Annotated in this window: 59 protein-coding genes and 3 pseudogenes (2 of these 62 running past the window's edge); 26 read left to right on the plus strand and 36 right to left on the minus strand. The window is 65.6% G+C overall.

Going from position 1 to position 55,140, the window contains the following annotated elements; translation table 11 throughout:
* The 15 genes and pseudogenes from ACWDXS_RS12080 to ACWDXS_RS12150 form a co-directional block, all read right to left on the minus strand.
* Nucleotides 1-91: the 5' portion of a HypC/HybG/HupF family hydrogenase formation chaperone gene (locus ACWDXS_RS12080; RefSeq protein WP_449964932.1), read on the minus strand. It extends 152 nt beyond the left edge of the window; 91 of the gene's 243 nt are visible here — the first part of the coding sequence; the start codon lies at nt 89-91; the stop codon falls past the left edge of the window.
* A gap of 3 nt (nt 92-94) precedes the next feature.
* On the minus strand, nt 95-616 hold the full coding sequence (locus ACWDXS_RS12085; RefSeq protein WP_449964935.1) for a hydrogenase maturation protease: 522 nt from the start codon (nt 614-616) through the stop codon (nt 95-97).
* A gap of 1 nt (nt 617) precedes the next feature.
* Nucleotides 618-737, minus strand: a complete 120-nt coding sequence (locus ACWDXS_RS12090) for a DUF6893 family small protein (protein WP_378627967.1) — start codon at nt 735-737, stop codon at nt 618-620.
* Between the two features lie 15 nt (nt 738-752).
* Nucleotides 753-2,087: a hypothetical protein gene (locus ACWDXS_RS12095; protein WP_449964938.1), complete on the minus strand. Its 1,335-nt coding sequence runs from the start codon at nt 2,085-2,087 to the stop codon at nt 753-755.
* Nucleotides 2,084-2,731, minus strand: a complete 648-nt coding sequence (locus tag ACWDXS_RS12100) for a DUF6084 family protein (protein WP_378987310.1) — start codon at nt 2,729-2,731, stop codon at nt 2,084-2,086. Before ACWDXS_RS12100 ends, ACWDXS_RS12095 begins: the two co-directional genes overlap by 4 nt.
* Nucleotides 2,731-3,363, minus strand: coding sequence for a DUF5947 family protein (locus tag ACWDXS_RS12105; protein ID WP_378987313.1), 633 nt, complete (start codon nt 3,361-3,363; stop codon nt 2,731-2,733). The genes ACWDXS_RS12100 and ACWDXS_RS12105 overlap by 1 nt, the downstream gene beginning before the upstream one ends.
* Nucleotides 3,360-4,289 carry a NifU family protein gene (locus ACWDXS_RS12110; RefSeq protein WP_449964942.1) on the minus strand — a complete coding sequence of 310 codons (930 nt, stop codon included), beginning with the start codon at nt 4,287-4,289 and terminating at the stop codon, nt 3,360-3,362. The genes ACWDXS_RS12105 and ACWDXS_RS12110 overlap by 4 nt, the downstream gene beginning before the upstream one ends.
* 5 nt (nt 4,290-4,294) lie before the next feature.
* Nucleotides 4,295-6,091 (minus strand): nickel-dependent hydrogenase large subunit, encoded by a 1,797-nt coding sequence (locus tag ACWDXS_RS12115; RefSeq protein WP_379314902.1) that lies wholly within the window; start codon nt 6,089-6,091, stop codon nt 4,295-4,297.
* A 12-nt stretch (nt 6,092-6,103) separates the two neighbouring features.
* Nucleotides 6,104-7,159, minus strand: a complete 1,056-nt coding sequence (locus ACWDXS_RS12120) for an NADH-quinone oxidoreductase subunit B family protein (RefSeq protein WP_449964946.1) — start codon at nt 7,157-7,159, stop codon at nt 6,104-6,106.
* A gap of 73 nt (nt 7,160-7,232) precedes the next feature.
* Nucleotides 7,233-8,096, minus strand: coding sequence for a hydrogenase nickel incorporation protein HypB (gene hypB / locus ACWDXS_RS12125; protein WP_449964949.1), 864 nt, complete (start codon nt 8,094-8,096; stop codon nt 7,233-7,235).
* On the minus strand, nt 8,054-8,428 hold the full coding sequence (locus ACWDXS_RS12130) for a hydrogenase maturation nickel metallochaperone HypA/HybF (protein ID WP_449964952.1): 375 nt from the start codon (nt 8,426-8,428) through the stop codon (nt 8,054-8,056). The genes hypB and ACWDXS_RS12130 overlap by 43 nt, the downstream gene beginning before the upstream one ends.
* A gap of 89 nt (nt 8,429-8,517) precedes the next feature.
* Entirely contained in the window at nt 8,518-9,237 is a 720-nt protein-coding gene (locus ACWDXS_RS12135) for an energy-coupling factor ABC transporter ATP-binding protein (protein ID WP_387443737.1), read from the minus strand.
* Entirely contained in the window at nt 9,234-9,995 is a 762-nt protein-coding gene (cbiQ, locus tag ACWDXS_RS12140; RefSeq protein ID WP_449964956.1) for a cobalt ECF transporter T component CbiQ, read from the minus strand. The genes ACWDXS_RS12135 and cbiQ overlap by 4 nt, the downstream gene beginning before the upstream one ends.
* On the minus strand, nt 9,996-10,409 hold the full coding sequence (locus ACWDXS_RS12145; protein ID WP_449966195.1) for a PDGLE domain-containing protein: 414 nt from the start codon (nt 10,407-10,409) through the stop codon (nt 9,996-9,998).
* A 9-nt stretch (nt 10,410-10,418) separates the two neighbouring features.
* Nucleotides 10,419-11,084 (minus strand): annotated as a pseudogene (locus tag ACWDXS_RS12150) (energy-coupling factor ABC transporter permease); the annotation flags it as partial.
* A 108-nt stretch (nt 11,085-11,192) separates the two neighbouring features.
* Between ACWDXS_RS12150 and ACWDXS_RS12155 the strand changes: the two are divergent.
* Both ACWDXS_RS12155 and ACWDXS_RS12160 read left to right on the plus strand, forming a co-directional pair.
* Nucleotides 11,193-11,591 carry a low affinity iron permease family protein gene (locus ACWDXS_RS12155; protein ID WP_378987334.1) on the plus strand — a complete coding sequence of 133 codons (399 nt, stop codon included), beginning with the start codon at nt 11,193-11,195 and terminating at the stop codon, nt 11,589-11,591.
* A 40-nt stretch (nt 11,592-11,631) separates the two neighbouring features.
* The gene (locus tag ACWDXS_RS12160) at nt 11,632-12,042 is read left to right on the plus strand and encodes a VOC family protein (RefSeq protein ID WP_449964959.1); all 411 of its coding nucleotides are present in this window, start codon (nt 11,632-11,634) and stop codon (nt 12,040-12,042) included.
* A 104-nt stretch (nt 12,043-12,146) separates the two neighbouring features.
* Here ACWDXS_RS12160 and ACWDXS_RS12165 read toward each other — a convergent pair whose 3' ends face one another.
* A complete protein-coding gene (locus tag ACWDXS_RS12165; protein WP_449964962.1) occupies nt 12,147-12,566 on the minus strand; it encodes a DUF6223 family protein in 420 nt (139 codons plus the stop codon).
* Between the two features lie 220 nt (nt 12,567-12,786).
* Between ACWDXS_RS12165 and ACWDXS_RS12170 the strand changes: the two genes are divergently transcribed.
* Together ACWDXS_RS12170 and ACWDXS_RS12175 are read left to right on the plus strand one after the other, a co-directional pair.
* Complete coding sequence (locus tag ACWDXS_RS12170; protein ID WP_449964966.1) at nt 12,787-13,902, plus strand: sensor histidine kinase; 1,116 nt, start codon at nt 12,787-12,789, stop codon at nt 13,900-13,902.
* On the plus strand, nt 13,899-14,561 hold the full coding sequence (locus ACWDXS_RS12175; RefSeq protein WP_449964969.1) for a response regulator: 663 nt from the start codon (nt 13,899-13,901) through the stop codon (nt 14,559-14,561). Before ACWDXS_RS12170 ends, ACWDXS_RS12175 begins: the two co-directional genes overlap by 4 nt.
* Before the next feature lie 167 nt (nt 14,562-14,728).
* On the opposite strand, the gene ACWDXS_RS12180 is transcribed toward ACWDXS_RS12175, so the two are convergent.
* The 5 genes from ACWDXS_RS12180 to ACWDXS_RS12200 form a co-directional block, all read right to left on the minus strand.
* The gene (locus tag ACWDXS_RS12180) at nt 14,729-15,352 is read right to left on the minus strand and encodes a nucleotidyltransferase family protein (RefSeq protein ID WP_449964972.1); all 624 of its coding nucleotides are present in this window, start codon (nt 15,350-15,352) and stop codon (nt 14,729-14,731) included.
* 284 nt (nt 15,353-15,636) lie between these two features.
* Nucleotides 15,637-16,062 (minus strand): DUF302 domain-containing protein, encoded by a 426-nt coding sequence (locus ACWDXS_RS12185; protein WP_449964974.1) that lies wholly within the window; start codon nt 16,060-16,062, stop codon nt 15,637-15,639.
* A 28-nt stretch (nt 16,063-16,090) separates the two neighbouring features.
* Entirely contained in the window at nt 16,091-16,333 is a 243-nt protein-coding gene (locus tag ACWDXS_RS12190) for a YgaP family membrane protein (protein WP_378987349.1), read from the minus strand.
* A 46-nt stretch (nt 16,334-16,379) separates the two neighbouring features.
* Nucleotides 16,380-16,646, minus strand: a complete 267-nt coding sequence (locus tag ACWDXS_RS12195) for a metal-sensitive transcriptional regulator (RefSeq protein WP_378987352.1) — start codon at nt 16,644-16,646, stop codon at nt 16,380-16,382.
* Between the two features lie 63 nt (nt 16,647-16,709).
* Nucleotides 16,710-18,866 carry an MMPL family transporter gene (locus ACWDXS_RS12200; RefSeq protein WP_449964979.1) on the minus strand — a complete coding sequence of 719 codons (2,157 nt, stop codon included), beginning with the start codon at nt 18,864-18,866 and terminating at the stop codon, nt 16,710-16,712.
* A 514-nt stretch (nt 18,867-19,380) separates the two neighbouring features.
* Between ACWDXS_RS12200 and ACWDXS_RS12205 the strand changes: the two genes are divergently transcribed.
* A complete protein-coding gene (locus tag ACWDXS_RS12205; protein WP_449964981.1) occupies nt 19,381-20,574 on the plus strand; it encodes a tyrosinase family protein in 1,194 nt (397 codons plus the stop codon).
* 60 nt (nt 20,575-20,634) lie between these two features.
* Here the strand turns inward: ACWDXS_RS12205 and ACWDXS_RS12210 are convergent, their stop codons facing one another.
* Nucleotides 20,635-20,718 (minus strand): group II intron maturase-specific domain-containing protein, encoded by an 84-nt coding sequence (locus ACWDXS_RS12210; protein ID WP_449966198.1) that lies wholly within the window; start codon nt 20,716-20,718, stop codon nt 20,635-20,637.
* 39 nt (nt 20,719-20,757) lie between these two features.
* Between ACWDXS_RS12210 and ACWDXS_RS12215 the strand changes: the two genes are divergently transcribed.
* The gene (locus ACWDXS_RS12215) at nt 20,758-21,399 is read left to right on the plus strand and encodes a hypothetical protein (protein WP_449964984.1); all 642 of its coding nucleotides are present in this window, start codon (nt 20,758-20,760) and stop codon (nt 21,397-21,399) included.
* A gap of 12 nt (nt 21,400-21,411) precedes the next feature.
* Nucleotides 21,412-22,467 carry a hypothetical protein gene (locus ACWDXS_RS12220; protein ID WP_449964987.1) on the plus strand — a complete coding sequence of 352 codons (1,056 nt, stop codon included), beginning with the start codon at nt 21,412-21,414 and terminating at the stop codon, nt 22,465-22,467.
* Between the two features lie 135 nt (nt 22,468-22,602).
* Here ACWDXS_RS12220 and ACWDXS_RS12225 read toward each other — a convergent pair whose 3' ends face one another.
* Complete coding sequence (locus ACWDXS_RS12225) at nt 22,603-22,734, minus strand: hypothetical protein (RefSeq protein ID WP_449964989.1); 132 nt, start codon at nt 22,732-22,734, stop codon at nt 22,603-22,605.
* Between the two features lie 155 nt (nt 22,735-22,889).
* On the opposite strand from ACWDXS_RS12225, the gene ACWDXS_RS12230 reads away from it, so the two are divergent.
* A complete protein-coding gene (locus tag ACWDXS_RS12230) occupies nt 22,890-26,240 on the plus strand; it encodes a DUF4185 domain-containing protein (protein ID WP_449964992.1) in 3,351 nt (1,116 codons plus the stop codon).
* A 52-nt stretch (nt 26,241-26,292) separates the two neighbouring features.
* On the opposite strand, the gene ACWDXS_RS12235 is transcribed toward ACWDXS_RS12230, so the two are convergent.
* Nucleotides 26,293-27,342 (minus strand): peptidoglycan-binding protein, encoded by a 1,050-nt coding sequence (locus tag ACWDXS_RS12235; protein ID WP_449964995.1) that lies wholly within the window; start codon nt 27,340-27,342, stop codon nt 26,293-26,295.
* Nucleotides 27,343-28,154: 812 nt separating this feature from the next.
* A complete protein-coding gene (locus ACWDXS_RS12240; protein ID WP_449964998.1) occupies nt 28,155-28,805 on the minus strand; it encodes a TetR/AcrR family transcriptional regulator in 651 nt (216 codons plus the stop codon).
* 109 nt (nt 28,806-28,914) lie between these two features.
* Here ACWDXS_RS12240 and ACWDXS_RS12245 point away from each other — a divergent pair, with 109 nt between their 5' ends.
* Together ACWDXS_RS12245 and ACWDXS_RS12250 are read left to right on the plus strand one after the other, a co-directional pair.
* On the plus strand, nt 28,915-30,342 hold the full coding sequence (locus ACWDXS_RS12245) for a cytochrome P450 (protein ID WP_387443709.1): 1,428 nt from the start codon (nt 28,915-28,917) through the stop codon (nt 30,340-30,342).
* Nucleotides 30,339-30,530 carry a ferredoxin gene (locus ACWDXS_RS12250; protein ID WP_387443707.1) on the plus strand — a complete coding sequence of 64 codons (192 nt, stop codon included), beginning with the start codon at nt 30,339-30,341 and terminating at the stop codon, nt 30,528-30,530. The genes ACWDXS_RS12245 and ACWDXS_RS12250 overlap by 4 nt, the downstream gene beginning before the upstream one ends.
* 39 nt (nt 30,531-30,569) lie before the next feature.
* Here ACWDXS_RS12250 and ACWDXS_RS12255 read toward each other — a convergent pair whose 3' ends face one another.
* On the minus strand, nt 30,570-30,857 hold the full coding sequence (locus tag ACWDXS_RS12255; protein ID WP_449965001.1) for a hypothetical protein: 288 nt from the start codon (nt 30,855-30,857) through the stop codon (nt 30,570-30,572).
* A 28-nt stretch (nt 30,858-30,885) separates the two neighbouring features.
* On the opposite strand from ACWDXS_RS12255, the gene ACWDXS_RS12260 reads away from it, so the two are divergent.
* Nucleotides 30,886-32,412 (plus strand): sulfatase family protein, encoded by a 1,527-nt coding sequence (locus ACWDXS_RS12260; RefSeq protein ID WP_387443703.1) that lies wholly within the window; start codon nt 30,886-30,888, stop codon nt 32,410-32,412.
* 104 nt (nt 32,413-32,516) lie between these two features.
* Here ACWDXS_RS12260 and proS read toward each other — a convergent pair whose 3' ends face one another.
* On the minus strand, nt 32,517-33,956 hold the full coding sequence (proS, locus tag ACWDXS_RS12265) for a proline--tRNA ligase (RefSeq protein WP_387443700.1): 1,440 nt from the start codon (nt 33,954-33,956) through the stop codon (nt 32,517-32,519).
* A gap of 310 nt (nt 33,957-34,266) precedes the next feature.
* On the opposite strand from proS, the gene ACWDXS_RS12270 reads away from it, so the two are divergent.
* The 3 genes and pseudogenes from ACWDXS_RS12270 (at nt 34,267) to ACWDXS_RS12280 (ending at nt 35,739) form a co-directional block, all read left to right on the plus strand.
* Nucleotides 34,267-34,764 (plus strand): HIT family protein, encoded by a 498-nt coding sequence (locus tag ACWDXS_RS12270; protein ID WP_449965005.1) that lies wholly within the window; start codon nt 34,267-34,269, stop codon nt 34,762-34,764.
* A gap of 38 nt (nt 34,765-34,802) precedes the next feature.
* Nucleotides 34,803-35,000 (plus strand): annotated as a pseudogene (locus ACWDXS_RS12275) (ferritin-like domain-containing protein); the annotation flags it as partial.
* Nucleotides 35,001-35,409: 409 nt separating this feature from the next.
* Nucleotides 35,410-35,739, plus strand: a complete 330-nt coding sequence (locus ACWDXS_RS12280; protein ID WP_378987393.1) for a rhodanese-like domain-containing protein — start codon at nt 35,410-35,412, stop codon at nt 35,737-35,739.
* A 274-nt stretch (nt 35,740-36,013) separates the two neighbouring features.
* Here the strand turns inward: ACWDXS_RS12280 and ACWDXS_RS12285 are convergent, their stop codons facing one another.
* Complete coding sequence (locus ACWDXS_RS12285) at nt 36,014-36,628, minus strand: TetR family transcriptional regulator (protein ID WP_378988450.1); 615 nt, start codon at nt 36,626-36,628, stop codon at nt 36,014-36,016.
* 167 nt (nt 36,629-36,795) lie between these two features.
* Between ACWDXS_RS12285 and ACWDXS_RS12290 the strand changes: the two genes are divergently transcribed.
* The 3 genes from ACWDXS_RS12290 to ACWDXS_RS12300 all read left to right on the plus strand — a co-directional run bounded on the left by ACWDXS_RS12290 (nt 36,796) and on the right by ACWDXS_RS12300 (nt 40,056).
* The gene (locus tag ACWDXS_RS12290) at nt 36,796-38,577 is read left to right on the plus strand and encodes an acyl-CoA dehydrogenase (RefSeq protein WP_449965009.1); all 1,782 of its coding nucleotides are present in this window, start codon (nt 36,796-36,798) and stop codon (nt 38,575-38,577) included.
* A 44-nt stretch (nt 38,578-38,621) separates the two neighbouring features.
* Entirely contained in the window at nt 38,622-39,383 is a 762-nt protein-coding gene (locus tag ACWDXS_RS12295; protein WP_378987399.1) for an SDR family NAD(P)-dependent oxidoreductase, read from the plus strand.
* A gap of 262 nt (nt 39,384-39,645) precedes the next feature.
* On the plus strand, nt 39,646-40,056 hold the full coding sequence (locus ACWDXS_RS12300) for a DUF4189 domain-containing protein (protein WP_387443692.1): 411 nt from the start codon (nt 39,646-39,648) through the stop codon (nt 40,054-40,056).
* Between the two features lie 100 nt (nt 40,057-40,156).
* On the opposite strand, the gene ACWDXS_RS12305 is transcribed toward ACWDXS_RS12300, so the two are convergent.
* Nucleotides 40,157-40,462: a hypothetical protein gene (locus tag ACWDXS_RS12305; RefSeq protein WP_449965013.1), complete on the minus strand. Its 306-nt coding sequence runs from the start codon at nt 40,460-40,462 to the stop codon at nt 40,157-40,159.
* Between the two features lie 61 nt (nt 40,463-40,523).
* Nucleotides 40,524-41,657: an FAD-dependent oxidoreductase gene (locus ACWDXS_RS12310; protein WP_449965016.1), complete on the minus strand. Its 1,134-nt coding sequence runs from the start codon at nt 41,655-41,657 to the stop codon at nt 40,524-40,526.
* 431 nt (nt 41,658-42,088) lie between these two features.
* Here ACWDXS_RS12310 and ACWDXS_RS12315 point away from each other — a divergent pair, with 431 nt between their 5' ends.
* Nucleotides 42,089-42,532 carry a VOC family protein gene (locus tag ACWDXS_RS12315; protein WP_449965018.1) on the plus strand — a complete coding sequence of 148 codons (444 nt, stop codon included), beginning with the start codon at nt 42,089-42,091 and terminating at the stop codon, nt 42,530-42,532.
* Between the two features lie 9 nt (nt 42,533-42,541).
* Entirely contained in the window at nt 42,542-42,880 is a 339-nt protein-coding gene (locus ACWDXS_RS12320) for a hypothetical protein (RefSeq protein WP_449965020.1), read from the plus strand.
* Nucleotides 42,881-43,219: 339 nt separating this feature from the next.
* Here ACWDXS_RS12320 and ACWDXS_RS12325 read toward each other — a convergent pair whose 3' ends face one another.
* Both ACWDXS_RS12325 and ACWDXS_RS12330 read right to left on the minus strand, forming a co-directional pair.
* Nucleotides 43,220-43,534: a hypothetical protein gene (locus tag ACWDXS_RS12325; protein ID WP_449965023.1), complete on the minus strand. Its 315-nt coding sequence runs from the start codon at nt 43,532-43,534 to the stop codon at nt 43,220-43,222.
* A gap of 147 nt (nt 43,535-43,681) precedes the next feature.
* Nucleotides 43,682-44,626, minus strand: coding sequence for a LysR family transcriptional regulator (locus tag ACWDXS_RS12330; RefSeq protein ID WP_378987419.1), 945 nt, complete (start codon nt 44,624-44,626; stop codon nt 43,682-43,684).
* A 124-nt stretch (nt 44,627-44,750) separates the two neighbouring features.
* Here ACWDXS_RS12330 and ACWDXS_RS12335 point away from each other — a divergent pair, with 124 nt between their 5' ends.
* The 4 genes and pseudogenes from ACWDXS_RS12335 to ACWDXS_RS12350 all read left to right on the plus strand — a co-directional run bounded on the left by ACWDXS_RS12335 (nt 44,751) and on the right by ACWDXS_RS12350 (nt 49,022).
* Nucleotides 44,751-45,566, plus strand: coding sequence for an inositol monophosphatase family protein (locus ACWDXS_RS12335; protein WP_449965026.1), 816 nt, complete (start codon nt 44,751-44,753; stop codon nt 45,564-45,566).
* A 32-nt stretch (nt 45,567-45,598) separates the two neighbouring features.
* Entirely contained in the window at nt 45,599-46,195 is a 597-nt protein-coding gene (locus ACWDXS_RS12340) for an NADPH-dependent F420 reductase (protein WP_449965029.1), read from the plus strand.
* A gap of 1,040 nt (nt 46,196-47,235) precedes the next feature.
* Nucleotides 47,236-48,428, plus strand: a pseudogene (locus tag ACWDXS_RS12345) (IS110 family transposase).
* Nucleotides 48,429-48,479: 51 nt separating this feature from the next.
* Entirely contained in the window at nt 48,480-49,022 is a 543-nt protein-coding gene (locus ACWDXS_RS12350) for a GNAT family N-acetyltransferase (RefSeq protein ID WP_449965033.1), read from the plus strand.
* 203 nt (nt 49,023-49,225) lie between these two features.
* Here ACWDXS_RS12350 and ACWDXS_RS12355 read toward each other — a convergent pair whose 3' ends face one another.
* The gene (locus ACWDXS_RS12355; RefSeq protein ID WP_449965036.1) at nt 49,226-50,191 is read right to left on the minus strand and encodes a ferritin-like domain-containing protein; all 966 of its coding nucleotides are present in this window, start codon (nt 50,189-50,191) and stop codon (nt 49,226-49,228) included.
* 668 nt (nt 50,192-50,859) lie between these two features.
* The gene (locus ACWDXS_RS12360) at nt 50,860-51,222 is read right to left on the minus strand and encodes a VOC family protein (RefSeq protein ID WP_449965039.1); all 363 of its coding nucleotides are present in this window, start codon (nt 51,220-51,222) and stop codon (nt 50,860-50,862) included.
* 376 nt (nt 51,223-51,598) lie between these two features.
* Here ACWDXS_RS12360 and ACWDXS_RS12365 point away from each other — a divergent pair, with 376 nt between their 5' ends.
* A complete protein-coding gene (locus tag ACWDXS_RS12365) occupies nt 51,599-51,754 on the plus strand; it encodes a hypothetical protein (RefSeq protein WP_449965042.1) in 156 nt (51 codons plus the stop codon).
* A gap of 156 nt (nt 51,755-51,910) precedes the next feature.
* Here the strand turns inward: ACWDXS_RS12365 and ACWDXS_RS12370 are convergent, their stop codons facing one another.
* Both ACWDXS_RS12370 and ACWDXS_RS12375 read right to left on the minus strand, forming a co-directional pair.
* The gene (locus ACWDXS_RS12370) at nt 51,911-52,396 is read right to left on the minus strand and encodes a YybH family protein (protein WP_387443664.1); all 486 of its coding nucleotides are present in this window, start codon (nt 52,394-52,396) and stop codon (nt 51,911-51,913) included.
* The gene (locus ACWDXS_RS12375) at nt 52,393-52,980 is read right to left on the minus strand and encodes an NADPH-dependent FMN reductase (protein ID WP_387443662.1); all 588 of its coding nucleotides are present in this window, start codon (nt 52,978-52,980) and stop codon (nt 52,393-52,395) included. Before ACWDXS_RS12375 ends, ACWDXS_RS12370 begins: the two co-directional genes overlap by 4 nt.
* Nucleotides 52,981-53,112: 132 nt before the next feature.
* Here ACWDXS_RS12375 and sigJ point away from each other — a divergent pair, with 132 nt between their 5' ends.
* Nucleotides 53,113-54,003: an RNA polymerase sigma factor SigJ gene (sigJ, locus tag ACWDXS_RS12380; protein WP_449965046.1), complete on the plus strand. Its 891-nt coding sequence runs from the start codon at nt 53,113-53,115 to the stop codon at nt 54,001-54,003.
* 417 nt (nt 54,004-54,420) lie between these two features.
* Nucleotides 54,421-55,140: the 5' portion of a class I SAM-dependent methyltransferase gene (locus ACWDXS_RS12385; protein WP_449965049.1), read on the plus strand. 72 nt of this gene lie beyond the right edge of the window; only the first 720 of its 792 coding nucleotides appear in the window; the start codon lies at nt 54,421-54,423; its stop codon lies off the right edge, out of view.

Here is a 55,140-nt window from a genome sequence, read left to right on the forward strand (position 1 = left end):
TGCGGTTCTCGCCGGAGACCGCGACCAGGGCGAGTTGCCCGTGGTATCCGTCGAGGATCTCCACGACCTGTCCGGGGATACCGAGGCACATGGTTCACCCCTCCGATCGGTTCGACGGCGCGACGGGCCCGTTCGAGTCGGCGACCATCGCGGTCGGATCGGCGACCAATCGCGCGAGAACCGCTGCGACCGCCTCGACGGCAGGATCGACCGCGGCACCTACCGGGCCGGACAGGCCGATGCCTTCTTCTACCGAGTCGACCTGGCAGCCGACGACGACGGTCGGTGGCAGGGTTCCGCCCAGCGCGCGAACGCTCGCGAACACGGCGTCGGGGTTCATGGCGTGCGCGTCGAGCTGCGCCGCGCCCGCTGGGTCGGGTTCGGCGTGGAAGACCGCGAGAGTACCGGGCGCGCCGCGATCGGGGACGGCGTCGACGAGCACCAGCGCGTCCCACGGATCGAGCAGGTCGTAGGCCAGGTGCATGCCACGGATGCCGTAGTCGACCACGCGCACGGTCTCGCCGTGCGGCGGTAGTCGCCGCACCACTTCGGGTCCGAAACCGTCGTCGCCGAGGAAGATGTTGCCGATCCCCGCCACGAGCACTCGCGCCGTCATCTCACATCCGGCGGATCTTCAGATAGCGCTGGACATCCGGTATCGAACGCACGCCGAGCACTGCGGCGGCCACAGCCACCACGGCGGCCAACGCCACCGCGAACATTCCTATCGTCGTCATGATCGACCTCTTCTCTCATTCTCGTGGGCTGTCGAGCGGTTCGATCTCCTCCGGGGCGAAATACAGGTACCGGCCGTACCATTCGTGCAGGTCGGCGGCGGGGTCGTCCTCGATGACCACGCCGACGTGGGATTGCCCGTCGACATCGGCGTGCACCGAGACGACCTTGGCGGTGCGCCCGTCGTAGAACAGGTCGTGGGCATCGGCGCGCCGAGACGGATGCAAACGCACCCTTGTCCCGTTGCGGACCCGGACCGCGCCGACCATGATCGCGTCGGCATCGGGGCGCACAGCGTTGTCGGCCAACGGGTCCCACCAGTCGACACCGTCGGGTACCTCAGGGATCAGCGCGGCCTGCTCGGCGTGCGGGTTCCGCAGGACACCGTGCAGCTGCTGCAATGTCTCCGGTGTCATCGCGTCGCAGCGGTCGATGATCTGCGCCGCCCGCTCGTCGGTCGCGCGGGCCTGGGCCTTCTCCTCGTCGGTCATGGTCATCACGCGCAAGGTGAGGATCTCGTCGATCTCGGTGGAGTCGAACAGCGGTCCCTCGCTCTGCTCGGCGATCTCGGGGTGGTCGTAGAGAATGATCGGCGAGATCAGCACGATGCTGTGGTCACCGGGTGGCCCGGCCAGCACCGGGAAACACCGGTGCTGGGAGCATCGGGCGACGGCCGCTTCGGCGTCGGGCGGCGGTTCGAGCAGGGAAACGAACCGGGCGCCTTCGGTTTCGGCGATGACGTGCGCGCCGATCAGGGAGCGGGCGATGGCGTCGTGCTGGTCGGTCGCGGGGGTGCCGGTGTTGCGGAGGGTGACACTGAGGCGCAGAAAGCGCTCGTCACGGTCCACGGTCAACTCGACTTCCCCGTCGAGGTGCGCGCGGTGTCGGACCAGTCGTCCGGCCGGTGCACCGTCGGGGCCGGGGATCGCCTCGTGGTCGGTGCCGGCCGGAATCGTCAGCCGCGCAGTCCAATCGGTCAGCGGCAGCGGACCGATCACCTGTTCGCACTCGACCGCCTCGTCCCATCTGATCCACGATCGGCCTTCGGCGACGAGCTCGGCGACCGGTGTGTGCCCGGCATCCTCGACGGTCCGGCGCTGCAACTGCAGGAACCGTACGGTCAGCGTGACCGAGGCGGACTCCCCCGCGTCGAGCAGACATTGCGCCGACAGTTGCGGTTCCTCGCCGAGTCCGGCCGCGGCTGCCCCGGTGGGGCCGAGGACACCGAACTGCCAGCGCGACTGGTTCTTTCGCGAGTTCGCCCGGTAGGGGTACAGCAGGTAGCCCTCGTAGAGCACCGCGTCGGCGACCGCGCGCGCCCTGGCCTGCGACCTGGTCAGCTCGATGCTCATGGGTCCTCCTCGGCGGTGTCGAGCAGGCGCAGTACCGCGTCGTCGAAGCCGAGCATCCCGTGGCTGGATTTGTACGCGGCGAGGGCGTCGAGAGTCTCGCGGTGCAACCGCACCCAGCCCGAGTTCGGGAAGTTCGTGGCCATCAGGTCGTCCCAGACCGAGACCGGCATCGCGAACTTGTCCTCCCGGTCCCAGGGAATCTGCTGCACCGCGAAACCCGTGGCGCCCCGGATGAAGACAGTGCCGCTGAACAGGAAGATCAGCGGCACTGTTCCCTCCCGTAGGGCGTGCAGGTATTTGGCGCCGCTCACCTCGAAGTCGTAGGTGCACGGCATCGGCAGGTCCACTTGGGCGCCGCCATGGAAGCCGGGAACCATGGTGGCGCAGTGCATCCAGAGGAAGGAGCGCTGGGTGTCGCGCCAGCGTTCGCGTGGGCCGAACAGGTCGACCAGGCCCGCGCTCTCCTCGTCGGTATAGCTACGGCGGTGCGGTTCGATCCGCACCTGTGCGCGCAGGGCGATGGCGTGCACCGGTTCCTCACCGAGCGCCGCGATGCCGATCCGGGCCGACAGCGTCGGTGTGGCGGCGTAGGGCTCCGGCGCGATGTCGAGCACCGCGAAAGTCGTCGAGTAGGCCGGGCACATCACGCACCACCTGGTCGCGCACGCGCCGAGACCGTGGCGAAGAACTCGTCGAGATACCGGTGCACATCCTGACCGCCGTCGAATCCGCGCCACAGCATCCGCATCCGGCCGACGAATTCGTAGCAGGTGTCGATGGGCAGCAGCAGGCAAGCCGCCTCGGCGGTGCCCCGCTCGGGGACCCGGATCATCAGTGCTTCGACGTCGGGGACCGCGACATCGATCTCGGGGTGCCGGTCGAGCAGGGTGCGCCACTGGTCGAGGGGCAGCTCGGATTCGGTGGCGCCCGCCGGTCCCGGATAGAACGCGACGGTGCGGCCCAGCGCCGAGTTCTCGAAGAAGAACGCCAGGCCCACCGGGATCTCGAGTGCGTCCCATTCACCGTGGCCGATGGTGAAGGTCGGGAAGCGCAGGTAGCGGTCGGGCACCGCGCGGTACCGCAGGACCGCGTTCTGGTCGGTGAACAGCAGGTAGCAGCCCCGGCACACGCACAACAGTTGGCGCCCTTCGACATTCACCACGTGCTGATGCTCTTCGGCGATGGCCTCGGCGCACATCTCACACCGCTCGCCCGCCGGGACGGCGGGTTTGCGGTCGACGGTGAGGCGGCGCAGCACTCCCAGCCCAGAACTCATCCGGCCACCCCCACGGGCACGGCCACCGAGAGCTCCCCGGCGCGTACGAGCACGGGCAGTGGTTCCAGGTGTCCTTCGCCGTCGACTCTGGCACCGGCGTGGACGGCGTCGTAGTGCGCCCGGCAGGTCGGGCAGCGCAGTACGGCGTCACCGACCGGGAAACCCATCCGACGATGCAGTGCCGCGCCGGCGAGCGAGTGGTCGCAGGCGGGGCAGTGATCGCGGTAGATGAACAGGTCATCACCGACCCGGCAGGCGAGCACCGTCTGCCCGCCGATGACGAAGCCGCCGACCTCGCCCGCACCGAGTTCCCCCAGTTCCGGAACCGCTATCCAGCTCCCGTGCTGCGCCTCGACCGGGTGGGCGTCGGCGTGCACCCGGGCGAACAACGAATCGGCGGAGATCAAGGCATCCGCCGATTCCGGTTGCGCGGCAGCCACTTCGATCGATGCGATTTCCGGCGCGGCGGCACGTACCGCGTCCTCCACCGCCAGTTCCAGGGTCACCGACGACGAGGGGCAGGTGCGACAACTTCCGGACAGTTCGAGCCGGACGACGCCGTCGGCCACGCCGAGCAGTTCCACGTCACCACCATGGGAGCCCAGGTAGGGGCGCACGCTGTCGAGAGCAGCGCGGACGCGAGTGTCGACGTCGTGCGGATGCAGGCCGTGCACCAGCAGCAGACTCGCGACCAGATCGTCGGCGACGAGCTGCTCACGAACGTCACCATCGACCAGTTCGAGCACCCGTGCCAGCCCGGCACCGTAGAGGTCGGCGACCTCACGCACCAGCTGCTCGGCGCGCTCGCGAGCGACGACGCCACCCGCCGAACTCGCGTCCAGCAGGGTCTCGATCCGGTCGCCTGCGCCGCGCCACCGGTCTGGGTCGAACGCCGCCTCGTCGTGCTCCCCCGGACGATCCGGCATCACCGTTACTCCCCGGTGAGTGTCTGGGTCGGCGAGTGGAGTTTCTCCAGCGACTTGCCGTTGCCGAGGTACATGTGCACACCACACGGCAGGCAGGGATCGAAGCTGCGCACGGTGCGCATGATGTCGATGCCCTTGAAGTGCTCGCGGTCGTTCTCCTCGAAGATCGGCTGGCCCTGCACCGCGTCCTCGTAGGGTCCCGGCGTGCCGAAACTGTCGCGGGGGTTGGCATTCCACGGCGTCGGCGGATACGGGTGGTAGTTCGCGATCTTGCCGTCCCTGATCACCATGTGATGGGACAGGACCCCGCGCACCGCCTCGGTGAACCCACAGCCGATGCTCTCGTCCGGTACCTCGAAGTGCTCCCACGTCTTGGTCCGTCCCGCCCGGATCTCCACGAGCGCCTGCTCCGCGAAGTGCAGCGCACTGGCCGCGGCGTAGGCCTGGAAGTAGGTGCGGGCGCGGTTGCGTTCGATGGTGTTGCTGCCGAACGCGGGGATCTTCCATTCGAAGCTGACCGGGCCCTTCAACGCGGTCTTGGGCAGGTTGATCTGCACACTGTGTCCGGTCGACTTCACGTAGCCGATGTCGACGAGCCCGGCCAGCGCCGTCGACCACAGCCGGGCCAGCGGGCCGCCGCCGGTGTCGAGGGCCAGATGGTCGGTGCCGTCGAACCAGCGCGGCGACATCACCCAGCTGTACTTGTCGTCCATGTCGCGCTTCTGCGGCTTGGGGTTGGTGTGCTGGTTCCAGGGGTGACGCCGGTCGACCGGATTGCCGAGCGGGTCGGTCTTCACGAACATCTCCTGGTCGTTCCAGTCGTCGTAATACGAACTGCCCAAAAGGATTCGGATGCCGAGATTGATGTCGACCAGGGAAGTCGTGACCAGTTTTCCGTCGACGACCACGCCGGGGGTGACGAACATCCGCCGACCCCACTCCTCCATGTCCTTGTACTCGAAATTGCACACCTCGGGGTCCTGGAACGAGCCCCAGCAACCCAGCAGGGTGCGCCGCAGTCCGACCTGTTCGTAGCCCGGCAGCGCCTCGTAGAAGAAGTCGAAGAGATCGTCGTGCATCGGCACGACCTTCTTCATGAATTCGACGTAGCGCATCAGGCGCGTCATGTAGTCGGTCATCAGCTGGATCGTCGCGACGGTTCCCACACCGCCGGGATACAGCGTCGACGGGTGCACGTGCCTGCCCTCCATCAGGCAGAACATCTCACGGGTGTAGCGGCTGACGTGCAGCGCCTCCCGGTAGAACTCGCCGGTGAACGGATTGAGCGCGCGCATGATGTCGGCGATGGTGCGATAGCCGTGTGCGTCCGAATGCGGCGCGAGCGTGGTCTCGGCCTGCGCGAGGACGCCGGGGTTGGTCTCGGCGACCATCTTCTCGCAGAAATCCACACCGACCAGATTCTCTTGAAAGATGTTGTGGTCGAACATGTATTCGGCGGCCTCACCGAGATTGACGATCCACTCGCCCAGGTGCGGCGGTTTCACCCCGTAGGCCATGTTCTGGGTGTAGCACGAGCAGGTGGCGTGATTGTCGCCGCAGATCCCGCAGATGCGGCTGGTGATGAAATGCGCGTCGCGGGGATCCTTGCCCCGCATGAAGATCGAGTAGCCGCGGAAGATGGACGAGGTGCTGTGACACTCGACCACTTCACGGTTCTCGAAATCGATCTTGGTATAGATTCCCAGGCTGCCGACGATGCGGGTGATCGGGTCCCAGGCCATTTCGACCAGGCTGTCGGGATCGATCCGCTTGTGTGACGGCTCGGGGATGATGGCAGTCATTCCAATCGCCTCCTACCAGGTGCGGGTGGCGCCGGATTCCAGCTTCTCGCCCCTGTGCCGCCATCGCGGCTCCTTGTCCACCGTGCGTCCGGTGATATGGCGCAGACTGCGGATCACCGACCCGTACAGCCCTGATGCCGTCGAGGAGATCTTGCCGCCGGGCGGCTCGTCCATGAACGGCATGAATTTGTCCGGGAATCCCGGCATGGTGCAGCCGATGCAGATGCCGCCCACGTTCGGGCAGCCACCGACGCCGTTGATCCAGCCCCGCTTGGGGACGTTGCATTTGACCACCGGGCCCCAACATCCCAGTTTCACAATGCATTTCGGGGAGCCGTACTCGTCGGCGAAGTCGCCTTCCTCGTAGTAACCCGCTCGATCACAGCCTTCGTGGACGGTGGCGCCGAACAACCATTTCGGGCGCAGCGCCTCGTCGAGGGGAATCATCGGGGCCTGTCCGGTGGCCATGTAGAGCAGGTAGGTCAGCGTTTCGGACATGTTGTCCGGATGGACCGGGCAACCGGGCACGCACACGATCGGGATCCCGGCCTTGGATTTCCAGTCCCAGCCGAGGTAGTCGGGCACACCCATCGCGCCGGTGGGGTTACCCGCCATGGCGTGGATGCCGCCGTAGGTGGCACAGGTGCCGACCGCGACCACCGCGGTGGCCTTCGGGGCCAGCCGATCGAGCCATTCACTGGTCGTCATCGGCTGTCCGGTGGCGGGATCGTTGCCGAAGCCGCACCAGTAGCCCTCCTCGTGGAGTTGCTCGTTCGGGATGGAGCCTTCCACCACGAGCACGAACGGTTCGAGTTCACCCCGGTCGGCTTTGAAGAACCATTCGAGGAAATCGTCGGCGCCGCCGGTGGGACCGCATTCGAAATCGATCAGCGGCCAGTGCACCGCGATCTGCGGGAGCCCGGGAAGAGCGCCGAGCGCGATCTCCTCGATACTGGGCTGCGTCGCGGCGGTCAGCGCGACCGAATCACCGTCACAACTGAGGCCGGCGTTGATCCACAGCACGTGAATCAGGGCCTGTTCTGCTTTGATTGCTTCCTGGGTAGGCATGGGCTGCGCCACTTTCTGAAGCGGGGCATCGCAGGCTCGCGGGAACCTACGGTGTGATCCTGATCACGCAAGTCTATGTCGCTGGTGAGTGATCCTCAATAGTTGCTGACCGCTGCCGCCGGAGCCAGTCGTACCACTGCGCCATGCCGGAACCGCTGGTCACCGAGAGGGGCAGGATCTGCGCGTGCGGGTTGATCGACGCCGCGTATTCCCGGCATTTGTCCAGGTCGAAGTCCACATAGGGCAGCAGATCGATCTTGTTGACGAGGACCAGAGACGCCGCGGCGAACATGTGCGGATACTTCAGCGGCTTGTCGGTGCCCTCGGTCACCGAGATCACCACGACTTTGCCGCGTTCACCGAGGTCGAACAGGGCCGGGCACACCAGGTTGCCGACGTTCTCGATGAACAGCAGGGTGCCGGGGGCGGGATCGAGGGACTCGAGCGCGCGGTAGGTCATCTCGGCGTCGAGATGACAGCCCGCGCCGGTGTTGATCTGCACGACCCGACAGCCCGTCGCCCCGATCCGCTCGGCGTCGAGCAGGGTCGCCTGGTCGCCCTCGATCACCGCGATCGGTATCTCGGTGGACTCGCGGATCGTGCGCTCGAGCAGGGTGGTCTTGCCCGCGCCGGGTGAGCTGGTCATGTTCAGCGCCAAGATGTCGCGGGCGGCGAGCCAGTCCCGGTTTCGCTGGGCCAACAGGTCGTTCTTGGCCAGAACCTTTTGCTCGAGGGTGATCGTCTCGGTGACCGGCAGATGCACGTGATCGTCGCCGTGACCATGGCTGTGCCGGTGCGGCTCGTGCTCGTGGCCGTGGCCGTGCTCGTGCTCGTGCTCGTGGCCGTGGCCGTGCTCGTGCTCGTGCTCGTGGCCGTGCTCGTGCGGGAGGGTGATCACCGCGGCGTCGTCGTCGCCACATCCACAGGTTGCGCACATTCTCGGCTCACTTCCATCGAGCGGATTCGGAGTTCGTGCCCGGCTCTGATCTCGACATCGGCGCTGCCGCACCCGCACAGGGCGATCGGCTCGAGCACGGTGAACTCGGCGCCACAGCTTCGACAGCCCGCCCGGCCGGGCACCACGTCGATCTCGAGGCTCGCGCCCTCGGCCAGGGTTTCCTCGGCGGCGAGCTCGAAGCAGAACTGCATCGCCTCCGGAACGACCGCGCACAGCACGCCCACTTCCAGCAGCACGCTGTGCACCCGTGCTCCCGCCGCGTGTTCGCACACGGCGTCGATGACACTCTGGGTGATCGCCATTTCGTGCATCGCAGTCTCGGTTCGTCGAGGGAGGAACCCACCGCTCAGGTTACTCCTGGGCAACCCTCCGACGCGATGGCCGGCCGACGGATGAAGGCTCAGCTGAGTCGGTGTTCGGCGAGCAGCGCGGCATCGCCGAGGATGTCGGCGGTGGGGCCGTCGGCGACGACTTCACCGGCGTCGAGGATGACGACCCGCTCGCAGATCCGTTGCGCGTAGGGCAGATCGTGGGTCACCACGAGCATGGTGGTGGGCAGCGACAGCAGGATCTCGGCCAGCTCGCGACGTGCCACCGGATCGAGGTTGGCGGCCGGTTCGTCGAGAACGAGGACCTCCGGTCGGCACGACAGCACCGTGGCCAGCGCGGCGCGGCGGCGTTCCCCGAGCGACAGGTGCGCCGGTGAACGCCCGGCCCTGTCGGTCATCCCTACCGCGGCGAGCGCCTCGCGGACGTGTTCGGCGAGGGCTTCGCCGCGGACACCGAAGTTGGCGGGACCGAACGCGACATCCTGTTCCACGGTCGGCATGAACAGTTGGTCGTCGGGGTCCTGGAACACGACCCCGACCCGCTGCCGGATGGCGCGAACACTGTTGCGGTCCAGCCGCACACCGCCGATGTGCACCTGCCCCGATGTGGCGGTGAGCACCCCGTTCAGGTGCAGCATCAAGGTGGATTTGCCCGCGCCGTTGGGCCCGAGGACGGCCACCCGCTCCCCCGGCGCGATCTGCAGATTCACCCCGTTCAGTGCGCCGGTCCCGTCGGGATAGGCGAAGGTCAGCTCGACCACACGCACCGCCGGCGCCGTCGGTTCGGTCACCGCACCATCCAAGCACCTGCGCAGACAGCGATCGCGGCGGCCGCGGGCAGGCAGCCGAGCAGCCACTGCCTGCCGGTGGCGGGCGGGGTGCCGACATCGGGCACGGTGCCGTCGAATCCGCGCGACAGCATCGCCAGGTGGACCCGTTCGCCGCGTTCGTAGGATCGCAGGAACAGGGTGCCCGCGCCGCGTGCGGTCGCACCGGCTTGGCGCAGGGTGCGTGGGTCGTCGCCGCGGGAGATGCGGGCCAGCCGCATCCGCGCCGCCTCGGCGACCAGCACGTCGACATAGCGCAGCATCAGGACCACGATCATGACGATCGTGCCGGGCACGTGCAGCCGCGTCAGCCCTTCGGGCAAGGAGCGCACGCTCGTCGTCGCGGCCAAGGTCAGTGAGATGCCCACGCCGATAGTGCCTTTCGCGATGATGCCCCACGCTGCGTAGAGGCCGGTCACCGACAGCGACAGCCCGAAGATGTCGGTGCGGGGTTCCCCGGCGGCGAAAGGCAGCAGGACCGCCAACACGACGAACGGCAACTCGATGAGCAGACGCGGCCCGATCCAGCGCAACCCGATTCCCCACCACCGCCACAGCGCCACCAAGCCCAGGGCATAACAGCCGAACGGCCACAACAACTCTCGTGGTGTCGCCACGACCGCGAACACCGCAACCACCGCGCACACGATCTTGACCTCGGTCGGCGCCCGATGCGCCGGTGAATTCCCCGCCAGATACAGCCGGTGGACCGCGGCGCTCACCTACTCCGGCTCCGCATCCGACCGCGCCGCGACATCATCGCGCCGACCCCCGGAGCGCGATCCGCTTCGGCCGATCCGGACCACCGCGAACAGCACGGCGAAGGCGACCCCGACGCCGACCACGCCTGCCGGACCGGCCAGATCACTGTTGCCGTCGATCGCGTAGTCCGCCAGCGGAGAACCGGCGAACCGGTGTTCCTCGGCGCTGCGCGCGATGCACTCACCGTGCAGTTCCTCGGCCCCGTTCACCTCGACCGTGGTGCACCCGCGTCGGGTGGTGGCGTCGAGCCCGTCGGGCTGTGCACTCGCGGCATAGGACAGCCCGCCGGCGACGAGCACCGCGGCCGCGGCGAACACCCACAGGAAACCGGTGAAGGACACCCGCAGACGAACGGGAGACGCCGACGTGGACACCGGCCCAGCGGCACGCAGAACATAGACCAGATCCGGTCGTGCGCTCACCACCGCCACCACGGTGATCGCGGTGATGATGCCTTCACCGATCCCGATCAACGCGTGGGTGAAGAACATGTACCCCGCGACCGCCCCGACCGTGGAGCCCGCGGCCCCGCCGATTGCGTACTCGACGACGAAACCCATCGCGGCACACAGGGTTCCGACGAACGCGGCGGCGAATGCCACGACACCCACCCCCGTGTCGCTGCGCCGCCGCAGCACCGCTGTCCCGGCCCGAGCGACGAGGTATCCCGCGCCGACACCGATCAGGGCCATATTCGTGATGTTGGCGCCGAGTGCGGTCAGCCCGCCGTCGGCGAACAGCAGCGCCTGCACGACCAGCACCACCGCCACGCACAACGCCCCGAGGTAGGGCCCGACCAGAATCGCGGCCAGCGCCCCACCCAGCAGGTGCCCACTCACACCGGGCAGGATCGGAAAGTTCACCATCTGGACCGCGAAGATGAACGCGGCCACCAGCCCGGCCATCGGCGCCGCGCGCTCGTCGAGTTCGGCGCGCGCCCGCCAGCTCGCGAGCCCGAGCCCCACCGCCGCGATCCCCGCGAAGATCAGCGACGTCGGCGCATCGACGATCCCGTCGCTCATATGCATTGCCACGGTGCTGCCGTTCACCTATCAGAACACTACGCCCTTTATCTGTCCAAGTGAACAGATAAAGGAATGTCCGACCGCGATATCAGTCCGGCTGCGACAGGGGGTAGATGCGACTAGAATTCGATGATGGAGCGCCGCAGCGAAGCCGCGCGCAGCCGTGGCGGGGGTGACCGCCGTTCGCCCTTCGACCGGTTCGTCGAACAGGCCGAACTGCGCGTGAGTCAGGCTCCGTTCTTCTTCATCTGCGCTGGAATCGTCACGGCGTGGCTGATCAGCTTGCCGTGGTGGACGGACCTCAAAACGTGGCAGGTTGCCATTCACACCGTTGCGAGCGTTTTCACGCTGCTGTTGGTGGTGCTGCTCGAAAACGCCGGCCGCCGCGCGAGCGAGGCCGCGCAAGAGAAACTCAATGTCATCGCCGAGGCATTGGCCGCGCTCCTGGAATCCTCCGCGTCCACTGATCCCGAACTCCGGGCGGCCGCGGATCGGCTACGAGAAGCTGTCGGGCTCGAAGAGCGCCACTGACTGGAGGAACCCTCGACACCGCCTCGAAAGGAAGCGCGCCATGACCTCAGCCACCGAATTCGTCGGCGTCCGCTATCTCGTCGATGACGTAGAAGCCGCCATCGCGTTCTATACCGGTCATCTCGGTTTCACCGTGCACATCAACGCCGCACCCGCCTTCGCCGACGTCATCCGAGGATCATTGCGCCTCTTGCTGTCCGGACCGGCAAGTTCCGGTGCGCGTGTCACCCCCGCCGACATCGCCACTCCCGGCGCCAATCGCATCCACCTCGTCGTCGAAGACCTCGACGCCGAGATCACCCGACTCAGGAACGACGGCGTCGAATTCCGCACCGAGACCGTCACCGGTCCCGGCGGAAGCCAGATCCTGCTCGCCGACCCCGCCGGCAATCTGATCGAGTTGTTCCAACCCACCGAGCACAGGCCCACGGCGCCAGAACAGCATCGATGATCTGGGCCTCGCGGTCGTGGTCCTCGAGGCGCTCGTCTACCTCGCCCGCCGCACGCTGATGCCCAGCGATCTCGATAGAAGTCGAATACTCGAACTGCGCGAGCTCAGCCGATGCGGTCGACACTGCGAAATCGGTTCAGTGCCAGCGCGCCGAGGACCAGCGCGACCAATCCGAACACCATGGCGGCCCAGGCCCCGACTATCCCGTTGCCGGTACCTGGGCCGCCCTCGGCGGTGGCCGCGAACCAGCTCCCCAGAGCCAGGCTGATCAGCCCTGAGACCAGCGTCAGCACTGCCTGGTTCCGGATGTTGCCGGGACCGTTTCGGCCGACCCGAGCCAACACACGGACGCCGAATACCACGGCGATCAGTCCTAGCAGCGCAGTCGAGGTGGGTCCGAGTCGACCGGAGGTCAGTCCGGTGGTGGCGGCACTGTGGTGGATCGAAGCTGTGGCTGGTGCGGTAACCGCGATACTCGCGAACAGCGCTGTTGCAACGACGGCAGGGAGATGGCGGGCGGACATCGGGTGCTCCTTCAAACGTTCGGTGGCTCGATTCCGCTTCATCATGTCCGCCTATCGCATCGCCGATCATCGTGCAGGCGTGGACAATTCGCGCTGCCATCGGCGCGGCAGCCGACTGCCGCAGCTGCCGTAGCCGCTGCGGAATTACTGCGTTCGTAGTAGACGATTGATCGTCTGTCCGCCGGATTTGCTGCCATGCGATTGCGGCTAGGGTGCACCCATGAGCAGGGCGCGGATCGACATCGCGGACGGGGCGGTCGCCGTCGCGGTCACGGCCGTGCTGCTGGGCACCGGGCTGAGTGCACACCGTGACCCTGCCGATCTCGACGTGCTGGGCTATGCGCTGTTGACGATCGCCGGGCTCTCGCTCGCGATGGCCCGCCAGGCTCCTGTCGCCGTTCTGGCGATGTCGGGTTCGGCTGTGTTGGGTTATCAGGCCACCGGTTTCGATGTCCCCGCGATCGGGTTCCTGGTCGCGGTCTACGCCACAGTCCGGGCCGGGCAGCGACTGGTCGCGGTGGCGGGTTCGATACTGCTCGTGCTCACGCTGCCTTTCGCAATGCTGCTCGCCCACCCCGACTGGGCTGTGGGCGAGGCATTCACCCACGCACGCGATGTGCTGCAACTGGCCTGGCTGGTCGCTGCCGGCGCGGCCGGCGAGGCGTTGCGCCAAGCCGAGCGGCGCGCCGAGGAAGCCGAACGCACCCGCGAGGAGACCGCACGACGCCGCGCGGACGAGGAGCGGTTGCATATCGCACGGGAACTGCACGACTCGCTCACTCACCAGATCTCGGTCATCAAGATCCAGTCCGAGGCCGCGGTACACGTCGCCCACAAGAAAGGCGAACACGTGCCCGAGACACTGCTGGCGATCCGGGAAGCCGGCCGGGAAGCGGCCCGGGAACTACGCGCGACATTGGAAGCCCTGCGCGAGGACGTCAACGCATCTCGGCACGGACTCGGCCACGTTCCAGAACTGGTGGAACGTGCTCGCGCAACGGGTTTGGACGCCACGTTGACCATCACAGGAGAAAACCCGACGTTACCGGCCGCGCTGGACCGCACCGTCTACCGAATCGTGCAGGAATCGCTGACCAACATCTCCCGGCACGCACACGCCGTGACGGCCTCGGTCCGCATCGACTACCGCCCCGACGCGGTGATCGTGCGCGTCGATGACGACGGTGGATTGCGGCCGGGCAGCGGGGCGGTACACGGTGTCGGCCTGCTCGGAATGCAGGAACGCGTCACAGCTCTCGGCGGGCGCCTGCACGCCGGGCCCCAGCCAGAACGCGGCTTCTCCGTCCACGCCGAACTGCCCGTTGATCCCTCATGATCCGTGTCCTGCTCGTCGACGACCAGCCATTGATTCGCAGCGGATTCCGGGCTCTGCTCGACCTCGAAGACGACATCACAGTGGTGGCCGAGGCCGCCGACGGAAGCGAGGCCCTGGCTCTGGCTCGCCAGTACCTACCCGACATCGCGCTCATCGACATCCAGATGCCCGTCCTCGACGGTATCGAGGCGACACGGCAGATCGCGGCAGACCCCGCATTGGCCGAGGTGCACGTTGTCATCCTCACCAACTACGGCCTGGACGAGTACGTCTTCCACGCTCTGCGGGCAGGCGCCGCCGGATTCCTCGTCAAAGACATTCTGCCGGAGGACTTTCTGCATGCCGTTCGCGTCGCTGCCCGCGGTGATGCGTTGCTCGCACCCTCGATCACCCGTCGGCTGATCAACCGGTACGTCTCTCAGCCGCTGAGCACCGACAATGCGACGAAGCTGAACGAACTGACCGGCCGTGAACGCGAGGCCGTCACCCTCGTCGCCCAAGGCATGTCCAACGAGGAGATCGCCGACCGTATGGTCATCAGCCCGCTCACCGCGAAAACCCATATCAACCGGGCTATGACCAAACTCCACGCCCGCGACCGCGCCCAACTCGTCGTCTTGGCCTACGAATCAGGGCTGGTCGCTCCGCGAAATCTCTGAGGTCGGGCGCCAACCGCGATGCGCGATAGTTCGGCATTACCGGATGCTGGCGGACCCAACTGAAGAGGGATAGCGCAGGTTTCGAATGTTCCTGCCACCAGCGGTGCCGTACGCGGGCACAACCGCCGAGTGCCACATTGCGTCCTGTCGAAGTTTGTCTGCACTGATCAAGTTGCTCGCGATGTGGGTGCCGATGTCGGCCAGGGCATGACGGTCAATTCGGGCCACTGTTGGAGCCAGCGACCGGCCTTGGCCTCGTAAACGGTGCGCGGCGCGAGGACCGGATTGGGGCGGACGATGAGGTTGAACTTGTCCGACAGCCCGTGTGGGGCGTACACACGCCAACGCCCGCCAGGTTGTTCGAGGCGAACTCCCAGGCAGCAAGTGGTGGCAGCGAAGGAGTCGATCGCATCCTCGGTGGACCGGTGCGCAGGACATGGCGTCCCGAATTTCTGCTCGTACCAGAGATGAACACGTGCCTCGTTGCGGATCTCCACCTCGGCGGGGATATCGGCGAAGACCTGCTTCGCCGACTGGATTACCGCGTCTTCGGCCTCCCAGGACAAATCAGCGGAGTCGAAGTAAAACAGGTCGTAGTCCTTGATGCCTTCGCCGGGTCCCCGGCCGGTGACTGTATTCCAGACGGTCTGGAACAGGCAGCCCGCCGTGAGATACCAGCCGGGCAGTTCCAGCGATGCCGACAAGGTCAGCACCTCCGTCAGTACTTCGTTGTGCGAGAGTGCCTCTCGGAATGCGTCGAGTTGTTCGTCGACAGGCAGCTGGCTGATCATCACCTATGCCTACCACCCGCACCGGGACGCCACGCACAGTTCTTCGTTGTCCCCATGAGCACCCTCTCCCTTACCAATAGTCAACCGCCCCAATACAGCTCGATCCTCCGACAAGTTCGACTTGATGCATAGGCATCAACTCCACAAAACGCCCGCCGCGGCCGAGTTCACCGTCGAGCACTCCACTTTGCACGGCAACGATCCACTACACCCGGTGCCCTGGACCGAGAAGTCCATGTCGGCTTCAATCGCAGCCTCGCCCTGAGCGTGCACGCCGACTGCATTCACCGCTGCGAAGAGCCGGGGCCTGCGTGCCGGTCGAGAGTCTCGAGTGCGGCTGCCAAGCGGGCCGCGGCGTCCGCGGCGACCGGGCGCAGTCGCGCGTCGCTGGTGACCTCGACCATGAGCTCGGGGTTCATGGCTTCGACGTGGATCAGCTCGGTGTCGTGCGGGTCGCGGCGCACGACGACATTGCAAGGCAGCAGCAGCCCGATCTGGCGGTTGATGCCGACCGCCTGGTGCGCCAGAGGCGGGTTGCAGGCGCCGAGGATGCGGTAGTCCTCCATATCGTGGCCGAGTTTGGCCTTGATCGTGGCCGCCATGTCAATGTCGGTGAGGATGCCGAATCCTTGCTCGGCCAGAGCTTCCCGGACCGCGTCCACGGCGCGGTCGAAGCCGGTGTGCAATGTGGTCGACAGGGCGATGTCCATCACGTAATCACCTTCCTTGCGTAAGATTTCAGGAGAGTTCGGGTGAGCACACGCCCGAGGTGATCCCCGCGCGGCGCATGAGCAGCGTGGCCGGGCACCAGCCCACCGCGCTGTAGAGCAGCAGGTTGGCTCCCACCAGTGCCGGCACGATCAGCCACCACGCCGATATCGTCGCGGCCGCCGCGGTGCCGACCAGGACCAGGGTCCCGGCCAGCAACGGCACCAGCCGGGCAATGGTCCAGCTTCTGCCGGTCAGCGGTGAGGTCGACATGGATCTCCCTTTCTCGGATCCGCCCTCGCCCAGGATGGTTCCCGGGTCAGGCCAGGGCGAGGAACAGTTTTTCGAGTTCGGCGACGGTCAACGGGTCACCGGACTCTTTCGATTCATCGAGGCATTCACGCAGCCCGGTGGCCAGGATCTTGAACCCCGCCCGATCCAGGGCGCGTGAGACCGCGGCGAGCTGGGTGACCACGTCTTTGCAGTCACGGCCCTGCTCGATCATGGTGATCACCCCGGCGAGCTGTCCGTGTGCCCGGCGCAGCCGGTTGAGAACCTGGGCAATGCTGTCTTCGTCGCCGACCACGGCATTCTCCTTCATATCCGTCCGACCACCCACAATACCCCCAGGGGTATTACTGCAGGTGTGTCAGTGATGAGCGAAACTGATTCGCGGAAGCACCCGACGCATCCAGGCCGGTGACCACCAGGCCGCGCGCCCGGTGAGCCGCAGGATGACCGGCAGCAGGACCAGCCGGACGATAAGGGCATCCAGCAGGACCGCGACACCGAGGATGATGCCCATTTCCTTCGGCGGCAGCGGCTCGGCGAGGGCGAAGGTGAAGAACACCGCGACCATGACCGCCGCCGCAGCGAAGATGACCCGCCCGGAATGGGCCAGCCCTTCCACCGCCGCGGTCCGGGCATCCCCGGTGCGTTCGAACTGTTCTTTGGCGCTTGCCAGCAGGAACACGGTGTAGTCCATCGCGATCGCGAAGATCATGGCGAAGAAGAACACCGGACCCCACCCGTCGAGGAATCCTTGCGGGGTGAATCCCAGCAGCCCGGCGCCGTGGCCGTCCTGGAAGATCAGCTTCGCCACCCCGAACGCCGCGGCCGTGGAGCCGAGGCTGACCAGGGTCCCCAGGAGGGCGATCAGCGGGGCCTGCAACGCGACCAGCAGCAACACGAACCCCAGCACCAGAATCACCGAGACAACGATCGGCAGATAGTCGTTCAGGGCCTGCTGCAGATCCAGGTTCTCCGCGGGCGCGCCGCCGACCAGGGCTTGGTCGGGCAAGCGATCCCGCAACTGCTCCAGCACTGTTCCCATGCGCTCGTCGGAGGGATCCATGTCGGGCAGAGCCTGCATCATGACCCACCCGGAATCGTCGGCGGCGGGTTGCGCGGGCGTCACCATCGCGATTCCGGCGCCGGCCGCCGCCTTGACGGTGCTGTCGGCCTGCTCGGCGGGGGTGATGATCTGTAGCGCGCCGGGCGCACCGGCACCGAGCTGGCGCTGGACCAGCTCATAGCCCTGACGCACCGGTGCCTCGTCGGGTACCACCTGGATCGAGGGCATCGCGACCTTCAACCCGAGCACCGGCAGCGCCAGCACGATCAGCACACCGGCCCCGGCGATCGCGAACGGCCACGGACGCTCGTGTAGCAACCGGCCCCACTGAGCGAACCATGGCGAGCGGTGCTGCTGACGGGTCGCATACGGCAACGCCGCCGCATTGATCCGGCCCCCGAGCGCGCCGAGCGCGGCAGGCAGCAACGTCAGTGTCGCGGCCAGCACGAGCGCGACCGCGAGCATGATCCCCACCGCCATTGTGCGCACCGCAGGCGCCGGCACCAGCAGCACCGCCGAAAGGCTCACCAGCACAGTCAAACCCGACAACACCACCGCCTTGCCCGCGGTGGCCATCGTCTCGGCGACCGCCCGCCGCGCATCAGTGGTCCGGCTCAGTGCATCACGAAACCGGGCCACCATGAACAGCGCATAGTCGATACCCAGCGCGAGGGCGAACATCATCGCGAAATTCATCGCCCACACCGAAATCGGGGTCACCTGGTTCAGCAACACCAGCCCACCAGCCGAGGCCACCAACCCGGCCACCGTCAGCAACAATGGCAAACCCGCCGCGACCAGCGAACCGAATGCGAGCACCATGATCAGGAGCGTGACCGGCCATGAAAACAGCTCTGCCTGGATCATCGCGTCGTGATTGGCCTTGTTGAAATCGCTCCACAACGCCGAGGCTCCCGTCGGATATACCTCGATGCCGTCACCCGAGAGCGCGGTCAACGCTGCCTTGTGCTCGTCGACAGCCCGCACCATGTCATCGGTCGACGCATTCGCCCCCGCGATCAGAATCCCGGTGTGCCCGTCCGGGCTGATCGTCATCCCCGGTTGCGGGTCGATGATCGCTCCGAACCGGGAATCACCGGCGATTACCGCAGCCACCTCGCCCAGTGTTGTCTGCATCTGCAGATCGGAGACCCGCGCGGTATCGGAATGCACTACGACCTGCAGCGCCGCCGAGGAATTACCACCGAAGTGCTCCTGAGCCAACTCCCTGGCCTGCACTGATTCCGAACCGTTGGCCTGCCATCCTGCACCGGCCAACGAACTGAACACACTCGGCGCCGCAGAGCCCAGCGCGATGAGCGCCACCAGCCATATCCCGAACACGACCCGAGCGCGACCGGCCATCACGGACCCCAGACGTGCCAGCACCCCTGCACTCGTCTGCCTGGGCCCAGCCATGCTCGGCGTCCGCGCTGTCTTCGTCTCCGTCATGTTCCTTCACCTTTCGAGCACTAGGTCTTGTCCGAAGCCGAACCTATACCCCCGGGGGTATAGGTTTCCCCGGTCCACGTTATACCCCCGGGGGTATATAAATCGATGAGCTGTCCACCACACCCGATGCCCAGCCCTGGAACAGCCGATCCGGATCTCCGAGTTCGCCCGGCGGTCTACGAGCACGTTCGCCGACTGTCCCGCGATTCCCTCTTAGCTGCGGCCACCTGCTATTGGTCGGCGGCGCAGCCTCGATGGCCGTCGAACTCGCCGAAGGCCTGGTGGTCGACGCCGAACGAACGCACAGACCCGACAGGCAGGGAACCGCGACACGAGAGTCGGTGCCAGAATCTGGCGGCTGGACCGTGTCGAGAACCCAGCGGACCACAGATTCGGGTAAGCGACTACTCGTTCTTTCGGTCCCTGTGCGGAGAAGGCTCGGTGGTGCGGTTCGTCCTGGTGATTCGGACCCTCCGGACCCAGGCACCCGAGCCGCCCGCACAGGAGGTGCGTGATGGCCCTCAACGACCTGATCCGGCGCAATGTCGCTGAAATTTCCGAGACTGAGCGCAACCGATTACGTGATGCGTTCGTAGCGCTCAGCGCGTCGAAGCGATACCCCGATGGTGTGTCTTACTGGGACAAGCAGAATGCGATTCACCAAGCTACCCACGTGCATGGCACCCCGGCATTCCTGGCGTGGCATCGTGAGCTGTGTAATCGGCTCGAACGACTGCTCCGGGAGGTTGATCCCTCGCTGTCGCTGCACTACTGGGACTGGACAACCGATCCGACCTCGAATGCCGATGGAGCCAGACTCTTCACCGCCGAGTTCATGGGCAGCGCGAACGGTGATGCGGGACGTCCTTTCCAAGACTTCGAAAGCACCGAGGGCAACGGTCACAAGCGGGTCTGGCGTGCCGTGCGGTCCGGGTTGCCAGCGGTCCCGACGGATGCCGCCCTCATCGGCACTGGCAACGACGCGGCCGAGGCCGAGCAGTTCTCACGAATGCGTGAGGCCCTGCGACTGATGGCGCACGACGTAGCGCACAGCTATATCGGTGGAACCATCGGCCAACAACATTTTGCGTTCCACGATCCGTTCGTGTTCCTGCTGCATTCCAATGTCGACAGGCTGTGGGCGAAATGGCAGACCGCGCGGGGTCGCGCGTGGCGCAAGAATCCGGACCGGATATACGGTCGGGAGGGGACCGACCCGACGATCCTGTCCAGTATCCAACCGTGGGCCGGTGGCACCGGGCTGCGGCCGTGGGCACCTCCGGAAAATCAGCAGGTTGTGAAGAACTGCAGAGACCTGTCGGTGGTCGGTCCCCCGCTCTACGACACCAACGAAGGCTTGCCCAGTTCGAAGGCGGCAGCACTGCGGAGCGGGCCGAAGACATACTTCTTCGCAGGCACTCGCTACATCCGGGTCACCCGCGGCAACACCGGCGCCGGCACCATCGATCCCGGCTACCCCACGAACATCTCTGTATGGGGTTGGGGCAGCTTCGGCGAAGGCCTATTCGGACTGTGGGGTGGGATCGACGCCGCGTTGGATAGCGGACCGAAGACGTACTTCTTCGCGGGCACTCGCTACATCCGGGTCACCCGCGGCGACACCGGCCCCGGCACCATCGATCCCGGCTACCCCAAAAACATCTCCGAATGGGGCTGGCCGGCCGATTTCCGAGACTCTTGGGTGTAGCCAGCCTTGTCGAAACGACGGTGTCTTGTCCGTATTGATCAACGCGTTCGAGGAATGACGTCAAATATGAACCGGTCCTCTGACCGCGACGTACTTGAAGTAGTTGGGCCAGCCGCGCAGAATCTGGTTGAGACCCACGATCACGTAAGGATCAGCAGGCCGTCATCGGTGACCGGAGGATGCGTGGACTACATCTGCTACATTTCGCGAACCAAGGTGGACAGTCTGCACGGGCAACTCGATCCGGAGCGCAGTAGCGAGTTTACCGAGCAGGTGATCTCCGAACAGTCGGGTGTTCGAGATGTCCGCGCGGGTTTGTCCCTCGGCCATATTGTCAGCCTGTTCAACGGCAGCATGACTTACGGGCGGAAGAACGTGATCCAGCGGGAACGCAGGGTGAAGCTTGCCTATTTCGAGAAGCTCAGGGACGTACTGTTGACCATAGCTGCGGACCACGGCGACGTGCCCGATATCAGAGAAGCCATCTCTTCGGGACAGAGCGGGACATACTACTTTTACGATGGCCTCTTCCGGATTGAGATGCCGGTTGTGAACCCCACTTCGGCGGACATTGTGACAATTCGTTCGTCGTTCGGCGGCCGCGACCTGCTCTTGGACTGCTCGCTGCGCTTCTTCAGCGAAGGTCCTGAGCCGGACGGAACCTTCCTGCTGCATTCGGGCAACTACCGCTTCTTCGGCGGCCAGGTGCAAATGAGGATGTCCACCGTCTTCGCACTACTTGGTGTAGATGGAACAGACGTCGTCGGAACTCCGCTCTACCTCCAGCTGTCGGGCGCTGATTTATCGCCCGGAGCGGCGCTGTAGGCGTGGTGTGTCGTGGAGATGCTTGATGTGCGCAAGCACGATCCCGAGGAGTACGAAGGGAAGGGGATAACCATCCGCGGCTGTCTGTATCGGATCGGTCCCCAGCTCGGCTCGGGTTATTCGAAGTTCGTCCATGTGCTGCGCAACGCCAGATCGGGTCTGCACCTGAATGTGCTCGCGATCTATCGTGACGCCGACTCGGGCCGACAGGAGCTGGGCTGTGAACTGGCTGTCAAAGCTCTCGACGACCTTATGGAGGGACAAAGGGTGGTGCCCAGTCTCATGGAGGTCGATCTGCCGGGCGGAGTCGCGTACATCCAGGACTACATAGGCCCCTATGAACCCGCGCCGAGTCAGGACATCGTGTCTGCGGAGCGACTCATGGTGGCCGGTGAATGGTTTGAGGCCGCCGATATGTTCTCGCGTGTTCTCGAGACGCGGCCGGACCACACCGTCGCACTGTTCAACCGCGCATCAGTCCTCAACTCCATGCGTCGCCCGGACCTGGCGGCAAACCTGATGGCGCGGGTTATCGACATCGAACCGAACTACCGCGCCTACCTGCGCGACTACGTGAAATACTGCTCGGCCGCCGAAATGCCGATCGAGGTCATGGATGGGTGGAGGGCCATCACCGAGCGCTACCCGCACGACACCAGCTGTCGACAGTACGTCGACAAGGTGCCGCGACAGGCCGCCGCGCTGCACAACAGGGGAGTCCAACTGGCGACCGAAGGCCAGTGGAATGAAGCGGCAACGTCGACAGAACGGGCGATCGAGTCATACGTTCGGCTGGCCGAATTCGATCACAAGAAATTCGATCAGGAGCTGGCAGAGAGCTTGTTGAACTATGGGATATTCGCAACAGCGGGCGGCAACATGATTGGCAGCATTCAACCGCTACTTCAGACCATGCGCATCGCCCATGAGTACGGGCGTCACGATCTGTATGACCTTGCCGCACACGAGATGCGGCAAGCATTGGCGCTCGACCGGCAGACTGTGGCGGAGGAACTCGAGCGGTTGACCGGAGGCCCGGTACCACCATGGTTCGGCAATCCGAGCTAGCGTGCGGCGGCGCATGTACGCGCGGATTCAGATACGCACGTCTGCAAGAGAATTGGTGGCTTCGGTGGATGCGCAGGGCCTGATGCGAGCGCACGGACACTCCTCGAGAACCCACCACTGAGTGGGTGACCAGCGCTAGAGGTGGATGAACGTCGAGCGGGCACGGAGTTGCGGGCAGAGATTCGGCACAGGCAGCAGCTGCGCAATCGGATCGCCCAGCGAAAGGCGGTCGATGACTGCGTCACCGCCGGAATCGGGAATGGTCACGACGCGATTGTCACCCGCTCGGTCGCCTGGCGCCATGACACCGCCGTCGAAGAATTCGAGTAGTGGATTACGCGCGTGATCATCGCCCCTGGTTACGACAATCAGAGTCTCGAACAGTGGCCAGCCCGTTGTACCGACGAAGCGAGGAGGCTTCCATGACTACCAGGCCAGTGCACAGCACATTCCGGATTTCGTCGGGCTTTCGAACGCCGGATCGACCTGACCATGACGGTATCGATTTCGCCGCACCGGCAGGCACGCCGATCTTCGCACCGGTGGACGGTGTGGTCGTCGAGGGTGCGGAACGCCCACCGGGGTCGGTGTCGGGGTTCGGAAACTGGGTGTGGCTGGATGCACAGGACAGCCGCGGTGTTGATCTGATCTTCGGCCACATGCGTCATGCGAGCATTCTGGTGAAGCAAGGCGATCGGGTGCGGGAGGGCGAACAGATCGCGAGTGTGGGGTCGGAGGGCCAATCCACCGGTCCGCATCTGCATTTCGAGGTGTGGGGCCCGCCCGGGCGCATCGGCGGTGAACCGAGGAATCCGCAGCCTTTCCTCGAGGGTGCGGTCGACCCCGGCACGCAACCCGACCCCGGTACCGACGGGTCGAGCCCGGAGGCCTTCCCACTGCCGCGAGGGTTCTTCTACGGACCGTTGGAGGGCCCGGCCTCGTCGATCTCCGGGCGTCACGGCAGCGAACGGCCCGAGTGGATTGCGGGCTTGAAGCGCTGGCAGCAGGCGCGGGGCCTGCCACAGACCGGTGTTTACGACCAGACAACCGCCGACGCGGCGCGTTCGGTGCAGTTCGCGAATGGGTTCACCCCTGATGGACTGATCGGCCCGGCGACCTGGCGGGCGGGATTCACCAGCACCTCGCCCGGGGAGCGTCCATCGAGGATGCAGCTGGTCGATCACGCCGCGGCGCGCCCCGGGGCGCAGGCAGTGAAGGCCGACGGATACCACGGGGCTGTTCGCTACCTGGTGGACTCACCTGAACGCGGCCTGATCAACAAGAAACTCACTCCCGAGGAAGCCGCAGGGTATCTCGATCTGAAGATGCCCCTTGTCAGCAATTGGCAAAAGGGAAAGAACGCCACTGCCGATTGGCGCCGCGGGTTCGACGGCGGTGTCGCCGACGCCCAGGCCGCCGACGCGTGGCACCGGCACTGCGGCGGCCCGGCCGAGGCTCCGATCTTCTTCTCCATCGACGACGATCTGTCGCTGTCCGAGTGGAACAGCATGGCCATCCACTATCTGCGCGGCGCGGCGTCGGTACTGGGCAAGGAGCGCGTCGGCGCGTATTGCAAATACCTGGCGTGCGATTGGGCAGTCGAGGACGACGTCGTCGGCACGTGCCGCGACGGCAGCGGAAAACGGTTCCTGTGGCAACCCAACACCTGGCTGGGCGGTAGGCCGCTCGGCACGATCTCCGAGCACGCCTGCCTGTTCCAGCGGCTCATTCACCCGCGCGACAACGTCAAGGTCGCTGGGATCAACGTCGACGTCAACGACACCCTCACCGCCGACTTCGGGCAATGGCAATACGCCGCCCAGCCCGTTACCCCAGAACCGATCGTCGTTCCCGACCCGATTTCGGTGCGCGAACCCGACGGCTACGACATCGCCTGGCACGCCGGGCCGGGCTCCCGCTCCGGGCATGGCCCATACAAGCGGATCTACCTGCACACCACAGAGAATCAGGACTGGATCAGCCGCGCCGAAAACGTCGCCGACGGTCAAGCGGCCAGGCAGGACGGGTCATATCACTACATCGTCGACGACAACCACATCATCCAGACAGTCTCCACGAAGAACGCCTCCTGGAGCGTTCCGGTGCGCGGCGTCAACGACGAGAACCAGGATTCGGTGCATATCGCCCTCGTCGGGACCTCCGGCGCGATTCCACGGTGGACCACCAGTCCGAGCCCCAATGTCGAATCGAACCCGAAGCAGCGCTCCGTGTGGCTCGAGCACGACAAGATGCTCGACATGGTGGCCTTCACCATCGCCAAAATATCCGGGGAACACCACATCCCGATCGAGCGGGTCGACATCGCCGGTGTCGGAAACGACATGCACGGCGTCTCCAGCCACAACAACTACACCTACGGTTCCGTGAAACTGAGGGGCTTCAAGGACGGCACCCACTGGGACGTCCCCGACACCTTTCCCTACGATGTCGTCCTCGCCGCGGCAAAGCAATACGCGGGCATCCCCGACGACCCCGACCGTTTCCCACTGCCGAACGGGCACTACTGGGGTCCCTTGTCCGGGCCGCAGGAGTCGTGGTCGAACAGGTTCGGCAACGAGCCGCAAGCATCGAAGGACGGCTTGCGCCGCTGGCAGGCCGCCCTCGGAATCGCACAGACCAGCGTGTACGACGACGCCACCCGCGACGCCGCGACCGCGATGCAGAAGGCACAGGGCTGGCCGGTCACCGGCCATGTCTACGCCGGTGAGTGGTACGGCGTCATCAAGGACGGCTGGCGGTTGCCTGCCCCCGCTGCCGTCCCCACCGGCACACGCAAGATCACCGACGCGACCGGCCCCGGCCACACCGACCAGTTCGGTATGGCCGCAACCGATCTCGGGGTGATGACCCGTACACCCTCGGGCCGAATTCTCGCCGTCTTCGGCGATACCTTCCGCGACCCGATGGTCGGCAGTGACGACTGGCGCTCGCCGGTCGCGTTGTACTCCGACACAACGAATTTGGACAACGGAATCGTGTGGCACGAAGCCGCGGGACCGGTTCCGAACTACGCCCAGCAACTGTGGCCCTACGACCACGCGGGAGGGACGACGGCGCTGCCCTCCGACGTCATCACCATCGGCCAGGACATCTACCTGCACGTGATGATCAACCAGGGCCTCGGCAACGTGGTGCGCACCGAGATCTGGACGTCGAGCGACGACGGAAAGTCCTGGCGGCACACCGGTGCCCAGTTCGACGCCGGCCTGCACAACGGGTTCGCGCAGCTGTGGACCTGGGAACGCGACGACGACGGGTGGGTGTACGTCTTCTCCACCGGATTCCAACGCGACAAGGGGGTCATCCTGCGCCGCGTCCGCCAGGACCGGATCACCGACCCCGGCGCCTACATCGGCTGGGGTTGGCGCGACGGCAGCTGGAACTGGGGAAACCCACCGACACCGGTACTCGAAAGCCAGCCCTCCGCGGAAAAGTTCGGCGAGATGTGCCTGCGCAGAATTCAGAACAAATGGGCTCTGGTCAACTTCGACGCCTCCACCACCGGTGGCTACGATATCGACCTGCGTCTGCTCGACACTCCCACCGACAACCTCTACCAGGTGCCGAAGACGACACCCATTCGCGGGTCGGCATGGGGAGAAGAGGGCAATGACAGGGTCGCGCAACTCTACGGCCCGTGCATCATCCCCGGATCCACCCTCGACGCCGGCCTACACCTGTTGGTGTCGCAGTGGAAGACCACCGACGGATGGCCTTACCGCGCAATGCACTTCAAGATTCCCGTCCGATAGCTGGCGGGATCGGCGAGTATTTCCACCAGGTTATGAGCAGGTCTGACTTCAGCTAGTCGGGCGACGTGATGTCGCGGAGGACTTGCTCGGCGCGCTCGATTCCGGTGTGGCCGTCGAAGTCCGGCCAATCGTGATAGTGAACATGCGGATTACGGATCAGGAACTCGGAGACGACCTGCATGGTTCGGACGGCCTTGACGAAGTCGACACCGAGTCCCGTCGGCACGGTCATTCGGCCGACATTGCCGAGCGGGCCACCGAGACCACCACCGAGGATGTTCGATTGCAGGAACTGCAACACCGCAACCGCAAACGGCACCGTCAGCTCCGCCTGGACGAGTAGGTCGTAGAACTGCTCGAGCAGCGTGTCGTCAGTCGTCGTCGCATACATGTCACCGTCGAGCACGAAATCGAAGGTGCGGTCGCGGAATTCCTGGGGCGTGTAGTCGCCGGAGATTCCGGCCCCCGGCGGGTTGTTACCCAGCAGCGTGCGTCCCGGCGGACGGCACGGCGACCCGAAGGTGATCACGCGCCGCAGATCGTCCGCTCGGTGCGCGAGCGGCCCGCCGTCTGTCATGAGCATCATCAGCCGCACCACGACTTCCGCGCCTTGGCTGTATCCCGCGAGGATGAAAGGGCCGGGATTCAGCAGGATCAGCCTGATCCCCTCTCCGACGCCGAGCGCGACCGACTCCCGGTAGCTGGTGTGCGGGTCCGGATTGAGAAATCCACTGGCGGGGTACGCGACCGGTTGATTGCGGACCCGGCGCTCGCCTTCGAGCGCCGAGCCGACGTCGAACGGTGGTCCCTGACTCCAATGGCCCCACGTGCCGGCGAAACTGTAATACAACGGCAGGGTCCCGGCTGGTGGAAGCCGGTCGAAGTTCAGTCCGAGCCTGCGCAATGTCGTGGTGTCGGCCGTGCCGGGTTCGGCCACATCGAGTCCCGCCCGGCGCTGAAACTCCGCGACGACCGTGGTCGTGGCTGGGCCGTATTCCCCGTCTACGACCAATCTGGAGTAGAGGGGGTAGTCACGGTTCAGCGTCGCCTGGAGCACCCCGACGAGGTCTCCACGATCTCCGGGCCTGAGTACCACGCTCATCGGACCAGCCCGCCGACTCCCAGTGGCAACACCCCGCCGTTGTTCCGCTCGAGACCTGTCACCCTGATCTCCGCTTGATCGCCACGATCGGAGTACCTTTCCATCCTGATGTCGCAAGGAAGCCGACTCTGGAACCTGATCGGCTCACGCGCAGAACTCACGAAATCGAACGAAGGAATGTGACTGGCACGCCCTCTGTAAGGGCAGTCCGCACCTCAGAGGAGGGACCAGAAAAGTTGGGCGGAGATCGAGACCTAGCCTCTCGGCCATCATCCACCCAAGTTCGACTAGTGGATAGAGGTCGAGACCGATTTGTTGCTATGCACTAACTTGCCTGCGGCACAGTGTGATCAACGTTGCCGCTGACATACGAACTCGAGACACTCACACCCAGGACCAGTGGATCTTCTCCGATCAGCCCAGCGGACGCTCCGATCATCGGGTCGGAGGCACCGGATGGGACTTCGACACAGGCCTAGGGTGCCGAGCAGGCGGCAGCGTCCAAGGCTCGGGAGCCTGCGTGGTAGCGGTCGTCCATCAGGTCTTAATCGAGGGCGATGGCTATGGAGTGGACAGCACATGGGCATACGGCCTCGGCCTGGCACGAATCACCTCTCGCGCCCATTGCGCATCGGGCTCGAAATCGGCGAGCACGGAGAGCGCGTTGCGGATCGCTTCGGCGATATCCGTTGTCCCCCAACGTGCGGTGCATGCGCACCAGCCCGACCAGATCAACCACGTCCTGCGAGGCCGTTGGAAGTCGCCGAGCAGCTTTGCCCGGCGAAGCTGAAATGCGTAATCAGCGCGTGCATTCAATGCGCCAATCGGGCGGCCATCGTGGTCAGGTTGTCGGCAAACGTCAGCACGAATTCGACGCACAGGTTGATCAGTTCGTCGCGGCTGATGTCCATACCGCCGTCGAGCCAGGCCAGGACCAATTCGGCGGCGCCGCCGGTGATCATCAGAGAGACCGCACTGACCAGGGTTTCACTGCCGGCAGGCGGGTCCAACAGTGCGCGTTCCTGTTCGGCGACGACGTCGGCGATAGTGCGCATGGCGGCGGCGCGGCGGCGCATCAGGATTTCGCTGCCGTGCGCCTCGGCGAAAGCGATGCGGGCGCGGCGGGGGTCGTCCACGACGGAATTGAGGATGGCGGTGACGGCTGCCCGCGTTTTGGCTGCGATGTCATCCGGTGCGGCGGCGAGTGCGTCCAGTGAGCTGCGGATCGCGGTGTCGACGATCTCGTCGTGCACGGCGGCGGCGAGTGCGTCGAGGTCGTCGAAGCTCTCGTAGAAGAACCGCGGACCGACCTTGGCCTGTTCGCAGACTCCGCGCACGGTGGTCGCGGCCCAGCCCTGGGTGCCGATGATGTCGAGGGCAGCGTCCATCAGCCGCTGGCGGCGTTCGTCGCGTCGCTGTTCGGCCGAGGTGCCGCGATAGATGCCGGTCGCTGCCCGTGTCACACACCTCAGTATGCCGCAACAGAAATAGGAATCAACCGTTTACGGAAACGGTTGATTCCTGTATGGTCCAGATCACACCACATCGCAACGGTGCGAGAGGACCACGAGCATGATGTCCACCCTGGGCCGACGGGCCAAATCCGCCGTATCCGCTCTTGCCGAGCGATATCCCTCGCAGACCCGCGCGCTGGCAGACCCGCTGCCCGACAGCGGATTACGGCCGATCATGGGCGATTACGGTGTCCCAGTCATCGGGCACGCCATACCCGCGATGAGCGACAGTCTCGATTTCGCCCGCCGCCGCTTCGACAAATACGGGCCGGTGCACTGGGTCGGGATTGCCGGGCGACGCGTGGTCATGGTCGCCGGACCGGAAGCCACCGAAGAGGTACTCGCCGACCGCGACAAAGTGTATTCCGCGCAACGCGGCTACACCTTCTTCATCGGCCCGTTCTTCCACGGCGGCATCCTGCTGCGCGACTTCGAGGAACACCGCTATCACCGTCGGATTTTGCAGCAGGCCTTTACCCGGCCGCGGTTGGTCGGCTATCTCGATATCACCAGTCCGGCCATTGCGCGCGGTATGCGCGAATGGACACCGAATCGCGATTTCCAGCTCTATCCGGCGGCCAAACGCCTGCTGCTCAGCTTGTCCTCGGAAGTGTTCATGGGGGCGAATCTCGGGTCGGAGGCCGCCGGGCTGGAGCGGGCCTTCATCGATGCGGTGCGGGGCGGCCAGGCGCTGGTGCGTACGAATCTGCCCGGCGGTCTGTGGGCACGCGGTCTGCGCGGGCGCGCGGTGCTGGAGGATTATTGTCGTCGCGAGCTGCCTGCCAAACGCGCGGGAAATGGCGAGGATCTGTTCAGCGTGTTGTGCCGCACCGCGTCCGAGGAGGGCCATACGTTCACCGACCAGGATATCGTCGACCATCTGATCTTCGTCCTGCTCGGCGCGCACGACACCAGCACGATCGCGGTGTCGATGATGGGGTATCAGCTCGGATTGCATCCCGAATGGCAGGACCGGCTGCGCTCCGAATCGCAGGCGTTGGGCAAGGAGTCACTCGACTATGCCGATCTGGACCGGCTGCCGACCCTGGAGCTGGTCTTCAAAGAGATTCTGCGGATGTACTCCCCTGTCGGGCAGCAGATCCGCGAAACCGTGCGGGATACCGCGATTCAGGGTCAGTTCGTCCCCGCTGACACCTTGGTGATGATCGGCTCGTACTCGGCCATGCGCCAGGCCCGCTGGTGGAACGACCCCGACGTGTTCGATCCCGAACGGTTCACGACCGAACGGCACGAGGACAAGGCTCACCGCTATACCTGGGCCCCTTTCGGTGGTGGCGCACACAAATGCATCGGACTCTATTTCGGCGGTATGACAGTCAAGGCGATCATGCACCGCATGCTGTTGAACTACCGCTGGACCGTGCCCGCCGACTACACGCCGCCGATGGGCTGGGCGACCGGCCCTATCCCCCTCGATGGCCTACCCATCCGACTCGAACACCTCGGCGCCTCGGGGTCGGCATGAAGATCGCCGCCGACCGCACCCGTTGCGAGGGCCACGGCATGTGCGAAGCATTGCTGCCCGATATATTTCGGGTCGACGACGAAGGCAACGTGACGGTGCTGACGGAACAGGTAACCGAAGCCGAACTCGACGACGTGCGGCTGGCGGTCGACAGCTGCCCGGTGGAGGCTCTGCGCCTGTTGGACTGAAGCACACTCGCGCCAGCCCTGGCCACGGGTAAGGACCGTTTATCTGTGCCCAGGCGCCGTGCCATGATCGATAAGTTGAAGAATGTGGGCGATTCGGCATTCGGTCGATCCGAGTTCGATCGGCTCCTCGGCTCGCCGCACGCGGAGTTGCACATGCACTGCTCTCGGCTTTTCGGCTCGGCGCACGACACCGATGATGCCTGACAGCAGGCATTGATGCCGATGCAGCTCGTGGGCGAGCTCAGCCCCGGTCGCCCACGAATGGGCGGCCACCATCGCCTGCGGCAGGATCGACGAAATAGGCCGGATCGCGAAGAAAACCAACACCCCCGTTGCCCCCTCGAGGAGAAACTCAATGCGCGCACGTCGCTTGCCGCGTCGTTTCCTGACCGCGGCGGCCGCGGTCCTGCTCACAGTGACCGGGTGCGTCTCCACAGCCTCGGCCTCGCCGGCGGCCGGAGACCGGCGGCCGAACGTGGTGATGATCCTGGCCGACGACCTGGACGCGGCAACCACCCCGGTGTGGCAAGCGATGCCGCGCACCGCGGCACTGATCCGTGACCGCGGAGTGGAGTTCACCGACGGCTTCGCGCCGATGCCGATCTGCTGCGCGGCCCGCGCTTCCATCCTGACCGGCGAATACGGGCACAACACCGGTGTCCTCACCAACGCCGGCGAGGTCGGTGGCTTCGACACCTTCCGCGCGCGCGGCAACGAATCCCACACCATCGCCACCACCCTGCACGACGCCGGATACCGCACCGGCATGGCCGGGAAATATCTCAACGGCCTCGAACACGACCCCGGCCACATCCCGCCCGGCTGGGACGACTGGAACGCCGGAGTCGACAACTTCCTGTACTCCGGCTACAACTACACCCTCAACGAAAACGGGACCCGCGTGAAATACGGTGTGGCACCGGCTGATTACCAAACGGACGTGATCCGCGCCAAGTCCGAGCGGTTCCTCACAGACGCCGCCGCCTCCGGGCAGCCGTTCTTCTGGTACGCGGCCTCCACCTCCCCCCACTTCCCGATCCCGCCCGCACCCCGCCACCTGCCCAGCACCCAGCCCACCCTCGCCCCGCGGTCACCGAACTATCAAGAACCCGACGTGTCCGACAAACCCTCATGGCTGATCGACACCGCCGACGCGAGGGCCGCGACGATCGCCGCGACCAACGACATCGACTACACCAACCGCCTCGGCGCTCTCAAATCACTCGACGACATGGTCGCGGGAATCGTCGAAACCCTCGAACGAACCGGCGAACTCGACAACACCTACCTGATCTTCACCTCCGATAACGGCTACAGCCTCGGCGCCCACCGCCTCACCCAGAAAATGGCCCCCTACGAAGAATCCATGCGAGTGCCCCTCGCGATCAGCGGCCCCGGCATCCGCCCCGGACGCAGCGACGCCATGGCCCTGTCGATCGACCTCGCACCCACCCTCTACGACTGGGCGAACATCCCCATTCCTGACCAGGTCGACGGCCGGTCCCTGACCCCCGTACTGTCCGGCGACACCATCGGCTGGCGCACCGATTTCGCCGCCGAATACGGTGGCAACGGCGACAGTGGCCGCAACGGAATCGCCCAGGAACAAATCCCCGGCACCGACACCCCCGTCATGTACGCACTCGACATGCCGTCCTGGAGCGCCGTGCGCAACCACCGGTACCTCTACGTACGCTGGTACGAGCGAGAACGCCCCCTCGACCAGCGCGAATACGAACTCTACGACCTGCAGGCCGACCCCTACCAACTCACCAACCTCATCAAGACCCCCCAAGGCCGCGCGGCCCACGCTGACATCGTCACCGACCTCGACCACCGCCTCGGTGAACTGACCACCTGCACCGGACGCTCCTGCCGGTGACAACCCATCGGGTATCGGTCTCGTCGTTCACCGCGCTGCGCGGCATGCGCCGGTCGATAACCACCTACGCCACGAGCAAGGCGGGGGTGGCCGCCCGAGGGGGTTCAGTAGGCCCGGGAGAAGATCACCCGCTTGCCGTAGGAGGCCGGTGCGTCACAACGAACGCACTGGCCGCTTTCGGCGTCGCCGGTCAGCGGCACACACCGCGGCGTCGCCGCCGTGAGGGCCTTGATGTCGATCTCACACTGCGGTTTACCGCAGTGCAGGGCCAACGCCCAGCCCGTCGCGACGGCCGCCTCGAACGCCGCCCAATCGTCGACAGCGCTGGTGTTTTCCTCGCGAAACGCGGTCGCGCGAGCGAGTAGATACGCCTGGAAATCGTCGAGGATCCCGGGCATGAGGTCGGGCATGGTCGCCAAGTCGACCGACTGCTTGCCCTCCTCCCCCAAGCGCCGAACCATCACCGCTGTCCCGGCAGCGAGATCGCGCGGGCCGAGCTCGACGCGCACAGGGACACCGCGCATCTCCCACTCGTTGAACTTCCAGCCCGGCGTCTGGTCCCGATCATCGACGTACACGCGGACCCCAGCGGACCGAAGCTTGCCTGCCAGTTCATCGGCGGCCGCGACGACAGCGGCCGCGGTATCACCGCGCATGATCGGCACGATGACGACCTGGTGCGGCGCCAGGCGCGGCGGCAGCACCAGGCCGCGGTCATCGCCGTGGGTCATCACGACGCCGCCGAGCATCCGGGTGCTCATTCCCCAGGATGTCGTGTGGCAGAATGTGTCTCGCCCATCAGAGGCGGCGTACCGGATTCCGAATGCCCGCGCGAAGTTGGTGCCCATGTAGTGCGAGGTCCCGGCCTGCAACGCCTTGCCGTCCCGCATCATCGACTCGATCGTGATCGTCTCGACAGCGCCCGCGAAGCGTTCACCGGGGGTCTTCTCACCCGGCACGACCGGCATCGCCGCCAGCTCCCGGGCAACGGTCTCGTAGATCCCGAGCGCCAACTCCATCTCGACACGAGCCTCCGCCTCGTCGGCGTGCGCGGTATGGCCTTCCTGCCACAGGAATTCCGTCGTGCGCAGAAACATTCGCGGACGCATCTCCCACCGGACAACATTGGCCCACTGGTTGAGCAACAACGGCAGATCGCGATGGGAGCTGATCCACTTCGCCATCATCTCGCCGATGATCGTCTCGCTGGTAGGTCGCACGACAAGTGGTTCTTCGAGCTCCTTACCGCCCGCGTGCGTGACCACCGCAAGTTCAGGCGAGAACCCCTCGACGTGGTCGGCTTCGCGTTCGAGGTAGGACTGGGGAATCAGGAGCGGAAAGTAGGCGTTCTCGTGACCGGTCTGTTTGATACGCCGATCGAGCTCGGCCTGTAGCAGTTCCCAGATCCTGTACCCGTACGGTCGAATGACCATGGTGCCTTTGGCCGGTCCGCGATCGACGAGGGCAGCCTTTACGACGACCTCGTTGTACCAGTTGGAGAAATCTTCGCTCTGGGCGGTAACTCCGCGCTCATCCCGTGCCATACCGACAAGGCTAACGCCCCCCACCAGCGAATTTGCTGGTCCTGGCTCACCTGCGGACCTGCGGATTTCGCGACAAGCGAGTACGGCCGCGCGAGGGATAGCAGGGGCCGTCGCGACGTTCTGCGGGGCCGCGCAGTGGCGCTTGGAACGTGAACTTCCACCGACCTGCCTGCTGCTACGCGCGCGAGGTGCAGACCCGCGGCTGTAGCGAGGTGCCGCGCTGCGAGTTCCGCGATCACCGTTGTCCGCCAGCTGGTTTCATGAAGGACCACCGATACAACTTGGCGCGCAACAGGGATGGGGAAACGGTATGCCGGAGAGCAAATCACGGAGCGAGTCGATCGACTACCTCGAGGATCCGATCGGCGCCGCCCGGCAAGGCACCAACCCGACCGTGATCGGCCGACTGCGCAGTGGATGGGCTGTCATCGGCAGCACACAGCACCTGCCCGGGTACTGCGTGCTCATCCACGACGGAAACGCTGACCAACTCACCGAACTGCCGCGGGCGGACCGCGTCACATTCATGCACGACATGGTGCTGCTCGGTGAAGCGGTCGAACGCGCATGCCGGGCCGCGGACCCGGAATTTCTGCGCATCAACTACGAGGTCCTCGGCAACTTGTGGCCACACCTGCACGGCCACGTCCTCCCCCGCTACCGCTGGGAACCCGACCACCTCCGAGTAGGCCAGGTCGCCCTCTACGGATCTGACCGAGACGCTCCCGAACACCGGCTCGGCGCCCGGCACGACCCGTTGCGGGCCGCCATTTCGGCTGCACTGCAAGAAGTAGCCATCGAGGGCTGAAACCGTAAGCGTCGCTTGCCAACTGTCCGGACGGCGCGCGCGTCGATGCCCTCGGAAGAACGAATCCGCCCCTGGGCGGCACGCCGGAGCGGATCAGCCCGTTCATCGGAAGGGCTGCCGCCGCGGTCGAGGCGATCGGCGAACAAGCCCAACCGTTCGACGAAGCTTTGCTCGAAGACCTCGTTCTCGAACATCAGCTGCTCGACCGTGCCCGCTACGTCAAAGCACTCGCGACCACCGTTCAGAACGCCGGAGCGGCCACCGACAACGGCCGCGATTCCTGCTTCCGGCGCATCGTGAACACCGAGTGCGCCCGCGGCGATAGCACAGCCGCAGCGGTAGTCGCTGCCGATGAGCACACGCTTGCAATACAGGTCGGGCTGCTGACACACACTTCTACCGTCGCGAGCAATGCGCTCGGCCACCTGGCGCACAGGTGCGCGGCTGCCGCCCGCCAATTCGCGGCGCAGCACCCCGAATTGACCGAGGCGCTGCGCTCACGGGGCACGGTGATCTCGCAAGGCCAGTGGCCTTCACCCCGCTCCAACCTTCAGTTAAGCTGAAGGTTATGGAGCCTCTGCCACTGTGTCGCCTCAGTATCGTGCCGGGCGCCTTCCGTCTCGTACGAGGAGAAGGGTGCTGCGCGTGAGCTTCCGTCATTACCTACGCCGACCCCCAGCTATCAGCGCCGCCGAGGCGGTGCGCCTGGTCACGGAGGGTGCGATCGTCGTGGACGTCCGTCGTGACTTCGAGTGGAATCGAGTACACATCCCAGGTGCTGTGCACATGCCGCTCGAGGTGCTCCAAGCGCGCTGCATGGAACTGCCCGAGGACCGTCTGCTCATTACCTTCTGCACCGGCGGCCTTCGCTCCGCGGGCGCGGCGAACCTCCTGGTCGAGAACGGCTTCGAAGCGGTCAATATGAGCCGTGGCCTGATCGATTGGCGCGCCGCCGGTGGGCCGCTCACCCCGTGAGAAGGGCGCCCCGACCAGGCCGAAGCCCGAGCTCGGGCGTTCAGAGGTGGCGGTTCAGGACCACGTCCCGGTTTCTGTAGCACTCACAACCCTGCGACGCTTCAAAGGAAGGTAACGTTCGGTCGCCGGATTCGGTGATCGAGGCTCCTGGGCACTCGAGGACCCAGCGCCCTCGTCGCCGACGTCGGCCCCGCGCCCCGGAATACAGAGTCTCGTCGATGGGACCCGGTACGACGCCGCCCCATAACCGCTCGGGCAAACACCTGGAGCGGCGTCAAGACCTCCGTGCTCCGACCATGCGGAGGGCGAGTTCGACATATCCCGCAGCGATGACATCCGCGTCGGAGTAGGACTTGGAAGGAAACCATCGGCTGACATCGACCCCGAGTGAGGTGATTGCCAACGTGGCAACCCCGACATCGACGGGAGCGAACTCGCCTGCCGCAGAACCATTTTCGATGATCTCGGAGAATACGCGAGACGTCGACCGGCGGATTTCAGCGATGACGGTGAAGTGCTCGGGCGACAGCGAGCGTAGTTCGTATTGCGCAACGCGCGCGCCGGTGTGGTTGTCGGCGTGCCACATGACGTAGGCGTTCACCGTCGATACCAGCCGATCGGTTGCCGAAGCCCCGGCGTGATCGGCATCGGTGACCGCATCCAGGACAGAACTGTGCCCTTCCAGGCTGATGGCGTAGAGAAGCGCTTCTTTGGTCTTGTAGTGCGGGTACACCGCTCCGGGACTCATGCCGATACTGGCGGCGATCTCGCGGGTACCGGCCGCACCGTATCCCTTGGCAGCGAAGACCTCGATGGCCGCGGCGCGTATCCGCGCGGCCGCCTTGGAAGTCCCTAGTTCATCGCGAACCGCTGATCGTGATACGTCCACAGGACTCCGCCTCTCGGTCCTTGGGGTTGACATGTCGCCCTCCTCCACGCAGGATATGCGATCGTATAGAAACTATGCAATCGCATAGCTAATCGTTTGCTTCATCGCACAGCACCGCGACTAGGTGACCTCACCCTGTCCCGTCCGGCACACACTGAGGAAATGTCATGTCCACACCCATGTCCCGCCGCGATCTGGATTTCCTGCTCTACGAGTGGCTCGAGGTCGACTCACTGACCAGTCGCGAACGCTTTTCAGACCACTCACGCGAGACGTTCGACGCGGTACTGGATTTGAGCGCGAACATCGCCCAGAAGTGCTTCGCGCCGGTCAACAAAAAGGGCGACAGGAACCCGCCGTACATCGGTGCAGCGGGCCAGGTGGTACTGCCGAGCGAGATCAGCGACGGCCTCGAGCAGTTCCGCAGCGCAGGGCTCATCGCGGGGTCGTTCGACGAAGCTTTGGGTGGCATGCAATTGCCGACTGTCGTCAACCGCGCGGCGATGACCTGGTTCCAAGCCACCAACGCGGCGATGTCGTCCTACTATTTCCTCACTGCCGCCAATGCGAGTCTGCTGGCGGAGTACGGCACCGCCGAGCAGATCGAGACCTGGGTCCGGCCGATGCTCGACGGTCGTTTCACCGGCACGATGTGTCTGTCCGAGCCCCAGGCCGGGTCGTCACTGGCCGACATCACCACCAAGGCCGTCGCGATGCCGGACGGCACCTATCGGATCACCGGCACCAAGATGTGGATCTCGGGCGGTGACCACGAGCTGACCGACAACATCGTTCACCTGGTCTTGGCAAAAGTCCCCGGTGGCGGCGCTGGGGTGAAGGGCATTTCGCTGTTCATCGTGCCCAAGTATCTCTCCGATGGGACGCGCAACGACGTCGCGCTGGTCGGTCTCAACCACAAGATGGGCAACCGCGCCACCACGAACGCACTGCTCAACTTCGGAGACGGAACCTTCGACCCCACTCCGGAATCCGGCGCGGTCGGCTACCTCGTCGGCACCGAGCACCGTGGGTTGTCCTACATGTTCCACATGATGAACGAAGCCCGCATCGGTGTGGGACTGCTGGCCACAGCGCTGGGGTACGCCGGCTACCTCGCCTCCTTGGAGTACGCCCGCACTCGCGTCCAGGGTCGAGCGATCGATGACGCTGCCTCGGCCGCGGACAGCAAGCCGGTCGCCATCATCGAACACGCCGACGTCAAACGGATGCTCTTGGCCCAGAAGTCCTACGTCGAAGGCGCGCTGGCGCTCGGGCTCTACTGCAGCAAACTCGTCGACGAAGCCGCCACAACGACCGGACCCGATCGTGATCGAGCGAACCTTCTCCTCGATGTCCTCACTCCCATCGCGAAGAGCTGGCCGTCACAGTGGTGCCTGGAAGCGAACAGTCTCGCGATCCAGGTCCACGGCGGCTATGGCTACACCACAGAGTTCGATGTCGAGCAGCACTACCGCGACAACCGGCTGAATCCCATTCACGAAGGGACGCACGGCATCCAGGGCCTGGATCTGCTGGGCCGCAAGGTCACGATGCACGCCGGTGCGGGCCTGACCCTGCTCTCGGACACCATCAGCGACACCATCGACCGCGCCTCCACCGCGCCGGCGCTGTCCACCTACGCCGATGATCTGGGCAAGGCGCTGAACCAACTGGTCGCGGTCACCGCACAGATCTGGTCGGTCGACGACCGCGCCGCCTCGCTGGCCAACGCGAGCATCTACCTCGAAGCCGCCGGGCACATCGTGATCGCCTGGATCTGGCTCGACCAACTGCTCGCTGTCGGCGACCGGGACGGGGCCTTCTACGACGGCAAACGCGTCGCGACGCAGTACTTCTTCCGGTATGAACTGCCCAAGGTCGCCGCGCAGCTGACACTGCTGGCGCAGCTCGACCGAACCACCCTCGATACCGACCCGACCTGGCTGTGAGCCTCGTTCACCGCACCACCTCGTCTACGTCCCAGGAGAACTCGATGTCCCTACTCGAAATGTTCGACATGACCGGCAAGGTCGTCATCGTCACGGGCGCATCGTCCGGACTCGGAGTGTCGTTCGCTCAGGGGTTCGCCGAGGCGGGCGCCGACCTCGTTCTCGCGGCCCGCCGTGCCGACAAGCTCACCGAGACTGCGGAATCCGTGCGCGCAGCCGGTCGACGAGCTGTCGTCGTTCCCGCCGACGTCTCGGTACCCGAACAGTGCCAGGCAGTCGTCGATGCGGCCATCTCGGAGTTCGGGCGCGTCGATGTCCTGATCAACAACGCCGGCGTCGCCTCCGCCCACCCGGCGACCCGGGAGACCCCCGACCAGTTCCGCGCGGTCATCGACGTCAACCTCCACGGCTCCTACTGGATGGCGCAAGCCTGCGGCCGCGTCATGCCGGCCGGCGGCTCGATCATCAACATCTCGAGCATTCTCGGACTCACCACCGCGGGCTTGCCACAGGCCGCCTACAGCGCCAGCAAGGCCGCCATCATCGGACTGACCCGCGATCTGGCCCAGCAATGGGGATCCCGCAAGGGAATTCGCGTCAACGCGCTGGCCCCCGGGTTCTTCCGTAGCGAGATGACCGACACCTACGACGAAGGCTACGCCGCGTCCCTGATGCCCCGGGTCGTTCTCGGGCGGTACGGCCACGGCGAGGAAATCGCGGCAACCGCGGTATGGCTCGCCTCTGCCGCCGGCGGCTACGTCACGGGACAGACCATCGCTGTCGACGGCGGCGTCACCATCACCTGAGTCGCCGACCGCACCGAGCATCGCACGCTCTCCCCGAGACAGATCGCTGCGCGGTGGCAGGCAACAACTCATCCTCTCCGCTCCCTGCCATCGGCAGGTAGACCCGGCAGGATCGGCTTCGGCAGATCCGTCACGAACGCCGCAGTTCGTGACGGTCTTTGCCGTGACCCCAAGACTTTTGGGGCGACCTCACGTCCATGCGCTGCGGTATCTTCCATGCGATCGCCGCACCTGGTCGGCGCGCAGAGGAAGCACACACCACATGTTCAACAAGTCCATTGCGGCCGCCACGCTCTCGGTGAGCGCCGCTGCCGTCCTCGCGGCACCGCCCGCCGCCGCCGACCCGGCCAACTGGGGCGCCGTTTCCCTCAGCGTGTGGGGCAACGTCTACGCGTTTTCGGTCAACCACCCGACGGAGGCCGACGCCATTCAAGCCGCCGACCGAGCGTGCAAGGGTCAAGGCATCATCGACTGCCGGATGGTGGTGACGTTCGCGAACGGCTGCGGTGCAGTCGTGACGAGTCCGCTCGCGATTGTCGCAGGGTTCCCGATCGTGGGCTTCGGTAAAGGGTCTACCCCAGGGGAGGCATACGCAGACGCCACCCGCAACCTCCCCACCGGCACCGGAAGCGCCGGTTCGTTCAATCGCGACCACGCCTGCACCCGGCCGTGATCCAGGTCCCGCACGGTCTTCTGCGCGCGGCCCCTATCTTCTTCTGCCGCATGACTAATGGACTGTTGAGCTTGTCGTGCATTCGAAGGTCGGCAGCAGATCACGCGCGCAGTTCCAGGGCAGTTCTCAGTCGAGCAGTGATCTTGCAGGGGCCGAGACCTAGTGGAAAGTGGGCCGAATAGCGTTGCAGGACAGCGACTTCGGCTTCCGGGTCGTCCACCTTGCGATAAACGAGGGCGGCGTGCTCGGTGATCCGAGCGGACGGTGTGGTTTCGATGATCGCGGATGCAGCGCTCAGGCGGGTATGCGAGGCATCCGTGCTATCAGTGTGAGCGCGGTGGTAAGCGGCGGCGAAACCGGCAAGTGCGCGGGTGAGGCTGATCGACAGGGTCGCGATGCCGATCACGGGCACTCGCCGCGGTGAGCTGGCCACCGCCAACACGCACACGGCCAACCGGCACCTTCAGTCACACAAAGCGATGATCGCGATCGAACAGAGTGACGACGCTGTGAGGTGCTTCCCGGCCGAAGAAGACCTCCAGATTCTGCGCCGAGCGGCTTGCGGCGTCGCTGCTGCGCGGGAAGAGCCGCTGCTCGTAGGCGGTGAGCGCGGCCTCGGTGTCGGATTGCTCGACCAGCTCAGCGGCCAGGTCGGCGCCGTCGTACATGGCGAGGTTTGCGCCCTCGCCGGCAAAGGGTGACATCAGATGCGCGGCGTCGCCGACGAGAGTCACGCCCGACACCCTGTCCCATTCGAACCCGACGGGAAGGGCGTAGATGGGTCGTAGCCACGGTTCCGCGTCGCTTTCTGTCACGAAGGCCGTGAGCAGTGGTGACCAGCCGTCGAACTCGTCGGCGACCTGGCGAAGGCCGGCGGACGGGTCACCGAAGCTGATCGACTTCATCCACTCCTCAGGTGTGTTCAGCGCCACGTATCCGCGCACGCGCCCGTCGGCGTAGCGATGGGCGATGATCCCTTTGCCTGGCGCGACCGCCATCAGGGTGCCGCTGCCGATCGCGGCGACGCCGGCCCGACCGTCCTGGCCGACCGCAGAGAGAGCGATCTCGATGAAGCAGGTTCCGCTGTAAACAGGCTTGGCGGGGGCGAGCAGCGGACGCACCTTCGACCAGGCACCGTCCGCGCCGATGACGATGTCGGCTCGCGCGGTCGAACCTTCCACGAAGGCGAGCTCGTAGCCACCCTTCACGCGGCGCCGGACCGAGGCGAGCTTGTGCGCCCACCTGATCGTCTCGGGCGCCAACGAGTCGATGAGAAGGCGCCGCAGTTCGCCACGATCCACCTCAGGACGGGCCGACTCGGGGTCGCCAGGCATGTCGAACAGGATCGTGCCGTGGCGGTCGACCACACGCTTGGCGTCCTCGCCTGGACGGACCAGAGCGAGGAACTCGTCGTAGAGGCCTGCTGCGCGAAGCGCGACCTGCCCGGTCGCCTCATGAATGTCGAGCAGGCCGCCCTGCGTACGAGTCGTCGCCGAAGCCTCACTCTCGTAGATCGTTGCGGCGATGCCGTGAGTCCGAAGCACCCGGGCTAGCGTCAGCCCGCCCAGTCCCGCTCCGATGATGGCGATGGTCTTCGGCATGTGCGCTCCTCTGTAGCGCCGACACGCGTCGGCGATGATCAGCGCCGTGAGCGGACGAGATGTCCGGTCTCGGCAGGAGACGCTCACCGATCGGAACCATCTGAATCGATGTACGAGCGATGCCCGGCGGGGCGGTGGGCCCGCAGGACGTCGTTTTTCGCGACCCGACAACTATAGGCCCGGCATCCACGTCGCGCGACCGGGCCGCTCACGCTGCGCCGACAGCCGCCTGCACCGGCCATTGCGCAGACGAGGTCGCTGCCGCCGCGCGGCCCCCCGCTGTCATGTCCGCTGCGCGGGCGATCGAGTGCGCCATCTTTTGAATCGAATTGTTTTCGAGGCAAAGGCGCGCACCAGCAACGGGGTTTCCACGTGAAGATCGGAGTGCTACCTTCCTGAGCGTCTATTCGCGAAAGATAGCGAGGCATTCGATGGGATTGGTAGAGCGCCTGGACCACATCGGCATCACCGTGGCCGATATCGACGCCGTGACAGCGTTCTTCGTCAGCCTCGGGCTGGAAGCCGATCCGAAAATGACCGTCGAGGGCGAATTCCTGGACACGGTGATCGGCATGACCGATGCCGCCACCGAGATCGTCATGTTGCGCGTGCCCGGCGGCGATACCGCGCTGGAGCTATCGAGTTTCGCACGGCCGCAGCACCTTCCGGGTTCACCAGTCGCGCCGGCCAACGAGCTCGGGCTGCGCAATGTCGCTTTCGAGGTGCGCGACCTACGGGCCGCTGTCGCCCGGGCCGCGGCCGAGGGCTACGGCCTGGTGGGCGGGATCGGCGAGTACGAGGGCGTGTGGCGGATGGCCTACGTCCGGGGGCCCGAGGGAATCACCGTCTCGTTGGCCGAGCGCATTCGGAATTGAGGAGATCTCGTGAGCACGACCGTGACCGACGAACAGATTCAAGCCCTGGCCGCCACCGCAGAGCCCTTGACCCTGGTGCTCCTGCACTGGGCGCCCGGGCGAATGGTCGACGGCGCGGACGCGATCGAACTCGAACACCAGCGGCGGATGGTGACGTTGCGCGCTGACGGTGTGATCGCTGTTCTGTGCCCGGTCGCTTCCGACACCGTTGCCGGTGTCGCGATCATGACCGTGCCCGCCGAAGAAGCTTCGGGGCTCATGGCCGAGGATCCCTGCGTGCGAGCAGGCATGATGCGGTGCGAGGTTTACCCCTGCCACGGCTTCCCCGGAGACGCCCTCCCCCTGTGAGCTCCGGACCGGGGCTCGAGCGAACCGAAGCGACAGACGCCGCATGTGCAGACAGCGCGACGTGGTCGAGGCGTTCCTCGATACCTTCCTTCCGGCTTCCCGGCAGAGAGCTGTGCGGGGCAAGCTCGTGCTCGTCACAGACTTGGTGACGATCCGGGCGGTCGTCGACGGTTCATGACGGTCGCGAACGCTGGTCGTCACCGCTGCGTGCGTGCTCGGGCAGCGGTGACGAGCGAGTTCGACTTTGGCGGACAAGGAAACGAAGGTGGTGTCGGAAAGGTCGACAACTAGTCGCCGACGAGCCGCCGCGAGGACGCGGTCTTACGGTTGGGGCTTTGATCACTGCGCCAGCCGCTGCACCGCACCGCGTGCGCTGGCAAACATTCGGCCATCCCGTATACCGAATTCGAACCGCGCCGGCAGGACCGCCGACCGACCGGTTCCGACGCGCTCGCTGTGTTCGGCCAGAGTCACGGTCGCCCAATCGTGTAGCGGCGCCGGAATCCGGTACCTGGCACCATTCTCGGCGACCAGATAGCAGTAGGTCGTTTCGCCGGGCAGGGCCAGAGGATTGTGGATCGCGATCTGGACGACATCGAGGACCAATCCACCCTCCTCGGCGGTGAGCGTCGGCGGGTTCAAGTCGGTCTCCATACCCGAACGATAGCCCAGCAAATACTTGGACAACTCCGGCTCTGCGTAACCCGCACATTGAGATCGCATGACAACGCCATCGATCGGAGCGCCGCGGCGCGCGCGACCGGCGGTCTTGACTGCTGCGGGCCTCATGCTCTGGTCTGGCTAAGGCGCTGCGGCAAATCCAGCGATCCGGTCCGAGGACTCCGGTCCCATCGCGGCGGTCAGCGCGGACCTGGCGAGGTCACGCAGCCAGACATGCGCGGGATCGGTGTCGTAGCGCTGGTGCCAGGACAAATAGACCGGAGCCGCCGGCAAGTCGAGCGGAAGCGGGACCAGCACCAGCCCGAGATCGGGAGCGGCCGCGCGCGCTGTCGCCTCCGGCACGGTGACCAGCAGGTCGGAGTCGCGCACGAACTCGAACGCCGCATGTTCGGTGGGCACCGTCGCCACCACACGCCGGGCGAGGTCCACCCGACCGAGCGCGTCGTCGAGAAGATTGGTGAGCTTTCCGCGCCGTGAGACCGTGAGGTGATCAGCTGCGGCGTACCGTGCGGCAGTGACGGTCTCACCGTCCGTGAGCGGATGGCCTTGCCGCACAACGATGACATGCCGGGTTTCGGCCACCCGCTCGGCACGGATCTCGAGCGCGGCGGGACGGTCCGCGTTCGCGGCGAGATCGACTTCCCCACGCCGTAATTCGGGAGTGTCGATACTCGACTCCGCGATGAACCGCAGGCGCACACCCGGCGCCTGCTCCCGCACCGAACCCAACAGCGCCGGGCCGGCTGACGCGACGAGAGCGTCGTGCCAGCGCAGCGTGAAGGTGCGGTCGAGGGTGTCCAGGTCGAGCGCACGACTGGGCGCCAAGACCCCCCGTACCTGCGTCAACAGGTGGTGCACCTGCTCGCGGACGGCCAGCGCATAGGGCGTGGGGGTCATCGTCCGTCCCGTGCGCACCAGGATCTGGTCCCCTGTCGTGCGCCGTATCCGGCCGAGGCTGCGGCTCATCGCCGGAGCCGTGACGTGGAGCCGGTCCGCCGCTCCCGCCACACTGCCTTCCTCCAAGAGCGCGTCTAGGGCTGCGAGCAGATTCAAATCCAATTGCATGACAGTCATCTTAGACGTGTTTTACATGCACTTGCTGTTAATCATTGTCGGTTCTAACGTCGAAGACAGCGAAAGAGAACGAGAAGTTTTCGCCAGGCCACCCCGCCAGAGAAAGAGCGCAACCATGACCGAGTCGACCCTCACCCCTGCTGCCACCACCGACGCCGAGCTGCTCACCCAGGCCGAGATCGCCGTCCGCGCAGCAGGTTCGGCACTGCGCGACCGATTCGGTGACATCGCCACCTACCGATCAAGCGAGGAGCTGATGGGCGCCCTCGCAGCCAACGACGACACCGTGACCGATCTGCTGCGCCCGCGTCTGGAAGCGTTGCGTCCCGGTGCGCGCTGGGTGGCGGAGGAACTCGACGGCGGCGCCCTGCCCGAGGGTGAATGGTGGGTCGTGGACCCGGCCGAGGGCAACATCAACCACCTGCACGCCCTGCCGGAATGGGCGGTCACGGCCACCCTCGTCCGCGACAACCGGCCGGTGCTCACCGTGGTCCACCTGCCGCTGACCGGACAGACCTACACCGCGCTCACCGGCGCCGGCGCTTACCTGGACGGGCGCCCGCTGCGCGTCTCGGCGACAACTGATCTCGGGCTCGCCATCGTGGCCACCAGCCAGGCCCGCCCTGACGAGGACACCACAGTCGTGCATCGTGTCGGCTCCTCGATCACCGAGATGCTGCTCGACGCACTCGTCGTACGGGTCGCTGTACCCGCGACTCTGCATCTGGCGAACATGGCCGCCGGTCGCATCGACGCCTTCTGGCAATTCGCCGGTGCCCGCGCCGACCTGCTGCCCGGCGCCCTGCTCGTCACCGAAGCCGGTGGGCGGATCTCCACCACCGACGGCCGCCCCTGGACCCCCGACAGCGACAGCTTCCTCGCCACTGCCCCCGGCATCCACGCCGCGGCGGTCACCACCCTGTCTCGCTGACACCGACCACCGACCTCAGGAGGAACACCCCCATGAACACGATCACCATCCTCGGCAGCGGCCGCGTCGGCAGCGGTCTGGCCACCGCGCTGCGCCGGGCAGGCCACGACGTCGCAGTGCCCGACCGCTCCCCCGGCGCCGCCGCCGACGCCGCCCGAGCCGCCCAGATCGTCATCAACGCCACCCCTGGCGCAGGCTCGCTCGAGCGACTCGGCGCGCTTCAGGAGGAACTCCGCGAGACGATCCTCGTCGACGTCTCCAACGCCACCGTCGACGGGCCCGATGGCCTGCCCGCCGGCCTGCTCTACCCCGGTTCGAGCCTGGCAGAACAACTGCAGCAGGCCCTGCCCGAGACCCGCGTCGTCAAAACTCTCAACACGATGCTCTTCTCGGTCATGACCGCCCCCGCCACGCTCACCCAGCCGCCCACCGTATTCCTGTCCGGCAACGACCCGGAAGCCAAACGCACTGTGGCCGGGCTGCTGACCGGCATCGGCTGGAACCCTCAGTGGATCACCGACCTGGGCGGGATCGAGACCGCCCAGGCGAGCGAGGCTGCGATCTTGTTCGTGCCGCACGTGATCCGTTCCACAGGTCTCGCCCCGTTCGCCATCTCCATCGCTCGCTGAGGCAGTGGGACATTCGGGGCGCACAGGCTTGCCATCGCACTGTGAAGCCAGAAGCCTCGGTCGAGCGCACCACCCGACTTTGTAGCTGCGTCGGGGACTGACCGGCCTGCGCAGCGGAGTTACTGACGCGCAGGCCCGGGACCGGTTTATCGGCTGGCAGTATCCGACGTTGTGGGCGTTCACCGGGACCACCTTCTGTCCGGGCGTGTTCTCCGAGCGTGTCTAGCGTTTCCAGGCCGAACCGATCGATGACCACACCTGCCCTGTTCGGTATCCGCACGGTGATAGCGGCGGGTCAACGATCGATGGTCGCATGGACCAGGCGGGCGTGATCGCGCAGGACTCGACCGGACCACCTACCGGACTGTTCGGATCGCTGGATTGCCCAGTGTCGAGAAGTCTTGTGCCGCTGCAGTCTTCTACGGTGAGGACGTGCGGTTGCGGCACCGAGCACCTCCACCCCCGAGGCGATGCCGCTGGAAGGTTGTGCGCGAGCTACGGAAGCCCGGCAGGAGCTTGGCGCCACGGCAGCTCCCGCTCGCGATCGGAACTCCAACTGCGTCGAGGACCGGGGTAGCAACTGGTTCTCGCGAGAATGACCTGGCCGACCGCCGGCACTCGTGTGCATTCGATCTACCGATGTTCTTCCTGGCCCGGTCTCGCCCAACGCAACATCGAAAGCCCGCGCTCGTAACGAGTTCGGGGACAGCCGGGAAGAAAGACAAGCCTGGTTGCGTCAGCCTCTGACGCAACCAGGCTCAATACTCAGCGCTTCCGCAGGTCGACCACTGTGGATAGCGAATGTATCCCCCGTTACCTACTTCGTGGCCCTGACACGGGGCCACGGTCGCCAGGCCCGGTATGACTTCTTCCCCCGTCGCACTCATGATCCGGGGGGGTGGTGTCGCCGGGTGCTGGTGGCGTCGACGGAGCGCTAATGGGGACAGGGCTGCTGGTAGGTCTCTTCGTAACGTGGGTGCCGGGCGTTGACGCCAGATCGGGTGACCGTTCCGGGTTTTCGACGCGATGAGGAATGAGAAGTGACACAGGCGTATGCCGTGTTCTGCGGCCTTGACGTGGGAAAAGGCGAGCACCACGCCGTCGGTCTCGACACGACCCGCAAGCGGTTGTTCGACAAGGCGCTTCCGAACGACGAAGCCCGGCTACGTACTGTCTTCGACCAACTCGCCGCCCGTGGCCCGCTCTTGATCGTGGTCGACCAACCCAACACCATCAGCGCCCTGCCTGTCACCGTCGCTCGCGCCTGCGGCGCCGACGTCGTTTACCTGCCCGGCCTGTCGATGCAGCGCATCGCTGATCTCTATCCAGGACAAGCCAAAACCGACGCCTCGCGACGCCTACATCATCGCTGACGCCGCCCGCACCATGCCGCACACACTGCGCCGGGTCGACACCGGCGACGAGACTCTGACCGAGCTTGGGGTCCTGGTCGGCTTCGATGACGACCAGGCGGGCGAGGCGACACGGACCAGCAACCGCATCCGCGGGCTGCTTACCAGCATTCACCCAGAGCTCGAACGCGTTCTGGGACCGCGGATCTCGCACCCAGCGGTCCTGGAAATCCTGTCACGTTGCGGTGGGCCGCAAGGAATCCGAGCGGCAGGCAGGCGCAAACTCACCACGATTGCGACCAGACATGCACCGCGCATGGGCGCGCGGCTGGTCGAGGAGATCCTGGCCGCGCTGCCCGCACAAACGGTGACAGTTCCGGGCACGAACGCCGCCGAGATCATATTGCCGAAACTCACTGATTCTTTGAAAACTGCTTTGCTGCAATGCAAGAGCGTCGCTGAAGATATCGAGAGGATGCTCGATGATCACCCTCTTGCCAAGGTCCTTACCTCGATGCCCGGCGTCGGGTCAGGACCGGAGCCCGCACCCTGCTCGAAGTCGGCGACTGCTCGGCCTTCGCTTCGGCCGGCCACCTCGCCTCCTACGCCGGGATCGCACCGGTCACCGACCGCTCCGGCAGCTCTATCCGCGGCGAGCACCCGGCCACGAACCGGCAACCACAAACTCAAACGCGCCCTGTTCCTGTCCGCGTTCGCCGCCATGCACGACCCCGCCAGCCGCGCCTACTACACGCGAAAACGCGACGAAGGTAAGAAAACACAACGCCGCCCTCATCTGCCTGGCCCGCCGCCGCTGCGACGTCCTCTACGCCATGCTGAAAACCAAACAGCCCTACCGCATCCCGGGCGCTGCCGCATAGACGAAGCCATCACAAACCAATCGCCTTTGGCCCGTCGATTAAGTTGAGCGCATGGGTGAAACTCGGATCACAACGGCGCTCCACGCCACGACGGACCTCGCGCAAGCGGTGACGACTCTCGTTCAGCAGCTGTCGACTACTGCCGCGCCCATCACCGTCGAATCGCTCGCCAAGCTCATAGAGTCCGAATCCGCGACACTGCTCATCGCATCAACCGATGAGGGTGTCGTCGGCATGCTCACCCTCATCACCTACACAATCCCGACCGGAGTCCGCGCGCGAATCGAAGATGTCGTCGTCAACGAATCCGCACGCGGCAAGGGAATCGCATTCGAGCTCACCCACACCGCAGTCGAACTCGCACGCCAAGCCGGAGCACGCACCATCGACCTCACCTCCCGGCCATCACGCGAGTCCGCGAACCGGCTCTACCAGCGAGCAGGCTTCACCCCACGCGACTCCCTCACCTACCGCCAAACCCTCGCAACCACCGACCCAGCGACGTTGACAAGAACATATGGACACCCCCGGACACGCGAAGAAGGTGATCATCTGATCGGGGCCTTCTTCGTTGCAAACCGTGACAAGCGGTGAGGTCACGCTGATTCCGGCTTTACGAAACACCCAACCGGTGTCTCCGCCGTACCGGGATCTCCGTGAACACCCGATTCCATGGAACCCCTCGTGCCTGACACGACCGACACCGAGCGGACCAACGCCACCCGCCGTGGCAGTCCGACGGCTCAACCGGCAGTCGGCGCCACGGCCGTCGGCGGCGGTTGCTGTCAGGGGACTTCTCAGTTCAACCCACTCACTTCTCGGGCGATCGACGAGACACGGCTCTGCGCGGCCGAAACGACACCCTGCCGCGCCTTGTGCGCCTCCTCGTAGGCGAGGATCATCCGGACTGCGGCGGGATCGGCGAGTTCCTTGATCGCTGCCGCCGCCTGGGCGACATTCAAGTCGTCATATCCACTGATGGGCAGCTCTCTGGGATCGAGAAGGCCGGTGGCGGTGCGCAGTGAATGCGTTGCCTCGGCGGTGGAATCCGCGCCTTCACGCCGCGAGACCTGCTCAGTGGTTTCGAGAACAGCATCGCGCGAGGCCGCGAGCGTCTTCACGGCGACATCGCCCGCGTGCGCACCCCTGGCGAGCAACTCGCCCAGTGCGGGCGGGGCAGCACGGAATGTGTCCAATGCGCGGTCGATGCTGCGAGCAGACCACGTCACAGGGATATTGATCAGCTTCACCGCGGTCCCCGTAACCGCCTGAATCGGTGTTCGGCGCAAAGCCGCGGGCCCGCCGAGCGCGTCCTCGGCGAGTACGGTCGTCAACCATGTGACGGTGGCCGTATGGGCGGTGATCAACCGCTGCGCCACGGCTACTACATCGGCGTTCTGAACGGTGGTCGCGAGTGCTTTGACGTAGCGGGCGCGGTCGAGCAGCTGATGTTCGAGGACGAGGTCTCCCAGCAAAGCTTCGTCGAACGGCTGGGCTTGTTCGCCGATCGCCTTGACCGCGGCGGCAGCCCTTCCGATGAACGGACCGATCCGCTCCGGCGCGCCACCCAGTTCACGGATCGCGGCCTCGATGGCTTCCGCGCGAGCGCGGGCGTTGTGGGCGTTCTCAGCCAGCTCGCGGCGTACAGCCTCAGTGCGAGCCTGTGCGATTCGAGTCTCGGCGATTCGGATTTCGGTCTCCGTCAACTCGCGGATAACGCGCAGTTGCGCGAGCAGGGTCGTCACGGTGTTGCGTGTGCTCATGAAGTCTTTCCTCTTCGATGTCGACGTCAGGGAGGCGCAACGCTGCACCACTATGTCGACTACCCCGCACTCATGGTTCAAACATTGCGCCGCAACAGTTGTCGATCGTGTCCCGGGTGAGATATTGGTTGTGTGCCCGGTGGGTAGCGCCGACAAGGTGTGAACCAGCGATCGCGGCGATCCACGCCGCCAGTGTCGACGCCGAGAGGTCTTTGCGCACGGCCCCGAGGGGGTATACCGGGTGACCGGGTCGGCCGGGACCGACGCCAGATCCGCTGTGCCGCATCAGGTATGGAATGCCTCCTATGCTTCGGAGTAGGTGCGAGTCGTGGTGTCGGGGGTCGCGGCGTAATGGGTGCGCGCGGCGTCGGCGGTGATCAGGTCGGGGTGATCGCCGACAGTCATGACCGCGCGAGCTCGAAAGGTACTTAACGTCAACATGATTCAGCTCTTCGAATGCAGACCGAAGGGGTACGACCGCAGATATTCTCGACAGATGGATACCCCGGTTGCCATCCAGCGCCCGCCAGTAGCTGTGTTCCGGAGGATGCCCGAGGGGGAACCATCGCGTGCCTGAGCGCTGTGGTCCGGTCCGCGGCGACGCGACCGCCGGATCTCGCAGGCTCAGGCCCGCACAGACCGGACCGGTCCGCGGCGGACTCCAACGATCAGCCGGCGACCAAGCAGAACGGGTGACCGGCCGGATCCAGCAGCACCCGCCACCGATCGCCGCCCGGCTGGTGGTCCGGCCTGACCGCGCCGAGCCTCAGCGCCGACTTCTCCGCAGCGTCGAGGTCCTCGACGCCGAGGTCCAGGTGGAGCTGCTGCGGCACGTCCTGACCGGGCCACCGCGGGGCCCGGTATCCCTCGACCCGTTGGAAGCCCAGGTCGCAGCCCGAACCATCGGTCAGGCCGACGAACTCGTCAGTGTCAAAGCCGAGCTGCATGCCTGTCAGCTCTTGGTAAAACCGGGCCAGAGCCCGGGGATCGGCGCAGTCCAGAGTCACGCCTCGCAGCATGGCGATCGGCATCGTCCACTCCTCGGTCATCCGTGTTCGCGGGCCGCGGGGCGGCACCCGCAGGTAGTCATCCAACCGCACTGTGGTGGCTCGGCTCCACTCCTTTTCGGGCAGCGGACAGCGCTCTTCTCGGGCTCGGTCGTGTGCGTCGTTGCACCACCGATTCGGGCCGGTGACGGCGAGCGGGACGCGCGTGGTGGGGGTGCGGAGCCGAGACTGCGGAAGCTCCGCGTTCCGGCGAGTTCGGCTGACCTGTTGTTGTGGATATTACAAATGCTGGGTGCGTGAGCCCGTTGGTGTTCGGAGGTCCATTCACGGGAGTAATGGACCTCCTCGGCCAGAATCCGAACGTCAGCCGGCGGGCAATACCCGTGACACCTGGGATCTGGTGACCGAACAGGCACGAGGCGAAGCCCTTTCGGGGGACATCGACACCGCCATGGCGGCCCTGGAGAAAGCCCAGCATTTCGGCCAGTCACGCGCCACGGTCTTACAAACCCAGCTCCAGATGTTCCTCAGCACCTCTTCCCCCTACGATGCCTGATTGCGAACGCGGTATCGGGTTCGAGGACGCGGCGGGCGAGCATCCGATTCTCACCCGCCGCGCGGACCTCGCTGAGGTAGGCGCCCGACACTGCGCGGCCACTGCCCTCGGCTCGGCCTGAAGTTCGTGCTGGACAGTCTGATCGCTGACGGGTCACTACGGGCGTTCCGCGCCCCCCGGATCGAGGTCGACCACGCCTTTGCCGCTCGCAATGTCGAGTGGCACCGAGACCTGGTCGTGTGCGATCAACCAGGTGCCGGCGATCTTCCGCATTCCGTAGGTGACCCGGACCCATATACCGCTCGTTGCCTCGCCGTTCTTCAGCGTGCCGTGCAGACGTGCGAAGGCGTGCCCGAATGCCACACCATCGCCGACACTGAGCGTCAGATCGCGCACGTCATAGGTCACACTCTCGAAGAACAGGAACACTCTCGCCCAGTTCTCGAGTTTCGCCGCCATCCCGACGTGTCGGTGCGGCGGCTCGAGGTCGAACGACACGATGTCGCTTGTGTACAGCAATTTCAGGACCTCGAGATCCTTGGCTCGCACTCCTTCGATCGCCTTGTCGATTTGGCGCCGAATCTCGACTTCATCCGCCTCGATGCGGTCAGCGCGTGACTGGAACTCGTTGGACGCGGTCATGATTCACTCCCCGAGAACTGCCTCTGCATCGCCCGCAGCGGCGCGAGGGCAGTGCTCCAGGTGATGACCTGATCCAACGTTTTGTGCAGGGCGGCGACATGGTGGTCGCCCGGTGTGAAGGTGAGGTGGTTCTCGAAATCGGTGAGCAGGGAAATCTCTACCGGGCGGCTCACATCCGCCATACCCAGCCCGCTGCAGACCACCCGCAGCTGCGCCACGGCACGGGCGCCGCCGCTCACCCCGTAGGAGACGAATCCGACCGCCTTGTCGGTCCATTCCGCGAACAGGTGGTCGATTGCGTTCTTCAGCACTCCGGGGATGCCGCCGTTGTACTCCGGGGTCACCATCACGAAGCCGTCGAACGGGCCGATCCGCTCGGCCCAGGCGCGGGTGTGCGCGTGTGCCGACGGGCCGAACATCGGCGGCGCGGGCTCGTCCAGATGCGGTAGCGGGTGATCGCGTAGGTCGATCAGGTCGAATTCGGCGTCGCCACGCCGCGATGCCGCGTCCAGAACCCACTCGGCGATCTGGGGGCCACTGCGGTTCGACCGGGTACTGCCGAGGATGATGCCGATCTTGGTCATTTCTGGAACTCCTGCTCTGCTGAAAGCGTTACCACCTTCCGACGACGTAGCCGGGCGAAATGTCAGGCCTCACAAATCGAGTCGCTGTTTCGTCGGATAAGTGAGTGCCGTCGACACGAGGAGCCCAACACCATGACCGATCCGCAACTGCGCGCGGTGATCGACGAACGCCGTCAGCTGATCAATCTCGCTTACCGGCTGATCGGCTCGCTGGCCGAAGCCGAGGATGTGGTGCAGGAGACCTACGTGCGGTGGTACGCGCTCTCCGAGCGACAGCGGCAAGACGTGGTGACGCCTGGTGCGTGGTTGACGACAGTCGCCAGCCGCATCTGCCTCGACCTGCTCGGCTCGGCGCGTGCCAGGCGGGAACAGTATGTGGGCGAGTGGATTCCAGAGCCGATACCCAACCACTCCGAGTGGTTGGGTGGTCCAGCGCCTGGAGACCCCGCCGACCGGGTCACCCTGGACGAGTCGATCGGCATGGCCTTCCTGGTCGTGCTCGATTCCATGACGCCGGCCGAGCGAGTGGCGTTCGTCCTGCACGACGTCTTCCGCTACTCCTTCGCCGAGATCGTCGACATCGTCGGCCGCACCCCCGCGGCATGCCGCCAGCTCGCCTCCAGCGCCCGCCGCCGCATCGATACCTCGCAGCGCCCATCGAGCGCCCAGCGCGCCGATGTGGTCAGGGACTTCAAACGGGCTTGGGAAACAAGCGATATGGAGGCCCTGATCGGACTGCTCGACCCGACCGCAATCGCGACCGCGGACAGCGGCGGTCTCGCTCCGGCCTTCCGCGACCCGATCACCGGCAGCGAACACATCGCCAGCGCCTGGATCGAAATCGCCACCCGCGGCCCCCAGGTAGCTCTGCTCGAGCGCACAGTAAACGGTCAGCCCGGCCTGGTCGCCCAGTTTCGCAACGCCGTCATCTCCGTCTACGCCTTCGATATCGTCGGCACCCGCATCACCCGCATCTGGGCAATCCGCAACCCGGAGAAACTGCGCCTCTGGACAACCAGCTGAACTGTGGCTGCGGAAACATGGCGGCCAGAACCCGCCGACACCCGTTGACCGAACGCACGGTATTCGGCAGATGCGGACGTTCGTGACCGCGCAATCCCGGGATGCGAGCATGCACTCCACCACCAAGGGTCTTCACCTTCTTCGTGGTCGTATTCGTCGTCACTGTGCCAAACTGATAAGAGTCAATTGCTATGACCCGGGGAGACTGTTCAGGAGGTTGATCATGTGCCTGCCCGGTTTCAGCGCTGAATCATCGATGTCGCCTACCACCGCGAGGCGATAGTGGTCGTCGCGGCCGGGAATGCCAGGCGCATCGCGGGATCTCCCCCGGTCAGTCGCAGATCGGTGATTCCACTCGCGTCCTACGCATCCGGTCGACCGATGCCGAGTTCGAATCTCGGCGAGGGCGGGTCGTAGATGGCCGACTGGGACGGCGCAGGCTACGCCCACATCAGTGGACTCCAGCGCGCGATGGCGACGGACGCTGTGGAGTCCGTCTCGCTCGCGGGTGCCGAGGACATCCTCGATGTGGGTTGTGGCGACGGCTATGTGACTCGCTTGATCGCGGCGCGAGTGCCCGCTGGTTCCGTGCTCGGCATCGACCCGTCGCCGCGAATGATCGAGGCCGCCCGCACGGCCGACGACCAGCTCACGAACATCGACTTCGGCGTCGGCGATGTCACGACCATGACCTTCCCCCGCGACTTCGACCTCGTCGTCTCGTTCAACGCACTGCACTGGGTGCTCCACCAGGAGACGGCCTACCGGCACATCGCCGCGGCACTGAAACCCAGCGGACGGGTGCTCGTGCAATATGTCTGCGCTGGACCTCGCCCGAGCATCGAGAACGTCGCGATGGCTGTCACCGACGATGTGCGCTGGTCGACAGCGTTCGCCGGGTTCGCGCGCCCCTTCGTGCATATCGACCCCGACGCACTGCCCTCGATCGCGGGGAGTGCCGACCTCGAGGTCACCGCACACTCCGTGACCGACCGGGAATGGGACTTCGGCTCACGCGAGGCCTTCGCCCGGTGGTGCACGGTCGGCTTCGCGGACTGGACGGCTCACATTCCCGCCGCCGACATCCCCGCCTTCATCGACGAGGTCGTCGACCGCTACGAAGGCGTCGTCGGTCGG

The sequence above is a fragment of the Nocardia sp. NPDC003183 genome (assembly GCF_053590715.1).

What these genes read in the sequence shown, in the direction of transcription:
- ACWDXS_RS12085 (WP_449964935.1), bottom strand. Translation starts at nt 616, where the DNA reads ATGACGGCGCGAGTGCTCGTGGCGGGGATCGGCAACATCTTCCTCGGC.
- ACWDXS_RS12090 (WP_378627967.1), bottom strand. Translation starts at nt 737, where the DNA reads ATGACGACGATAGGAATGTTCGCGGTGGCGTTGGCCGCCGTGGTGGCT.
- ACWDXS_RS12095 (WP_449964938.1), bottom strand. Translation starts at nt 2,087, where the DNA reads ATGAGCATCGAGCTGACCAGGTCGCAGGCCAGGGCGCGCGCGGTCGCC.
- ACWDXS_RS12100 (WP_378987310.1), bottom strand. Translation starts at nt 2,731, where the DNA reads ATGTGCCCGGCCTACTCGACGACTTTCGCGGTGCTCGACATCGCGCCG.
- ACWDXS_RS12105 (WP_378987313.1), bottom strand. Translation starts at nt 3,363, where the DNA reads ATGAGTTCTGGGCTGGGAGTGCTGCGCCGCCTCACCGTCGACCGCAAA.
- ACWDXS_RS12110 (WP_449964942.1), bottom strand. Translation starts at nt 4,289, where the DNA reads ATGCCGGATCGTCCGGGGGAGCACGACGAGGCGGCGTTCGACCCAGAC.
- ACWDXS_RS12115 (WP_379314902.1), bottom strand. Translation starts at nt 6,091, where the DNA reads ATGACTGCCATCATCCCCGAGCCGTCACACAAGCGGATCGATCCCGAC.
- ACWDXS_RS12120 (WP_449964946.1), bottom strand. Translation starts at nt 7,159, where the DNA reads ATGCCTACCCAGGAAGCAATCAAAGCAGAACAGGCCCTGATTCACGTG.
- hypB (WP_449964949.1), bottom strand. Translation starts at nt 8,096, where the DNA reads ATGTGCGCAACCTGTGGATGTGGCGACGACGACGCCGCGGTGATCACC.
- ACWDXS_RS12130 (WP_449964952.1), bottom strand. Translation starts at nt 8,428, where the DNA reads ATGCACGAAATGGCGATCACCCAGAGTGTCATCGACGCCGTGTGCGAA.
- ACWDXS_RS12155 (WP_378987334.1), top strand. Translation starts at nt 11,193, where the DNA reads ATGGAGCGCCGCAGCGAAGCCGCGCGCAGCCGTGGCGGGGGTGACCGC.
- ACWDXS_RS12160 (WP_449964959.1), top strand. Translation starts at nt 11,632, where the DNA reads ATGACCTCAGCCACCGAATTCGTCGGCGTCCGCTATCTCGTCGATGAC.
- ACWDXS_RS12165 (WP_449964962.1), bottom strand. Translation starts at nt 12,566, where the DNA reads ATGTCCGCCCGCCATCTCCCTGCCGTCGTTGCAACAGCGCTGTTCGCG.
- ACWDXS_RS12170 (WP_449964966.1), top strand. Translation starts at nt 12,787, where the DNA reads ATGAGCAGGGCGCGGATCGACATCGCGGACGGGGCGGTCGCCGTCGCG.
- ACWDXS_RS12175 (WP_449964969.1), top strand. Translation starts at nt 13,899, where the DNA reads ATGATCCGTGTCCTGCTCGTCGACGACCAGCCATTGATTCGCAGCGGA.
- ACWDXS_RS12180 (WP_449964972.1), bottom strand. Translation starts at nt 15,352, where the DNA reads ATGATCAGCCAGCTGCCTGTCGACGAACAACTCGACGCATTCCGAGAG.
- ACWDXS_RS12185 (WP_449964974.1), bottom strand. Translation starts at nt 16,062, where the DNA reads ATGGACATCGCCCTGTCGACCACATTGCACACCGGCTTCGACCGCGCC.
- ACWDXS_RS12190 (WP_378987349.1), bottom strand. Translation starts at nt 16,333, where the DNA reads ATGTCGACCTCACCGCTGACCGGCAGAAGCTGGACCATTGCCCGGCTG.
- ACWDXS_RS12200 (WP_449964979.1), bottom strand. Translation starts at nt 18,866, where the DNA reads ATGACGGAGACGAAGACAGCGCGGACGCCGAGCATGGCTGGGCCCAGG.
- ACWDXS_RS12205 (WP_449964981.1), top strand. Translation starts at nt 19,381, where the DNA reads ATGGCCCTCAACGACCTGATCCGGCGCAATGTCGCTGAAATTTCCGAG.
- ACWDXS_RS12230 (WP_449964992.1), top strand. Translation starts at nt 22,890, where the DNA reads ATGACTACCAGGCCAGTGCACAGCACATTCCGGATTTCGTCGGGCTTT.
- ACWDXS_RS12235 (WP_449964995.1), bottom strand. Translation starts at nt 27,342, where the DNA reads ATGAGCGTGGTACTCAGGCCCGGAGATCGTGGAGACCTCGTCGGGGTG.
- ACWDXS_RS12245 (WP_387443709.1), top strand. Translation starts at nt 28,915, where the DNA reads ATGATGTCCACCCTGGGCCGACGGGCCAAATCCGCCGTATCCGCTCTT.
- ACWDXS_RS12250 (WP_387443707.1), top strand. Translation starts at nt 30,339, where the DNA reads ATGAAGATCGCCGCCGACCGCACCCGTTGCGAGGGCCACGGCATGTGC.
- ACWDXS_RS12260 (WP_387443703.1), top strand. Translation starts at nt 30,886, where the DNA reads ATGCGCGCACGTCGCTTGCCGCGTCGTTTCCTGACCGCGGCGGCCGCG.
- proS (WP_387443700.1), bottom strand. Translation starts at nt 33,956, where the DNA reads ATGGCACGGGATGAGCGCGGAGTTACCGCCCAGAGCGAAGATTTCTCC.
- ACWDXS_RS12270 (WP_449965005.1), top strand. Translation starts at nt 34,267, where the DNA reads ATGCCGGAGAGCAAATCACGGAGCGAGTCGATCGACTACCTCGAGGAT.
- ACWDXS_RS12290 (WP_449965009.1), top strand. Translation starts at nt 36,796, where the DNA reads ATGTCCACACCCATGTCCCGCCGCGATCTGGATTTCCTGCTCTACGAG.
- ACWDXS_RS12295 (WP_378987399.1), top strand. Translation starts at nt 38,622, where the DNA reads ATGTCCCTACTCGAAATGTTCGACATGACCGGCAAGGTCGTCATCGTC.
- ACWDXS_RS12300 (WP_387443692.1), top strand. Translation starts at nt 39,646, where the DNA reads ATGTTCAACAAGTCCATTGCGGCCGCCACGCTCTCGGTGAGCGCCGCT.
- ACWDXS_RS12310 (WP_449965016.1), bottom strand. Translation starts at nt 41,657, where the DNA reads ATGCCGAAGACCATCGCCATCATCGGAGCGGGACTGGGCGGGCTGACG.
- ACWDXS_RS12315 (WP_449965018.1), top strand. Translation starts at nt 42,089, where the DNA reads ATGGGATTGGTAGAGCGCCTGGACCACATCGGCATCACCGTGGCCGAT.
- ACWDXS_RS12325 (WP_449965023.1), bottom strand. Translation starts at nt 43,534, where the DNA reads ATGGAGACCGACTTGAACCCGCCGACGCTCACCGCCGAGGAGGGTGGA.
- ACWDXS_RS12330 (WP_378987419.1), bottom strand. Translation starts at nt 44,626, where the DNA reads ATGCAATTGGATTTGAATCTGCTCGCAGCCCTAGACGCGCTCTTGGAG.
- ACWDXS_RS12335 (WP_449965026.1), top strand. Translation starts at nt 44,751, where the DNA reads ATGACCGAGTCGACCCTCACCCCTGCTGCCACCACCGACGCCGAGCTG.
- ACWDXS_RS12340 (WP_449965029.1), top strand. Translation starts at nt 45,599, where the DNA reads ATGAACACGATCACCATCCTCGGCAGCGGCCGCGTCGGCAGCGGTCTG.
- ACWDXS_RS12350 (WP_449965033.1), top strand. Translation starts at nt 48,480, where the DNA reads ATGGGTGAAACTCGGATCACAACGGCGCTCCACGCCACGACGGACCTC.
- ACWDXS_RS12355 (WP_449965036.1), bottom strand. Translation starts at nt 50,191, where the DNA reads ATGAGCACACGCAACACCGTGACGACCCTGCTCGCGCAACTGCGCGTT.
- ACWDXS_RS12360 (WP_449965039.1), bottom strand. Translation starts at nt 51,222, where the DNA reads ATGCCGATCGCCATGCTGCGAGGCGTGACTCTGGACTGCGCCGATCCC.
- ACWDXS_RS12370 (WP_387443664.1), bottom strand. Translation starts at nt 52,396, where the DNA reads ATGACCGCGTCCAACGAGTTCCAGTCACGCGCTGACCGCATCGAGGCG.
- ACWDXS_RS12375 (WP_387443662.1), bottom strand. Translation starts at nt 52,980, where the DNA reads ATGACCAAGATCGGCATCATCCTCGGCAGTACCCGGTCGAACCGCAGT.
- sigJ (WP_449965046.1), top strand. Translation starts at nt 53,113, where the DNA reads ATGACCGATCCGCAACTGCGCGCGGTGATCGACGAACGCCGTCAGCTG.